Below are 57,671 nucleotides of genomic sequence, written 5' to 3'. Positions count from 1 at the left end.
CCAGGTAATCCCAAGCTGGAGGTTAATCCTGCTAAATCTGTAAGTAGCAAATCACTCAGGTCGATCAAAATAGATTTGCGTTGGGGATGAATACTTTTAATTTCTATGGAGTAGAGAACTGAATCACTAAAGGATCGGGCCAGCGATCGCGCTTGTGGATCTCCTTCACGGGTACGAAAATTGACGTTGCGAACAACAAAATTTAATTTTTTATCTACCCGTTGGAAATAAAACAAGAAATCCTGCAAAGGCATACCACTGTAAATACCAGCTTCGCCAATCCCTGATTCTAAGGTTGCTGTGGCGAGGAAGTTTTTATTTAGCTGTTCTGGTTTGATCTCTAGATATATCTTATTTTCGTCTTTGTTGCGGTACAGAGTAAATAAACCTTGCTGCTTTTGAGTATCTTTGATGACTTCGTTAAAGTCTTCCAAATCATCTTTTTTGGATGGTTTGGAAGTAGAATCAGGTTTTTCGTTTGGCTTTTCTGGTTTATCCTTATTGGGCTTCTCTGAGTCTTTCGCTATCAGTAGCAAAGGCTGCTGCCCAGTTTTTTTAGTATCTTGCACCCAAATAAAAGGCTGGCGCTGTGATTTTTGATTGTTGATTACCCAAACTTTGGATAAGGGTAGAGGAGAAGACAGGGGGACGGAAACAGTGGACATGGAAGCTGTTTGTCTGTTCTGATTTCCTGCTTCTACAGCCAGTGTCTTGGCGTTAGCGATTACTATTCCTAAAAACAAACTAGGTAAATTAACAACATAAAAAGTTAGTCTCTTCATCCGAAATGTCCCTGGCTGCGTTCATTATCTAATTTTTAATACTTGCAAGGCAAAGCTGCTGTGATTTAACTGTTGTTATTACTATTGGCTGACTGTCAAGCCATGTCAAAGATCTTCTCCTGTACAAACTTAGACTATTGGCAGATGACAACATATGTAACTGCTTGATATCAAGCAAAAAACTTTTATGTTAGCTATCATTGACATTTTTTAGCTTTATTGCAATGTTTTACTGTAGTATTTTTCCTAACAACTGCGTCTGTAGCAAACTGTACCTACTATTTTTAGAATTGACCGAATTAAAGATGCTGCGAGGATAATGTTACAGCTCAATCAGATAGCTGGGGGTTAGTGAAAAACAAAAAACTTTTTAAGCAGACATTTTTGTGGAAACCGGAGGAGAAAGTTGAGTCATACCATTTTGGATTGGGACACTCTATCTGGGTATAGATTTTGTAAATCTATTGTCGCAATTATTTGTCAAATTGGTGTCAAATTTAAATAAACTTATGTATGATTTAATACATTTTTTCAAAAATCGACAACTGTCTAGCTGGGAAAAACTCCTATAAATATAACTAAATCATCAGTTGGTGTAACAGTGTTAACGGATACATATATGGCACTATTATATAAAGTCTGGAAGCGTTTGATAACTTATGTTAGAAGAACAGAAGAACAAGAGATATCAAATCTAACGGGTCTTGAACTAAAAGGTGTTTTTCCTTTAGTAAAAATTAATAATACTCAAAATAATTTAAGAGAATTGCTATCACCTGAACAATTGCAGCAAAGTTTGGAAGAATGGACAAAAAACAACGATTCATTGAGTATTAAAATTAGCGATCGCCAATTAGATGAGAACATTTATGATTTATTAGGAAATACTGCATTAAAAATTGAAGTTGTCCAAGCAGTAATGCAGAGGTTGGTTGCCAGTAAAGATTTTCGACCTGTGCTGTTATTTCAGCGTTTAGAAGATTTTTATCGGCGTTGGTGTGAGGGGGTATTTATAGATGCAGCACCCAGTGAAAATTTACCCCAAAAAAAGATGTTGCAGTTGCAAGCGCAAAATATTGCTATTGGGCTACGACAGGTAGACATCAACACAGGACTAAATGTGTTGATTTTACTGTTGGAGTTACATCGCTATGCCCAACAGCGACATGACCTCAAAGCCCAAATAGTTTTCTATCCCTCTGGTCAACGGCACAAAGATAATTTTTTTACATCCCAACTCCTGCGTGTCATCAATTATAGCGATGCGATCGAAATTGGTAATTTTTGTAGTGTTGTTGGGGAATTCCTCCAAGGCAGCAACTTTAGCGGTGCTTATCTTGGGGATGCAAACCTGACTGGTGTTAACTTCAGCGCTGCTAACCTCAATGCTGCTAACCTTGGCGATGCTAACCTCAGTGGCGCTAACCTCAGTGGTGCTAATCTCAGGTGTACTGATCTCAGTAGTGCCAACCTCAGTGGTGCTAACCTAGCTGGTGCGGATCTTTACCGTGCCGACCTCAGTCACGCTGACCTCAGCAGCGCTAATCTCAGCGGTGCTGATCTTAGCCACGCTAACTTGACTAGTGCCAATCTCAGAGATGCAAAACTCAGCAGTAGCTATCTTAGTCACGCGATTCTCTTCGGTGCTAATCTCAGTGATGCGAACCTCAACAGTGCTAACCTCAGCTATGCCGACCTTTGCCGCGCCGACCTCAGTGGTACAGACCTTAATCATGCTGATCTTAGAGGCAGTAACCTCAGTGACACCATTCTCTTTAGCACAAACCTGAGAAATGCTATTCTCATCGCCGCCGATCTCAGCTACGCCAAACTCAACGGTGCTAAACTCAACGGTGCTAACCTCAGAAGTGCAATTCTTTTGGGTGCAGACCTCGGTGGCGTAGATCTGACTGATGTAATTCTCAACGAAGCCGATCTCAGTGGCGTGGTTCTCAATGAAGCTGATCTTAGTGGCGCAGACGTCAGCGACGCTATTCTCTTTGGTACTGACCTTAGTTACGCCAACCTCAGCAGCGCTAACCTCAGTGGTAGTAACTTGAGTGGTGCAATTCTCAGTGGTGCAGACCTCAGCTATACAAACCTGAGTCATGCGATTTTAGGCGGTGCAGACCTTAGCGACGCTAACCTAGAAAAAGTGACTTGGAATGAAAATTTAGAGTGGGAAGATGTGCGTGGTTTAGATAAAGCGGTAAATGTGCCAGAAGCTTTAAAGCAGCAGTTGGGATTGGTGTAGGCAGAAGGCAGGAGGTAGAAAGAAATAAGATTTTTTCAGGCGTTATGTTAACTAGATTATTTCTTTTTGGCAAAAACTCTCAATTTAAAATCCAAAATAGCGTAACCTATAAAAAATGATTTCTCTTCAGTACTTTTGCGGATTTCAGATAGTTTATGATTTAGATATAACATAGAAGAATTACTGTCTGTCAAAACAGATAACCACAAGAAAATCTCATAAAAAGCAGAAAATACATCTATTTCTATACCCCTACACCCTTACACCCATTTTGAGCTAGGATGCTTCCCTACAGTGTTTAAGTATGCCCAATGACAACATTTTGCAGAATGCTGATGACACTACCCTGGTTAATCAGATCAGTAACTGTGTTTACCAAGCGATCGCCACCATTCAAGAACAAGAACCAGAGTTATTGCTAGAAAAGTATAGAAATATAGACTGGCGTAGTAGTCGCAATCAATCTGCATTCACAGCAAAATTAGCAGAGTTACTCAATTCAAATTACGCTAATCACGCCTTATTTTCAGAACTGCAAAAATTTTTGAAAGTTCTCCTAACTCCCGAATCTTTCAATTCATCTATATTAATCAACTTACTAGATACAATTCGTCAACTTTCCTCTAACAACACGGAATCAGATCACTCATTTATTTCTCAAAACTTAGAACTATCACAGCAAATTTCAGTTGTTAATAATACTAAAATTTTGCCAAATATAGGCATAGCAATTTTACTTTTAGATGCAGAAAATCTACAAATCAATGTCGAAGTAGAAAAATTTTTAACAACGATTTGTGCTTACTCCCTACAAGTTAAAATCGCCTTTGCGAATTGGCGTAGTCTGGGAAAATTTGATGTTGAACTTCATGAACGTGGTTATGAATTAATTCATGTTCCACCAGGGAGAGACAATGCCGATGGTAAGATGATCGCTTTTGGTTCATCAATTTATGAGCGTTACCCAAAAGCGAAAGAAATCTTGGTTTGTTCAACAGATCATGTTATGACAAATCTCTGCAACCATCTTCAGCAAAATGGGTTGACAGTATATAGGGTGAGTAAACAAGGAGAAACTCTCAGTGTATTGAATAACAATACAGGTAAAATTATTAACATCATACCAAATATACCATCACTGGAAAAATTTATTAAACAACTTAAGAAAATCATCAAAGCCGAACAAAAACGCACAAATAGTTATTGGATTAAACTAGCTCAAATTTCCCAAACTTTTAAAAATCACTATCAAATCAGTATTAGCGAAGTTGTATCTAAGCATTTTCCTGGAAAAAGAGCAAGAGATATTTTTATCCACTATCCTAATGAATTTGTCATCCATCAAATTGATGAAAAATCTGAGTTATATGTGGCACTATTTGAAATTGGTGACAGCCAAGAATTAGATAGTATGGAAACAATGCCAGAAAATAGTGTTTCTTCATGTTTAGTGCCTAATATTAAATCTAAGACTGATTTAGAAGAGGCACTTAAACAGATTATAATCAATTTAACTATTAAATCTCCTGGAAGTTACGTTGATATTGGTATTTTGGGGAGTAAGTTTAATCAGCAATATGGCAAACCAATTACTGAGCAAATGAAAAGTTTACGGCTTAGCGGTGGTTTTATTAAATTTTTAAAATCGAGTACAATTTTTGTACTCAAGCAGACAGAAAAAACATGGCAAGTCGCTGTTAGGTAAGTGGGATATTGGGTAGTTGCAACCAGACTTCTTAGAAAAGTTGGGGATCTGGGGTTGTTACCTATTCCCTATTCCCACTTAAGAGTTACGTCTAATGTGAATTAACAAAGGCGCTAATAGATCATGGGAAATACTCAACAAACCAATGACCACCCAACCACCCATGAAAGATCCATCTGTGTTATCTGTGTTTATCGGTGTGTATCGGTGGTCGATTTCTAAAAAAACGTTTTTTACCAGGCGCAAGGAATATTGCATCTCCATATTCAATTCACATCAGGCGTGAGTTTCCTAATCACTTATCTACAGCACACATCACTACTACAAACTTAAATCTAATAAAGCATTTATACTTTCATTGGATAAATCGTATAAATATCTCACCTGTTTAATATTACTAAAATGCTTTTGAATAGACTTACGATAGGTTGGATCGTAGTGACTATGTAAAATATCTTTTATAAATAATTCCCACTTTTCAGCATCAATTAATTGATACCAGTGATGTATTTTTTCCCAACCATAACGATATTTTAGTTTTTCCAATTTAACTTTTAAAATATCAGGATATTCTATGAAATGAGAATATTTTTGTAAGAGAAATTTAACTCTGGCAGTGATTGGTAGTTGAATTTCTATACAACAAGCCTGTTTCATTTTCTCCCACAAAGACTTAGGTAAATAAATTTTACCTACTTTCATGCTTTCTGACTCTATCCAAATGGGTTGACTAGGATTAAAGCTTTGCAGTTGTTGTAAAAGTAATGATTCAAAGTACTTTTGTGAGGGTTGGGGTGAAAGTTTATCTTGCCATTCTTCGCCTAACAGAGAACCACGATGCTGAGCTAAATTTTCTAAATCTAATACTTGAGCGCCACGTTCACGCATTTTCTGTAAAATGTGGGTTTTACCACTACCAGTAAAACCACACAGTATTTTGTAGGTAAATTTTTTGGGCAATTCTTCTATTTGCTGACGTACATAAGCGCGATAAGTTTTGTAACCGCCTTCAAGTAGTGTTACGCGCCAACCAATTTGACTAAGTACCAAAGCCATACTTAAAGAACGCTGTCCACCTCGCCAGCAATATACTAAAGGATGATATTTCTTTTCTTTATTGGCAAAATGTTGAGTGATATGCTCAGAAAGATTTTTTGCTACCAAAGCTGCACCTAATTTTCTGGCTTGAAATGGGTTAATTTGCTTGTATATTGTTCCAACTTCTACGCGTTCAGAATCATATAGTACAGGTAAATTAATTGCGCCAGGAATGTGATCTTCGGTAAATTCTTGAGGAGAGCGAACGTCAATAATTTCAGTGTAGGTTTCTGTCCAAGGTTGTTGAGTGTATGTAGGTAAAGGTGGCATGTGATTTCGATATTAGAAATAAATAATTGTTGGGAAATAAGGTTTATTTTCCTGATTTTAATAAATGGCATCAGGCTCCTATGAACACCTTAGCGTAGCTATAGCATTCCTAAATCATTTGTGAGTGCTAAGATCCCTGACTTCTCCAAGAAGTTGGGGATCTGAGCTTTGCAATTCTCACAAATCAGAAATAATAAACACTAAACACCCACCGAGTGGCATAGTAGTAAGGTGGGTACTACCCACCCTACTATTTTTCAGGGGTATACAATCAAAATGACAGACTTCCGAGAACTCAGAGAATGGGAAAAAGCCCATGAGTTAACAGTTGCAGTCTATGAAGCCACACAGTCTTTCCCTGAAGAGGAATTACTGGGGTTAACGCAACAAATACGTTTAGCCTGTTCTGCAATCCCCGTGAAAATAGCCCAGGGATGCAATCGCGAAGACAGAGAAGATCAAGTTAATTTTCTGGAAATGGCAATGGATGCAGCGATTGAGGTAGAGTATTATCTCTTGCTGTGTTATGAGTTGGATATGCTTGATTCTGCTGATTACGATCGCCTGGTTAGCAAGACAGTGGAAGCAAAAGAACTATTGGAATTGTTCATTGATAAGCTTAGCCATAGATAGTTAGTAGTTAGTGGTTGTTTGGTGTTTATTGTTTGAAATCATTGACAACCAACAACGAACAACCAACAATGAACAATAACGCAATGATTAAACTCACTCCCCAACATTTGCAAATTATCTGTTGTCACGCCGAAGCAACTTACCCGGAGGAGTGCTGTGGTATTATTTTCGGTCATCTAGGTGATGATGGCAAAACCGTAATCGAAATTATGCCCACGGAAAATGCTTGGAGTGCAGCAGCTGCGGCAGATTTTCCTGGTGATGAAGAAATCATACACTCTAAGCAGCGTAGGTATGCGATCGCACCCCAAGTCATGTTAAAAGCACAAAAAGAAGCGCGAACACGCTCTATCGATATAATAGGTATTTATCACTCCCATCCCGACCATCCAGCAATTCCCTCCGAATTCGACCGACAGTGTGCTTGGCAAGAATACTCGTACATGATAATTTCTGTGCAAAATGGCAAGGCTGGTGATATTAACAGCTGGTGTCTTGATGATCACCACCAGTTCCAACCAGAGACAATTGAAAAGTTACTTTAAAAACCACCAAGACACAAAGACACAAAGGGTATCGTTTTTGGATAGGATATAAAGTCCGCGCTTCCTCATCTAACTGCTATGCTAAATCCGAATTTGGATGAAATCCAGCTAACAAAAGACGATTACGAACGCTACTCCCGACATCTAATTTTGCCGGAAGTAGGTGTAGAAGGGCAAAAGCGCCTGAAAGCTGCTAGCGTACTGTGTATTGGTACGGGTGGACTGGGTTCACCGTTACTTTTATACCTGGCGGCGGCGGGTATTGGACGCATCGGTATTGTTGATTTCGATGTTGTCGATACTTCTAACCTACAGCGTCAGGTGATTCACGGTACGTCTTGGGTGGGTAAACCCAAGATTGAATCAGCTAAGAATCGCATTCTTGAAATTAACCCCTATTGTCAGGTTGATCTTTACGAAACTCGTCTTAGTTCCGAAAACGCCCTTGACATCGTTAGGCCTTATGATGTTGTAGTTGATGGAACTGATAATTTCCCGACACGCTATCTGGTCAATGATGCTTGCGTGTTGTTGGATAAACCCAACGTCTACGGTTCTATTTTCCGCTTTGAAGGGCAAGCAACGGTATTTAACTACGAGGGTGGGCCAAATTATCGTGATTTGTACCCAGAACCCCCACCACCAGGGATGGTTCCTTCCTGTGCAGAAGGCGGTGTCTTGGGGATTTTACCAGGAATTATTGGTGTCATCCAGGCAACAGAAACTGTCAAAATCATTATGCGTCAGGGGAATACTCTAAGTGGACGCTTGCTGCTGTACAATGCCTTAGAAATGAAATTCCGCGAATTGAAGTTGCGTCCTAACCCGGTACGTCCAGTAATAGAAAAGTTGATAGATTACGAACAATTCTGCGGTATTCCACAAGCGCAAGCAGAGGAGGCTAAACAGCAAATGGAACTTTCCGAAATGACTGTGCAGGAATTGAAGCAATTGTTGGATAGCGGTGCTGACAATTTTGTACTGCTGGATGTTCGCAACCCAAATGAATATGAAATTGCCAAGATCCCTGGTTCTGTATTAGTACCATTATCTGATATTGAAAATGGTGATGGTGTTAACAAAGTTCGAGAACTGGTGAACGGTCATCGCTTGATTGTTCATTGTAAGTCGGGTATGCGTTCTGCAAAAGCTTTGGGAATTCTCAAGCAAGCGGGAATTGATGGTACAAACGTGAAGGGTGGAATTCTGGCTTGGAGTAAGGAAGTTGATCCATCTGTGCCTACGTATTAGTATCAAAGGCAGTCCTGATGAAAAAATTTCACGAGCTTTGCCATGAAAAATCTCACCCCCTCCCCCTCTACTTGCTAAGGAGAGGGGTGGCGTAGCCGGGGTGAGGTTACTGTCAAGGCAGAAGGCAAAGTTTTCTAAAGCCTAAGATGCACACAGATTAAAATAACCTGTGTGCATTTAATTATTTAAGGCAAATTATCGTGTCGTTACGACAGAAGTTTGTGATCTAACGACAGCTTGTTGGGAAATAGCGATCGCTCTTTTTTATCATCCCACAAAGCAAGATTTTGGGCAAAACTCCAAGTAGTAGTGAGGATTGTATGATTTTTTGTAAAAAATAGAACCGCAGAGGACGCAGAGAAAGCAGAGGGAGTAAGAAAGTGCGATCGCACTCTGCAATGACAACCAAATTTTTTCTACCACAGGTGTGAGACACAATTAACCTAGTTTCTGCAACGATCGCGATGGAGAAATAGAGGGCAATACATGGAAATTCGTACACCAGACTGGGTTAAACATGCTGTTTTCTATCAAATTTTTCCTGATCGTTTTGCTAGAAGCAAACAACCACGCAAGCGATTGTTGCGTAATGCGAGTTGGGAAGATTGGGAGGCTATGCCTACACTCCAAGGTTACAAGGGAGGGGATCTATGGGGTGTACTGGAACAGTTAGATTATATTCAGGATTTGGGATTTAATGCTATTTACTTTACGCCGATTTTCCAATCTGCGAGTAATCACCGCTATCACACCCACGATTATTATCAAGTTGATCCGATGTTGGGGGGTAATCCAGCTTTTAAAGAATTGCTAGACGCGGCCCACGCCCGTAATATTAAAGTTGTTTTGGATGGAGTGTTTAATCATTCCAGTCGTGGCTTTTTCTTTTTCCACGATGTTTTGGAAAATGGCCCCCATTCGCCTTGGGTAGATTGGTTCAAGATTAAAGGTTGGCCCCTTTCCCCTTACAATGGTGAGTTTCCTGCTAACTATGTAGGTTGGGCTGACAATCGCGCCTTACCAGTATTCAACCACGACAACCCAGAAGTACGGGAGTACATTATGGAAATTGCTGAATACTGGATTAAATTTGGCATTGATGGTTGGCGCTTGGATGTACCATTTGAAATTAAAATTCCTGGTTTTTGGCAAGAGTTTCGCGATCGCGTCAAAGCTATTAATCCTGAAGCTTATATTGTGGGTGAAGTGTGGGGAGATTCCCGCGAATGGTTGGATGGTACGCAGTTTGACGGTGTGATGAATTATTTATTTGCTGCACCAACAATTGCATTTACCGCAGGCGATCGCGTCGATATTGAACAAGTACAAGATCGTTCCTATCATCCTTATCCACCGTTATTTGCAGCTGAGTACGCTACCAAAATGCAGGAACTACTACAACTTTACCCCTGGGAAATTCAACTCACACAGTTAAATTTGCTGGCGAGTCACGATACTGCTAGGTTGATTTCTATTGCTGGGGGCGATATTCCGAGTGTGGAACTAGCAACTCTGCTGCTACTGACTTTTCCTGGTGCTACTAGTATCTATTATGGTGATGAAGTGGGTTTACCTGGTCGTCTCGATCCCGATTCCCGGCGTGGTTTTCCTCTGGAAGCAAACTGGAATCAAGATATTCTCAACACCCACCGCCGATTAATTGCCCTCCGTCATACTTATCGCTGCTTGCGTACAGGAGATTATCAAGTTTTATATGCCCAAGCAGAAGTTTTTGTTTTTACCCGCACTTTAGATGATGAAAAATTAATCATTGCAGTCAATGCTGGTACTGCATCGGCAAAAACAAATATAAATATTAACTGGCATAGCCAACTCAATAAGCTTTTATATGGCAATGCTAAAATCGAGTGGTACGGTGAAGCAGAAACTAGAAAATTAAGTTTAAATCTTCCTCCCCGCAGTGGTTGTATTTTAGGTCATGGGTAGACATTTGAATCACCTTGGAATTAATTCCAAGGATAATAGCCCAACTCTACTAAAGTAGACTGCTATTAGCCTGCAATTTCAATCGCAGGCGATTATTTGATCAATAATGTGGATGACTGAAATTTATCATCAACGGATGCGATCGCGACCACCGATCCTTCAACTGTCTGCTTGAATCATAAAATACAGCTTAAGTCTGAAGTTATTTAAACATAATAATTTTGGACTTAGACCTGTTTTTTTATGATTTGATGATCAAAAACTTATAGTGTAAAAATTGCAAGACTCAGAATCCCCGACTTTTTAAAAAAGTCGGGGATCTTTTTGTTCACGAATGATTGAGAAACGCTATCTAAACCCATGGGATCGCTGCAAGTAGCAGTGCTATGTTAGTAGTTAGTAGATTATTGAGATCCAACCTTGATTTGCAGAAGAGATTCCCAATCTTTAATTGCCTCTTCTGACCACATCCAATTGTTAGCTAATTGATTTTTTTGAAAACTAACAGGATCATCCTTGACTACCATTTGCCGCAGTTTTACTGCTTCATTAAGATATTGATCTCGTTTAGAATCTGGCTGATTACGTGCAGATTTGTACAATCCAATGGCTAAGCCTGCATAGGCTGTTAAAGTATCATGAGTTTCTTGTTTTGCTTTGACTACTATGTTACTAGCTGATGTATTCTGTTTGACAGCTGCATTCAATGCTTTAAACCAAGAGTCGTTGGCACGATTGAGATTGCCTTCTGCGTAGTAAGCAAAACCTAAAGCATTAGAATATAAAAGCGAATTGGGTTCTGTTCTCACAGCATTTTCCCAAAAACGACGGGCATCATCGACACTATATCTGGTGTCTTTGATTTGGACAAACTGCCATGCCAAGCGTCCTTTTAAAAAGTTGACAAATGGATTGTCTAACTGATTGGTAGGAACAAGATCAAGGGCTGTTTTGGCGTTATCGAGAGCATTACGATCAAGAAGTGCCTCTACAGCTAATAGTCCATTGTGTAAGTCACCATTGCTCAGTTTCTCGGTAGCATAGGCGGTGACAATTCCGGTTGCCTCTGTTTTTATACTAGTCGGTGATAAATTCTGGCTAGGTTTAGACTCGGTGGAAATTGATGGTATGTCAGATAGGGTTGAGTTTCGTTGCTGCCACCAATTTATACCAAAAAATACTGCGATCGCACTCACTCCCACAAATCCAACTATAGACAACAACTGACGTCGAGCGCGTCGTCTATAGGCAGCTTTCTCAGATGGGGTAATGTAAGAAGAAGCAAAAGTACTTTGCCAATCTGCACCTAAGCTATCATCAACGGCTACTTCATCACTTGCTGGTGTAATTTGTCTATTTGGCGCTATTTGTGGTGCAAATTCTCCCCACAATGCAGCCAGATTATCATTTTCAGTGTCATCAATAGTATCTTCTCCATCCTGCCCTATGAGTTCGGCTTTCATGGAGGTTTGCTCGTTAGCATCTGTGGAATTGCCTAGTTCACCAAATATATCTGCGACTACAGATGAATCCTGGGCATAGGTTGGGTCATCATACTCAATTTCATCTACCAAATCACCCCAGGTTTCTTCGCCTAACCAGTCTAACTCCGCAGAGTCTTGTGTCAGACCAGAGGCAACCATATCATCCATTGGCAAAGACAGATCGGTATTATCTGCTGTGGCTGGGTAAAGTGCTGGTGTTCCCCCTAAGGCCGGATCATACTCGTTGAGCAATTTTGTCGTTTGGGGTACATCAATTTCTGGTCCGAGATAACCATTAAAATCTTTATCAAGATACAAAATAGGCAAAGCCCAGTACATCTGATGCGATCCATAGGCAGAGATTAACCCCTGTCGTACCCGGCTCACACACAAATCTACAGGATAGCCTTGAGCAAGGTTACGGTAAAATAGCTGTGTCAATGTCAGTGCTACTTCATCAGGAATGCGTTCTGACATTGCTAAAACACTCCTAATACCTCGCTTTACTAAGCTTTCGGTAAGATTACGTTCGCCTGTTTCTTGAGTAGGAGCACAGGTAGCTGCGTATGCGCCCAAGCAGGAGTTAAACACAGCCATTTGAATGTTGTTGTTGACGAGTAAACCTGCTAAGTCGTCCCCACTTAGTGTCTCGGTGAGGCCTGTTCTACTACTAACAAGATAAATTTCGCCGCCATTAGGGCCTAAGTTACTGTGACCGGAATAGTGCAGGATGTGATAACGTCTCTGTTCCAGGGCTTGTGTTAATTCTTCCCTACCTGGCTGTTCTAACAAAGTTAGTTCAATACCTGGTAGATAAGCCCCAGTTTCCGAGAAGCGTGGTGATTGGCGATGTAGTTCTGCTTGTAGTTCTTCAGCTTCTTGTTTGAGTAAATTTAAACGGGTTCGATCATTGGGAGAAGCAATTACCATTAATACTCTGATACCACCATCTTCCGGCGGTGTAGGCAAATTTGATGGTAGACGAGACGCTCCATTAATTCCCGAGTGGAAGCGAGAAAAAGCAATATATGGCCCTGTGGCTATGGGGCGATCGCCTGCGTGCATCACTTCCCAAGGCAAACGCGCCAACCGATTATCTTTTAACCCCAAACGTAGACGCAACACGCCTTGGCGATTTTGGGCGATACCTTGGGCAGCCATCCAACTATCTCTGAGGGTGCCTTTAAACAATTTATCGTAAAAGTCCCGACCCAATGCTGCTAAGTTGACAGAGTTTCTGGCGATCGCATCTCCCTGTAACACTAACTTCAATGGGTCATTCATTAAATTTCCAGCAGCTGTCAACCAATCAGTTACAGGCCAAGTCACCAGCTCTTCTGCCAACGGAACTCCCTGCGCGACTCTTTCCGTCCGCACCAAGTAGTCGTTTTGCCCTACAGGGGTTACGGAAATTTGAAATTCCTGGGTCACAACTTCTCCTGTTTGCCTCCTACGAGCCGATTTGAAATGCGATTCATTTTCAAGTGATGTTTCGCTGTTTCTGATACATTTAGATGCATCTTGTCACCAAGATGTTTCTGATTTAAGTTGTTTTGCTGCTCTTGCAACTTCTACAACTTTAATCCGGATTTATCGGCTGTGCCTAGAACATTCTTATTGGTAGATGCACCTTGATCTTTAACTCCCCTGCTTGGCTAATACACGCTGGGGGGTTTTTTCTATGCTTACCAGAAAAACGTTCCCAATGCACCAAAAAATTATCCTTTCTTTTCAAGGAATAACTTGAAGGGGATAGGTATATAGGGATGTAAGGGTTTTAAACACCTTATATCCCTTACTAAACAGCACTTCTTGCCTAAAGCCTTGATTGTTTGTATTTATCTGTTAGTGCGATTACAGTTATTTTTACCCCTCTTTATGATCCCCAGCCTCAATCAGAGTAGAGATCACAAGTTTCCTTTTAATTATTTGACATTCATAATGTTTTTACACACCGTGAAAGGTCAAATAAATTATCCTGATGACAGGATTGACAACCAGAATTTTGAATTGGTAGATATACCCTGGTAACTCGGCTTCCCTAGTTAGCTATCAAGCACTAGGGTTTTTTCTTTTGATCACCCAGTTTCCTACAAAATCAGGGTGTGTGAGTATGGGTTTAACTAATACCCCACCGTAAAGTGGAAGATTTTAGCCTTAGCCCCATATCTTTCTACTCCTAGAATCCTTGATCAATGCATCCAAACTATACTAACTGTTTTGCTCTAAAACACAAAGGCTGGTAGATGACTAGAAATACAGTTTGGATGAGCATACTCTTGCCTAAGAGTGCTAAACAGCAAAAATTTACTGAGATTGGGTTAAAGGACATAGAGAAACACATGAATTTCCCTTACCCTTTAACCGAACTAAATAGAGATGACTGGTAGATGGAATCTGATAACTTACTCCCCTTGTTGGTAATTGGCTACTGAGGGATTTTTTGTTGTTTTTCATAACCTTTTAATCCCATTTTCGCAAAATTATCCGGAGCATACTGGTTTGTCTCAGAACATAGTAATGGTAGATGCACCCTGATAACTTGCTCCCCTAGTTAACTGTCGGTTGCTAGGGGATTTTTTTATGTGCAAAAACAAACATGTAGCCAAGAATTTGCACAAAATTATCCGGAGCATACTGGTTTATCTCAGAACATAGTAGTGGTAGATGCACCCTGATAACTTGCTCCCCTAGTTAACTGTCGGTTGCTAGGGGATTTTTTTATGTGCAAAAACAAACATGTAGCCAAGAATTTGCACAAAATTATCCGGAGCATACTGGTTTATCTCAGAACATAGTAGTGGTAGATGCACCCTGATAACAAACTCCCCTTGCTAGCTGTCGGCTATCGGGGGATTTTTTGCAGAAAAACAAATGGTAACGCATCTTTGCACAATTTGCTCAGATGTATTAAAACTTTATTTTTTGTTTGTTACTCCCCATAAACTTTTTTATTAGTTAATTGTAAACTAATTTATCTTATTATTTTTAGGAATAACGCACAACTCAACGTTGTAGGGGCTTCGGCTATTGTTTGCGTAAGTCCCAATTTTGGCTATTTTTTTTAGTTCATTTGTATTACTAAATTAGTAATATGCAATTATACGAATCCGGTTTGATTTATGAACTTACTCGTGACTTCACGCTTCTTGATAAATTACTTCCTGAAATTGAATCACGTCTTTTTGTGGATCGGCGTGGGAAACTTTCACTAAAACCTGTTCACCCAACTTCAAAGGACGTCGGAAAGACATTGGTAACTGCAAACCCAAATCTTCCAAAAGAATTAATGCTAAACCGCTATCTTCTCTCAACCACATTAATACTGTTGCCTGCCAAACTTTATCCGTACAACGGCGCAAGTATTCTAATGCCCAATAGCGGTTTGTCTGGCGTTCCACCATTGTCACTTCTTGGGTGATGGTACTAACGGTCATCATCACTTCTTTGAGTTGTTCAGCGGAAAAGGGTGGAACATCGCCCCGCAGGTGTGCTTTGATCTGGAAGTGGGTAAGCAAGTCGCTGTAGCGGCGGATGGGAGATGTAGCCTGAGTGTAGGTATCCAAACCTAAACCCGCATGGCGTACTGGTGTAATGCTCATTTCACTCTTAGGCATACAGCGACGCATAGCACAAGCACGGACGAAACCTGCTGGTAGCTGGAGTAATTCTTGTTCGGGGGGTAATTCTGGTTGGGGCTGACCACGAAAAGGCAGAGGAATCTGATGAGTTTGACCATAACGGGCAGCAACTTCACCAGCAAGTATCATCATCTCAGCTACTAGTTGCCGGGAGGGGGAGTCATCTAAAACATAGATTTTGATGTCGTCTTCTTTGACTTTAATCATTGCCTCTGGCATATTGATGCTGATGGCTCCTTGGGCGTATCGCCAAGCTTTGCGCTTGTTTGCCCATCTGGCTATGGCGGCAATTTCTGGTTCCGCTTGCACGTCTAAGTCCAGCATTTCGTCTACATCTTCGTAGGTGAGGCGATAGGTAGGTTTAATTAAGCTGGCGTGAATACTGTAATTTTCTACCGCACCAGATGCATCTAATATAATTCCAAAGCTGAGAGCGCAACAAACCTGTCCTTGTACTAAACTCATGGGGCCGGTTGCCAATATTTCTGGAAACATGGGAACCATACCTGTTGGCAAATAAACCGTACTACCCCGCTTTCTGGCCTCTAGATCTAACTCATCTTCTGGCATCAAAAATCGTGTTGGGTCAGCGATATGTACCCACAATCTTTCCCGACCATCTGGAAGTTGTTCCCAACTCAAACCATCGTCTATCTCGGTAGTACTTTCATCATCAATCGTGTACACTTTGAGGTAGGTCAAATCCAGGCGGTTAACATCTGGATCAGGCGGTGGTGATTGCAATCGCTGTTGCGACACTTCTAGTACCTTTGTAGGAAATTGAACTGGAATTGAGGAACGACGCAGAAATAAGTTTTCATGAGGACTCCACCAACCCAAGTCTACCAATAATTGTAAGGCTCCTTGGGGGGTTGCAGAACGTCCTAGCATGTTCATCGTTTCCAGGACTGGTGCTGGCGGCGGATAGGCACGAGCCAGAGAGTCATAATTTAGCCCTACACGCACTATATCGGCAAGCAGTGCTGCATATTTTTCCAAAGCTTCTAAGCGGTGGCGGTCATGTCTTTGCCACTCGACTGCTTCACCTTTGAGTGCTTGCTCTACACGAGCCAAAAATTCTTGTTGTCCTTTTGCTTTGAGTGCTTCTATTTCTATTTGGTGTTTACGTTCTGCTACTTGGGCGGCTGTGCGGGGTTCGTACGAGTCTCCCTTTTGCTTGAAATAGATTTTATCTTCTGATAGTAACCAGTAAGCAGCATAACACTGAGGTGGTTGTGATTCCGAAAACAGTAAGCTTGCCATGACTTGTGGCGTCACTGCTTCCCCATCCTCTACTAGCAGTTCCCAAGCTACTTCTAAGCTTGATGGATCTAAGTAAGGCTTTACTTCTTCGAGAAAACTAGCAATTTGTGAGGATTTATAAGTTTGTCCGGTAACTATATAGGTGATTTGTCTAGGCGCGAGACTGTGAGACTGACCCCGTTCATCAACTACGAACCAACGGGTTTTGCCGTCTGGACGATCTACCACACCCAAACGGCGATCGCCTTGAAGTCTAAATTCAACTAGGGTCCCCTTCTCCACAAGCCTCGCACTGAATAAAATATTTTAGATTTTAGATTTTGGATTAAATAACTTACTATTAAATCCCAAATCTGAATGATTTTATGCTTGATAAGCCGATCTTACACTTAAACTTTTCTAGATTTTAGATTTTGGACTCACAAACGCCAAGTGCAATGCTACATAAACCTAGCTGATTCGTCTAAAAATCCGAAATCAGCTTTGAAAAGCTTTGAACGCCGGCTTGCGGCGATCAAACTTTTCGCAAAATCCACAATCTAGTTAGCCTTCTGCGTTGATAAACGGCAATAAAGCCAAAATTCTAGCGCGTTTAATCGCTAATGTTAACGCTCGCTGTTGCTGAGAGGTCAATCCGGTAATGCGACGGGGCAATATTTTACCGCGCTCAGTGATAAATTTACGCAGCAAGTCTACATCTTTATAGTCAATTGGTTCTCCCGGCTTAATCGGAGACAAACGACGACGGTAATAACTCATGGTTGCCTATTTAATTTCCTTGTGAACAGTATGTTTGTTGCAGTGGGGGCAGAACTTTTTGAGTTCTAGACGATTTGTGGTGTTACGACGATTCTTAGTCGAGGTATAACGTGAAACACCTGGAGAGCGTTTATCTGGATTTGTACGACATTCCGTACATTCCAGTGTCACTATAATTCGGACACCTTTAGCCTTAGCCATAACTTTACAAACAATTAAGCCTGAGAATAATTAACACAAATATCTATCTTCGCACATTTCGCTGCAAAGTTTCAAGCATTCGCTTGATTTTTATATCTAGCGAATAGCCACGTCTTGCCGAGACGATTATAGTTCTAGCATAGCGATCATGCAAAGCTTGCCGCAGTTGGGTATCAGATACAGCTGTACCACAATCTATGGCTAGGGGAAGTATTAGCAGTATAGCAGTGGGATTGCGGATAATATTGCTTGAGGCGATCGCAAGTAAAAGCGCACCCACACCAATGATCGCCTCTCGTTTCAACAGAGTCTGTAAATCTGGTACTCTTCCTCCTTCGACTGCCAGTACTCTCATATCTAAAGCATAACGCCCCAAACTTTGCCCTTGGTTGTTATACACTACTACCACTCGTAACACCAACCAAGCGATCGCAAAAACTAATATCTGGAGAAATTGAATACCAAGCGAACTAGTTCCCAATAGAGAACTAACTAACCAAACAATCAAAAAATCAATCCCAAATGCCATAATTCGTCGCCCAAATTCAACTCTGGGGTAGTTTGGTGGGGGTATGCGTTCAATAGTCATAAAAATTATGAATTATGAATTATGAATTATGAAATTTTGAGAGTCAAAGACTGATTAATTTTGAGCTATTGCCACTGAGTGGACATAGAAAGTGGATTACAAATAATTGATTTTTTATCTACTCTAATACTAAGAGGTTTTATTCCAATCCCCAATCACCTATTCCTGATCCCCAATCATTTCTATGGATATTGTGCAAATCCTCAAAGAGGACTATCAAAGATTTCCAGCCAATCAAACTTACAGCATCTACGCTGAAAACGTTTATTTTCAAGACCAAGTGTTTAAATTTCGGGGTATTCAGCTATACAAGCTGATGATCAAATTCATTGAGACTTTTTTTTTAAATCCCAAAATGGATTTGCATGATATCCAAAAAGAAGGAGACACCATTAAAACCAAGTGGACACTCAGTTGGAATAGTCCCCTACCCTGGAAACCACGTATTTCTATCCCTGGTTGGAGTGAATTGCGCCTCAACTGTGACGGTTTGATCATTTCTCACATAGATTATTGGAATTGTTCGCGTCTAGATGTAATCAAACAGCATTTCTTTACCAAACAATCGATAATGTAAATAAATGTAAATACTTCTCATACAAGACAGAATCATTCATGCGAGTAATTTTAATGACCGGAAAAGGCGGTGTAGGTAAAACCTCTGTAGCCGCCGCCACTGGACTGCGTTGTGCAGAACTTGGTTATCGTACCCTGGTTTTGAGTACAGATCCCGCCCACTCTTTGGCAGATAGTTTTGATTTAGAACTAGAACACACTCCTCGTCAGATTCGCCCCAACTTGTGGGGTGCGGAACTGGATGCGCTACAAGAATTAGAGGGAAACTGGGGTGCTGTCAAGCGTTATATTACTCAAGTTTTGCAAGCGCGAGGTTTGGATGGGGTACAAGCCGAAGAATTGGCAGTTTTACCAGGCATGGATGAGATTTTTGGCTTGGTACGAATGAAACGCCATTACGATGAAGGCGATTTTGATGTTTTGATTATCGACTCTGCCCCGACTGGTACAGCATTACGGCTGCTGAGTTTACCAGAGGTCAGTGGTTGGTATATGCGCCGTTTTTACAAACCGTTTCAAAATATTTCTGTTGCCCTTAGACCTTTGGTTGAACCTCTGTTTAAACCGATCGCGGGTTTTTCTTTGCCAGACAAAGAGGTGATGGATGCGCCTTATGAGTTTTACCAACAAATCGAAGCATTAGAAAAAGTCTTAACTGATAATACTCAAACTTCAGTGCGTCTCGTCACCAACCCTGAAAAAATGGTAATTAAAGAATCTCTCCGCGCCCATGCCTATCTGAGTTTATACAATGTCGCCACAGATTTAGTTGTTGCTAATCGCATTATTCCCGAAGAAGTCCAAGACTCATTTTTCCAACGCTGGAAAGAGAATCAACAACAATATCGTCAGGAGATTCACGAAAATTTCCATCCTTTACCTGTAAAAGAAGTACCTCTTTTCTCGGAAGAAATGTGCGGTTTGGCAGCACTAGAACGTCTCAAGGAAACACTTTACCAAGATGAAGATCCCACTCAGGTTTACTATAAAGAAAACACAATCAGAGTCGTACAAGATAAAAATCAATACAGTTTGGAATTGTATTTACCTGGTATTCCTAAAAATCAAATTCAACTTAGTAAAACAGGCGATGAATTAAATATTACTATCGGCAATCATCGCCGTAATTTGGTCTTACCACAAGCATTAGCTGCACTACAACCAGCAGGAGCAAAAATGGAAGAAGATTATTTAAAAATTCGCTTTGCTGAGGCTGGAAATACTTAATTTTTTGGGTGGGTACTGCCCACCTTATACCTTTTTGGATTTTAGATTAGCGATCGCCCAAAGTACTCTCCTCACCCAAGCTAGTGAAAAAGCCAAAAGGGAAGCCACCATCAAACGTATCACGACCCTGCTGTATTCATTGCCCACAATTGAGTATCAGTCAGCTTTAGCAGAAACGATTGCTACCCTTGGTAGTTCTGGTGGTAGGCTTTGCATAAAAAATCAACCCGTGATGGAAAGTTTTGCAGATTGCTTGCAACTTGATAGGCAATATATCAAGGTCCGATCATACGGGGATCTTGTCTGTTAATGCTATGTATTGTTGCGATCGCTGCGAGTGTTATTTACCACATACTTGAATTGAGTTTCTTTAGGGTTGTTAAATTAGATAAATAAAACTATGTAAATTAGAGGACTTACGCAAAAAACCTCTGAAAGCCTCTTTCCTTTGCGTTCTTTGTGTCCTTTGCGGTTCGTTTTACCGTAACCACTGCGTAAGTCCTAAATTATTTAATCAACTTACTAGTACTTTTACTGAAGACAAAATTACTAAATAAATCGAAAAATAGTTTATATTTGCTGCTCATGCATGAGAACAAACATGCAAAAAGCAAAAAATTATGCTTATCAAATAAGCATTTTGGCTGCTTTTTTACTCTCTACTTATTTTCGCCGTACAGCAGTACTGCATGTGAGTTGAAATAAAAAGCTTTAAACAAAAGCACTTTTAATTTTTGCATCCGGCTCGCCACCCTTGTAGGTAATAGCGTCAATTATTCTGCTGATATTTTTTGATAAAAAAATGACTTTATCTCAGGAACAAAACCTGCAAGCAAATCTTCAGCAAAAAGACTTGTTGCGTCGCCTTACTAACCGCATTCGCCGCTCATTAGAATTACAAGAAATTCTGACAACAACAGTGGCGGAGGTACGGTCATTTCTCGGTACAGAGCGAGTGATGATTTATAAGTTTCATGATGATGATAGTGGTCAGGTGATTGCTGAGTCAATAAATGATCAGAAGTTGCCATCACTGCTGGGGTTAAACTTTCCTGCGGATGATATTCCGTCCCATGCTCGTGAGTTGTTTATTAAGTCACGAGTACGATCAGTTGTTGATCTGGATAATCAGCAGATTGGTCACAGTATAGTGCGTGACTTGGATACTGGTGAGGTTTTATCCGAAGATATCCACTACCGTCCTGTAGATCCCTGTCATGTAGAGTACCTAAAGGCGATGGGGGTGAAATCGAGTATTGTAGTACCAATTATCCATCAGGATAAACTTTGGGGCTTATTGGTTTCTCATCATTCCCTGTCACGTTCGGTGAGTGAATATGAAATTGAAGTGTTACAAATGGTGGTTGAACAGCTGTCAGTAGCGATCGCTCACAGTGATCTGCTGACTCAAGCTCGTACTCAAGCTAAAAGGGAGACTATTGTCAACCGTATTGCTACCTTATTGCATTCACTACCTGCGATCGCATTACAGCCAGCCTTAGAAACGGCAGTTACTGCCTTTGGTGGTGCTGGTGGTAGGCTTTGTGTGAGAGATGATCCCTCAAATTTTCACAGCAGCAACACCAGAAGCTTAAATGAGTGTTTAATACCTGGAAATGACTGTGTCAAGCTTTATACCTACGGACAACAGCCTGCGATTCCAGAACAAACCGTATACCCATTCCTAGAACAGTATAGTGTCTGGCAAGAATATTACAAGTCTGGTGAATATGATGTCTGGGCAATTTCAGATATTTATGCAACTCCAGGCTTGCGTACCTTGCAACTAGCTTTTGCAGTAACTAAAATTCGTAGCATGTTGATGATACCGCTGCAATATCGTCAGCAGTTACTAGGTTATTTAAGTATTTTCTGCAATGAAATAGACACAGAAAAACTTTGGGCAGGACAATTTGATCCGGATAGTCGGCAACAATATCCTCGCCTATCGTTTGAGGTCTGGCGTCAGTCTAAAAAGGCACAAGCTCGCAAATGGACATTGGCAGAAATTGAATTGGCTAGGGAAATTGGTAAACAATTTGCCTCAGCGATTCAGCAATACAGGTTGTACCAACAAATACAAAGTTTCAATACCAACCTAGAAAAGCAAGTCCAGCAGCGCACGCAGCAACTGGAACAAGCAACTGAACAACAACAGGCTGTATTTGGCGTCATTACCAAGATTCGTGAGTCTCTCGAAGCCAACACTATTTTTCAAACCACCACTAAAGAAGCTTGCGAGCTGTTACAAGCTGAACGTGTTTCAGTTTATCGCTTCGATTCTGAATGGGGTGGTGAATTTGTTGGTGATTTCGAGGCTATTAATCCCAACTTGTCAAATGTCTCTAAATTAGGCGTGAATCTAGTTTGGAACGACACCTATCTACAAGATACCCAAGGCGGACGCTACCGCTACAATGAAACATTTGCTGTCGATGACATATATCAAATGGGGTTTGAGCAGTGTCATCTGGAAAATTTAGAGCATTACCAGATTAAAGCTTTTATACTTGCTCCCATTTTTGTTGGGGACAAACTTTGGGGTTTACTCGCGGCTTATCAGCATACCAAACCCCGGCATTGGCAAACCTATGAAATTAACTTTCTTACCCAGATTGCAGTTCAGTTGGGGGTAGCACTCCAGCAAGCAGAATTACTCGCTCAAACACGGCAGCAAGCTCTACACTTGCAACAGGTAGCAGAACAACAACGAATTTTGTTTGAAGTGGTTGCAAAAATGCGGGAATCGCTGGATCTAGATAATATTTTTGCTGCCAGTGTACGGGAAGTGCGACGTTCTTTGAATGCTGATCGAGTAGGGATATTTCACTTTGCTTGCGATTCCAATTTGAATAATGGTGAGTTCGTTTCAGAAGACGTTTTACCAGATTTTCCTTCTGCTTTGGGTGCCAAAATTCACGATCACTGCTTTGGCGAACAGTATGCCATCTATTATGCCCAAGGACGAATTCAAGCAGTAGCTGACATCTACAACGCTGGATTACAAGAGTGTCACCTTCAAGTTCTGGCACAATTTCAGATTAGAGCTAACTTAGTTGTACCCTTATCCAAAGGCGACCAACTTTGGGGCTTACTCTGCATTCACCAGTGTAGTCAACCTCGGCAATGGCAACCATCAGAAATTCAGTTTACTACTCAAGTTGCAGCCCAGCTGAGTGTGGCAATTGAGCAAGCTGATTTACTTAGTCAAACCAGGTTACAAGCAGAACAATTAGCTGAAGCACTACATGACTTACAACAAATGCAAACTCAGTTGATTCAAAGCGAAAAAATGTCTTCGCTTGGTCAACTAGTGGCGGGTGTGGCCCACGAAATCAACAACCCTGTGAATTTCATACACGGCAATCTCAACTATGTTAATGACTATGCCAGAGATTTACTAAATATGCTGGCTCTTTACCAGCAGCACTGCCATGAGCTCAATCCAGAAATTCGGGAACGAGCAGAAGAAATTGACTTAGATTTTATCATTGACGATTTGCCGAAAATGCTGACTTCCATGCAGATAGGCACTGAACGCATCCGTCAAATTGTCTTGTCTCTACGAAATTTTTCCAGGCTTGACCAAGCGGATATGAAGCCTGTTGATATTCACGAAGGTATTGACAATACACTACTGATTTTACAATATCGCCTTAAGGCTAAACCAGAGGGCTGTGCTATTCAGGTAATTAAACAATACAGTGACTTACCTTTGGTTGAGTGCTATGCCGGACAAATGAATCAAGTTTTTATGAATGTTTTGAGTAATGCGATCGATGCGCTAGAGCAGCAAAGGCAGTCTATCTCAGAAACTCATATCCCGACAATTACAATCAGAACAGCTGTGGGTAAAATTTCTGGCAATACCCCCAGTGTTGTCATCAGAATTGCTGATAATGGCCCTGGTATATCACAAGAGACTATTAATCGTATCTTTGATCCTTTTTTCACCACCAAGCCAGTTGGTAAAGGTACTGGCTTAGGACTTTCGATTAGTTACCAAATAATTGTGGATAAACACGGTGGTGTTTTTAAATGTGACTCCCGCCCAGGATTAGGTACAGAGTTCTGGATTGAAATTCCCATGCGACAGCAGGAGTAATTTTCAATTACGCAACTGAACAGGCATTGCCAAATAGGTCATTTTCAAACCACCCAAAGGGGTAAAAATGACTGGAGTAAGGTTTGTATTCATCTGCATAAGAATGGACGAAGCTGGCAAAGCTTTTAAACCTTCCATTAAATATTTAATATTAAAAGCTATATCTATATCTTCTCCTGATATCTGGGCTGGCATGATTTCCATTGCACTACCGACATCCTGAGATTCCACAGACAAGGTAATTTCTTGAGCATCCCCATTGAGGCTGACTTTCACAAGATTATTCTTTTGATCTGCGAGTACAGCAATTCGTTCTAAAGAACTCAAAAATTGCTTTCTTTCTAGTGTCAATTCTGTTTGAAATTGTTTGGGAATGAGGAGATGGTAAGCCGGATACTGCCCTTCTAGAGTACGGCTGGTCAAGCGTTGATTGCCAAATTCAAATACTACTTGACCTTGATCGAAATACAACGCTACAGGTTCTTCAGATTCAGAACTATGAGCCAACATTCGCTCTAGTTCACGCAAGGCTCTTGCTGGTACTGTTACCTCTAAACCATCTTCACTATTAGTATCTGGACTTTCATTGGTAGTTTCCACGACTGCGAGGCGATGTCCGTCTGTAGCGGCAAATTCTAGAGTGTCTTGCTTGATTGTTAAATGCACACCAGTCAGTACTTGCTTGGTTTCATCAGCACTAGTGGCAAACAATGAACCCCGTAAACCCTCAATCAATGTACTAACACTGAACTGCATAGGTTGAGCATTTTCAATGACAGGTAGTTCTGGAAACTCTTCGCCCCCCATTGCTCGTACTTGATAACGTCCGCTCTTGGGTGTGAGTGTGACAATTAAACCGTTATAGTCTGGTAAATTGTCAGTAGCTGATGATTCATCGTCTAGGGTAATTTCTCCCTCTGGTAAACGAGAAACTATGTCATTGAGCAGTTTCGCAGGCACTGCGATCGCTCCTGATTGTACTACTTCAGCGCTGAAACTGGTGCGGATACCCAAACTCAAATCAAACGCTGTCAGGCTAACTTGGTTAGTTTCAGCATCAGCCTGCAACAACACATTCGCCAAAACTGGATGAGTGGGACGAGAAGAAACAGCACGGCTGGTTAATGAGAGGTGAGTACTGAGATCGCTTTGAGTACAAACGAGTTTCATAGTCAAAGTTAGCTGGTGTGTTTGGATATAGTAACACCGTTAGGCAAGGTTAGGGGAATGGGGAGTCTGACAGGTGTGAGGAGTGGGGGGAGTGTGAGGAGTGGGGGGAGTAAATATTTGAAAGAACTACTAACTACTAACCATTAACTACAATATGTGGAAATTGTGGAAAATCTGTGGAAAAACTAGAAAGATTTTCCACAGAGTAATTGTACTTAATAAAGTTTTCCACAGTAGTTTTATGAGTTTTCCACAATTAATTAGGAATTTTCCACAATCTAATTTATTCTTAATACTTTTTTATAGTTATTTTAATAATTGGGTCATTAGTTGATTTTTGGTTGTTAGTGGTTAGTGGTTAATTGCCTCCCCATCACCCCACCTCCCCATCTCCTACTTAGGTCGGCTTGTCATATTAATGCGATCGCTCAGTTGACGTAGCGTTTGTGCTAAGTTTTGCTCTGTTTCTTTTAATTGAGTAATTTTCTCACAACTATACATAACCGTTGTATGGTCTTTACCACCAAATTCCTCTCCTATTCTAGGCAAACTTAAATCCGTGTGCTGCCGCATTAGATACATTCCTATCTGACGAGCCCAACTAATTTCTCGCCGTCGTGAGTTGCCTTTGAGGTCGTCAATCGTCACATTAAACTCATCGGAGATAATGGTTAAAATTGTTTCTGGGGTTGCTTCTACCTTTTGAGTAGGAGGTTCCAGTACAGGTGCAATATTTTCTACCGTCATAGATAAACCCCAAATAGAAACATATGCCAGCGCCCGAATAAATGCTCCTTCCAGTTCTCTAATATTTGAGGTGTAATTAGAGGCAATATATTCAATTACATTCTCTGGTAGACGGATATTCTCATATTCGGCTTTTTTTTGGAGAATAGCCATTCTAGTTTCTAAATCTGGCGGTTGGATATCAGCAATCAAGCCCATTGCAAATCGAGAACTCAGACGTTCTTGCAGACGAGGAATTTGGTTAGGAGGGCGATCAGAAGCAATCACAACTTGTTTACCAGCTTCATGTAAAGTATTAAACGTATGAAAAAACTCTTCTTGAGTATATTCCTTACCCTCAATAAACTGAATATCATCCACTAAAATCAAATCTGCTGCTCGGTAGTGTTCGCGAAAACTTTGCATACTGTCTTTGCGAATAGCAGTGATTAAATCATTAGTAAACTGTTCCGTAGAAACATAAAATATTTTTGAATTTGGGCAAATTTCTAAGCGATAATGCCCGATCGCCTGCATTAGGTGAGTTTTACCTAAACCTACACCACCACATAAAAACAAGGGGTTGAATTCTCTACCTGGTGATTCAGCAACTGCCAAAGCCGCAGCGTGAGCCATGCGATTGTTGGCTCCGACTACAAAGCGTGAAAATACATATTTTGGATTTAATTCAGTGGTTTTAGGCGGATTTTTGGCAGCATTGTCCGGAATAATGCTCGGAGATGGTAATGATAAAGCTCCTTCTTTGTCTGTTAACTGAGACACATCATCACCCTGAGCAACAGTAATATAAATTTCTATAGGATGACCCAGAATATCCTGAACAACATTAGTAATTGTCTTAATGTAATATTTTTGCAACCAATTACGGGCAAAGGGGTTGGGAGTACGAATGACTAAATAGTTATTTTCCAGTCGTTCAGCGCTAGCAGTTTTGATCCAAGTTTCAAAGGTGGGACGAGATAGCTCTAGCTGCAAGCGTTCCAGAACTTGACTCCACAGATTATCTATGGGAATTGCCATTATCTACCACCTTTGCTGGTAATCGTCACAATAATATAAGCAAGCACCAATTTAACATTCAGCTACTCTAGACCAGGAATATGCTTTTAAGTTGTAATCTTTGTTTGGACTCCCCCGGTAGGCAATATCCTACCACTGACACCTTCACATGGAGAAGTAAGCACGGATGAAGAAACCAGACAATGACTTGCAAACGCGAAATATAAACACTAGTGGCTTAGGAAATGGGGAGATCGGGAGACGGGGAGAAATTTTTCTCCCCACCACCTCATCACAAGACACTCCATCGCGCCAAAGATCAGTAATCTCAATTTTATCCATGCTACTGGGTGGCGTAACAATTGTATCCCTTGGGGGCTGTTCCCTACCCATTAATATGCCAGGGAATCAAACACCTAATTCTCAAGCACAAAACCCGACAAGCGCCCCTGCTCCCGCTGCGCCTCCTATTTTGCAGTCATCCGGAGATCCCAATTTTGTAGTCAATGTGGTACAAAAGGTAGGGCCCGCGGTAGTTCGCATTGACTCTGCTAGAACAATAACTTCACCACCAGATGAATTTGGCGATCCATTTTTCCGCCGGTTCTTTAGTAATGAACCACAGCCCAGACAGCGAGTTGAACGGGGTAGTGGTTCTGGTTTTATTATCAGTGCCAATGGTCAAATTTTGACCAATTCTCATGTAGTTAACGGTGCTGATACGGTAACGGTAAGATTAAAAGATGGACGGACTTTTGATGGAAGAGTCATAGGGGAAGATCCGGTTACTGATGTAGCAGTTATAACAATAAATGCCCAGAATTTACCTACTATTGCTCTGGGTAATTCTGATGTTGTACAGCCAGGAGAAGCAGTCATAGCCATTGGTAATCCTCTGGGTTTAGACAATACTGTAACCTCTGGAATTATTAGCGCCACAGGACGTTCTGGTAGTGCGATCGGTGCTAGCGACAAACGTGTTGATTATATTCAAACTGACGCTGCTATTAATCCTGGTAACTCTGGTGGCCCTTTACTAAATGTTCGTGGTGAAGTTATTGCCATGAACACTGCCATTATTCGTGGCGCTCAAGGCTTAGGCTTTGCTATTCCCATCAATACAGCACAAAGAATTGCCCAAGAATTAATTGCTAAAGGGAAAGTGGATCATCCCTATTTGGGTATTCAAATGGCGACACTGACACCCGAAATTAGAGAGAGAATCAGTAAACTAGGTATTAATCTAGCGACAGATAAAGGGGTTTTGTTGATTGCTGTTATAGCGCGTTCTCCCGCAGCCAATGCAGGACTAAGAGAAGGTGATGTGATTGTGAGTATCAATAACCAGCCTGTGACTGATGTTGAACAAGTGCAAAAATTAGTAGAAAACAGTAGAATAGGAATCCCCTTACAAATACAAGTACAACGCGATGGACAAAATTTGCAAGTTGCAGTCAGACCTGCTCCTTTGCCAGTTCAGCGTGAAAGTTAATATGAATTATGAATCACGTAAGACTGTGAATTCAAAAAGGCGGTAATAGATTATGGGGAATAGTCAACATACCAATTACCACCTAACCACCCACGGAAAATCCATCTGTGCCATCTGTGTTTATCGGTGTGTATGGGTGGTCGATTTCTAAAAATAATAATTTTTTTCCAGACGTAATGAACATAAATCTCTATATCTATCCACATCAGGCGTGAATTATGAACAAAAAGATTTAATAACTTAATAATCTTTGATTGTCATAATTAGGAGCTTGAGATAATTGAGCGAATTACATCAATTTTAAACATGGTTGTGACAGATAGATTTAAAAAACCTATACCCACATAAGATATCCCAATCCAAAATCCAAAATGGCACTACTCCCAATAATTCAATTAGGTAATTCTATACTTCGTCAAAAAGCAACTGAAGTTGAAGATATCCAAGATGAAACAATTCAGAAACTGATTGACGATTTAATGGCTACAGTTAGTGAGGCGAATGGTGTAGGCATTGCAGCCCCTCAAGTTGCCCAATTATACCGTGTGATGATTGTAGCGTCACGTCCTAATCCCAGGTATCCCCATGCTCCACATATGGAACCGACAGCTATGATTAATCCCCGCATCATAGCTCATTCGAGTACAATGATCAAAGATTGGGAAGGTTGCTTGAGTATTCCTGGTATTAGGGGTTTAGTACCAAGGTATGAGGCAATAGAAGTAGAATATACCGACAGAAATGGCAAGATACAAAGGCAATTGTTAACTAATTTTGTCGCTCGGATCTTTCAACACGAATACGATCATTTTGATGGTATAGTCTTTTTAGACCGCTTGGAAAGCAATTTAGATATTGTCACTGATCACGAGTATCAAAAACTAATTGTTCACAATATTTGACAATAAATAACTCTAAAGAACTATACAAGGGGTGGAAATTTGAGTTAGAGTTAATCTGATGTTAACCTTTTGGCTTTGAGGTAGCTATTGGGTAAATGACAAATACTATTAGTAGTCGCAAGGGGTTAAGTCAACCGCTGCAACAATCTTCTGGCTTAATCTTTGCTCGAAAGCAAAGCGATGAAGTTAATAATCACAAGGGTGAAGTATCTACACGGTCAATGGCACAATTAGGGCTGGGTGGTCTAAAAATTATTCATGTTAGTCAAGGCCGCGTACGAATTCGTGCCACTGACGTCAGTTATAACTCGATCCTAGAAAGTTTATCCCAGCAATTACGGCAGCATGATGGTGTAACAGAAGTCAGCACTAATCACAAAACTAGCAGTTTAGTGGTTAAATTTGATGAAGGTAGGCTACCTCTGCCACAGATGTTAGCAAGACTTCAAGAGTTTGGTATTCAGCAATATCAAGCTGCTTATGATTCACAAACTAATACCGATCCCTTCGCTGCTTGGAAATCAGCAGAATTTTGGCAAGAGCAAGGACTTTCCTTTATTCCTTTATTTGCAGGACTGGGAGTGACAGGGGCACTGGGAATCAATGGGTTGGCAGCAATTCCGGTATACATGATTACAGCAGATGCTACCCGGCGTGTGATTGACTATATAGAACCTCAATTATTCGGAACTAAAAAGAATAAAAAATTGAATACAGCTTCTGCAACACAATCAACAAAAAAACATCAAGTGAAATCGCAATCCTCTCTAGCAAAAGTGGAGCAAATAGCAGCTGGAAAGCAAGAGTTATTCTCAAAAGGCATTGTGGACAATGCAAAGATTACTTGCAAGATTGTCCATGCAATTCCGGGACGTATCCGGCTGAGTGTACCAAAATTAGCTCAAGATCAAGACTATGCAAAACGCTTGGAAAGATTGCTCAAAGCAGATCCCCAAGTTACAAGCGTGCGTATTAATTGTGATGCTGCATCAGTGGCGATCGCATATCAACCAAGCAATATTGCAGCAAATCACTGGATTGGTTTAATGCAGCGAGCACAGCAGACTGCACCGCGAGTCACAGAAAAAGACGCTCATACGCAGCCAATTGCCAAGCCAGTTAGGGAGTCGAGCAAATCAGAAGAATTCCGAACAGCAACAGTGGAACCTACACCAGAGGAAACTGGTTTATGGGCTACATTCAAAGCTCCAGCTTTGTCTTATGCTCTCGCCTTTATGGCGAACTTTCCTATTAATGCAGCCCCGGACTGAGGAGGAGGAAAGCAATGGTTGGATCAAAGTTAGGATTGGCATCTATCCCAGAAAAAAAAACCCAGGGAAGAATTACGCAACAAACTGATCGCACACAAGAGCGATCGCCCCGGGAAGTTTACAGCATCACCTATGCAATGCCAGAACAAGTCGGGTTTTGCGTACCCCGTATTTCCAGAGATCAACGCTACCTGGAACATCTTGTAAAGTTGCTAAAAGCAGAAGCTTTGGTCACAAATGTGCAAGTCAATAGTACCGCCGCTTCTGTAGTAGTAACTTATAAGTCTGGAGAGATGTCAGATTACCAGATGCGATCGCATCTAATTGATTTGATTCAGTCTGGAGTCAAAGAGCCAGCAACGATCCAACCAGTAAATTCCCATTCTAAAACTCAAAAACAAACTGAACTTGGAATGGCAAAAGAAACTTATAGCATTACCTATGCAATGCCAGGACAAGTCGGGTTTTGCATTCCTCGCATTTCCACAGATGAAAAATATCAAGAGCGTCTTGTAAAGTTGTTGAAAGCAGAGGCATTAGTTAAGAAGGTGCAAATAAATATCACTGCCGGGTCTATTGTGGTAATTTATAAATCTGGAGTCATGTCAGATTACGAGATGCGATCGCATCTAGCAAATCTGATTCAATCTGGTATAACAGAGTCAGCAACAACACAACCAACAAATTCATACCCAACAGTCAGTCAGATAGAAAACAGACAACAACAAGACGAGGAGAAATCGTCAGTTCTCCCTGCACCCTCTCCGACTCTAGTTAGTAGACATTTTAACGTCACTGCTGTTAAGAAAATCCCAGTTGCAACCATCACAGAACATAAATTTCTACTAAGTAGAAAGTTGCCTCAAGAAGGTAAAAACAAGCAGAAATGCTCCGAAATACAAAACAGTGAAAACCAAAGTTCCTGTTTATCTGCACAAGCAAAAGTCCTGCCAGTATCTTCGTCTCGCCCTAAATCTACCGTACTTCCCCAGAAAACTGAACAACAAGCAAAGCCATCAGCCAAAGTCGCTTATAGTATTGCTCACGTCATTCCGGGAAGAATTCGGTTTCATGTGCCTCGGATCGCAAAAGATCCGAAATATGTGCAACGTTTAGAGGCTTTATTAAAAGCAGATCCAACGGTCATCGGTGAACGAATTAACTGTGCCGCAGCATCAGTTGTCATCACATACAAATCTGCGGTGAAAGCTAATAGTAAAGACTGTGATAGCAGTGTTTTGGAAACTGCAATCTCACATTTAGCAAATCTGCTGCAATCTGCCAGTGATGTGGCAGTTGCCTAAATTTTCTAACCAATCTACTAAATCAGTGAACAGGCGTATAGTGGGAGACTTAAACCCAAGCGAATATGCACTCTTGATTGACTACTAGACCTTTTGCAAAAGTCTATTTTCAAAAAACGAACACCGATAAACACCGATAAACACCGATAAAATCCATATCCATCTGTGTGCATCTGTGTGCCATGAGTGTACATTACGGAAGCGGCTACGCGTCTACGTAATTCAGGAATTATTCTGATTTTTGCAAGACATCCACTCTTAAATTTAAAGACTTGAAGATTATTTTTTGTAGTGAGGACTTTAGTCCTCAAAGAGTGAAGACAGCACTCACTACAAACTGTCTTCTCGTCACCAATGTTCACCAATATTTTCGTATGAGAGAGAAGCAATGGTACAAGTTAAGGTGGGTCTACCATCCTCCGCAGGTCAATCCCAAGTGAATTTGACCCAAAAGAATGGGAAAGCCCATTTTATAGAACACAAGGGACATTCACGCACGCATCTTCCCAAAGTAGATTACAGTGTTATCCATGCAATTCCGGGAAGAATCAGATTACGAGTACCTCGCTTGCGTCACAATCCTGACTACGCACAGCGCCTCCAAGTTCTGCTAGAAGCAGATGCGCTAGTTACATCTTTTCGACTCAAGCCGGCTGCTGCATCGGTTGCTGTTACTTATAATCCCAAAACAGTCTCAGAATTTAAGCTACGCCATCATCTGGGGCATGTATTTCAATCCGCAGCAGAAGTTGTAGTTTTGAAACCGACAAAGCACAAAACAACAAAAGCAACGGAAACATCTTGGCCAGGATTACAACTTTCTGGAGCTGCTACTGCTTTAGCCGTGCTGGGTGGCCCCTTGGGATTACCCATTCCACCAATTTTCATGGTAGGAACCATTTCTCTTGCTACCTTGCCTGTTCTCCAACGCGCCTGGAAAGGAATTACGGTAGAACGAAAACTGAATATAGACTTTTTGGATTTGATCGCGATCGCCATTACCACGATTCAAGGTAGATTTCTCGCCCCAGCATTGATGCTGAGTTTAATTGATATTGGTGAAAAAATTCGCGATCGCACTGCTCGTTGTTCCGCACAGCAAACTTTAGATCTACTCAGTTCCCTGGGACAATTCGCCTGGGTAGAACGAGATGGTCAAAAGCAACAAATTCCCATTCACGAAGTGCAGCGTGGTGATATCGTCATTGTCTATCCAGGAGAACAAGTCCCCGTTGACGGTAAGATATTGCGAGGGAAAGCCCTGCTGGATGAACAGAAACTGACTGGTGAGTCTGTACCTGTATTAAAAACCAAGGGACAAAACGTTTTTGCTTCTACCTTGGTCAGGGAAGGACGCATGTATGTATTGACTGAAAAAGTCGGTCACGATACTCTTGCGGGTAAGAGCTTGCAATTAATGGAGCAAGCTCCTGTTCACGATACCCGGATGGAAAACTATGCAGCGACAGTAGCGCAAAAAACAGTCCTGCCAACTTTGCTACTAGGAGCAGCAGTATTTGCCCTGACTCGTAACCCAGCACGAGCAGCCAGCGTCCTCACCTTAGACTTTGCTACGGGAATTCGTGTATCAGTACCAACTACAGTTTTAGCAGCCCTCACCCATGCAGCCCAGTGCGGTGTTCTCATCCGCAGTGGTAGGGCATTAGAGCAGCTCGCACAAGTAGATACCATTGTTTTTGATAAAACTGGTACTTTGACTCAAGGTGAAGCTGCTGTTGTTGGCGTAGAAAGTCTTAATCCTGCCGTTTCTTCTCTGCGGGTACTGCAACTTGCAGCAACTGCGGAACAACGCCTAACTCATCCAGTTGCAGAAGCAGTCATGCGCTACGCCGAAGCTCACAAAGTTGAAATGCTGCCACGTAGCAAGTGGGACTATCAATTGGGCTTGGGTGTAAAAGCAGAGATTGATGGCGAGACAGTTTTTGTGGGTAGTGAACGGTTCCTGCGTCTGCAAGAAGTAGATATGTCCGGCTTGGAGGGACGCCAAAAACCTGCTTCGGCAATTTATGTTGGCAGTAACGATCAACTTTTAGGTATAATAGAATATAGTGATCTTTTGCGTCCCGAAAGCCGCGAAGTTATTAGCAGACTGTTAACGGTCGAAAATGTGGAAGTACACATGCTAACCGGAGACAATAAGCAGACTGCTAGTGCTGTAGCCGCTCAGCTTGGCATTGCCCCAATCAATACCCACGCCGAAGCTTTTCCTGAGCAAAAAGCAACAGTTGTCCGTGAATTACACGAACAAAACAAAACAGTTGCATTTGTTGGTGATGGCATCAATGATTCACCTGCCTTAGCCTATGCTGATGTTTCCGTTTCCTTCGCCAACGGTTCCGATATCGCTCGTGAAACAGCAGACGTGGTACTGATGCACAATAACTTGCATGGCTTACTAGAAGCGATCGCGATCGCTCGCCAAACCAAGCAATTAATTCAGCAAAATACGGGCATTATTGCCATTCCTAACTTAGCTGCTTTGATGGTAGCTGTTTTCTTTGGTCTGAATCCTTTAGCGGCAACAGTAGTTAACAATGGCTCCACAGTCGTTGCGGGAGTCAACGGTTTACGTCCACTTCTCAAGCCAAAAAATAGTTAGTGCTTGCTGGTTACTTGTTGTTTGTTTTGGGACAACCAACAATCAACTACCAACAACCAACTAACTTCAAAATCTCTATCATCAGCTGGATGAGATATCCATCTCAACTGAATTAAAATTAGAGGTTTTAATATAAAGTTCAATCGTCGTGAGGTTAATGACAATGGCACCGAAAATAATTGACTTTGTAGAAGATGCTGGCGCACCTGGAATTATTGCAGGTATTGGTGCAGTTATCCTAGCACCAGTTGTAATTCCAGTAGTAGCTGGAGTTGGTAAACCAATTGCTAAGTCCTTGATCAAAGGCGGACTGGTTCTTTACGAAAAGAGCAAAGGAGCTTTTGCGGAATTGGGTGAAACCTGGGAAGACATGGTAGCTGAAGCCAGAGCAGAACTCGCTGAATCTAAGCAACTGCCAGCCGTTGAAGCTGCTGATAATATATCTGACAATGGTGCATAACACGATTGTTGTGTAAAGGTTAAAGGGCAAGGAAAAAGGAAACTTTTTCACCTTAGCCCTTTAGCACATTTGGATTTTAGATTTTGGATTCATACTAAGTACAGCTTTATGTAAAATCGTAGTGATATTGAACGCAGAGGAACGCAAAGTAAGCGCAGAGGTACGCAGAGTCTTTCTGCATAGAATTCGCTAAGAATAAATGAAATGCTGTATTAAGTAAGTCGGTGGGGATAAACATAACGCGATACAAACCCTTGCCAATGACAAATGAAGATCCCAACTAGTTAGCTTTATTTGTGCCGACTTACTTAGTTGAATAAAATTTGTAATTTCTCAAGGAAAGTGGTTACGTGTGGAAAAATAGTAATGGCAGTCTTATCGATATGCCAAGACCAATGTCGGAAAAAATCATTAAAACGCGCCCTAAACCTATACTGACAAAAATTGTGAGTAACACTCCAGGGCGGTTACGTTTACGGGTTGCTCATTCCCACCGTCAGAAAGAAGAAATGCAACGTCTCGCCAAAACCTTGGAGGCAAATCCTAGTATTAATGATGTGCGGACGAATATTCATCAAGGGAGTATTACTATCCAGCACAATGCTGACGATGAAAGTTTTCAAAACGTTCTTGCTGCACTATATGATTTAGGCATTATTTTTGCTGATATTACAGCTGGAAAAACTGAAGCAGCAGCAGGAGTATCAAATTCCATTGTTGATTTGAACCAGCGAGTCCACGATATAACCAACGGTTTAATTGACTTGCGAATTATTATGCCTATAGGACTTGCTAGCCTTTCTATTCGACAATTACTCACCAAAGGTTTGCAATTAGAAACCATTCCCTGGTATGTGTTGGCATGGTATGCATTTGATAGTTTCATTAAGTTGCATGGTAATACAAGCCAAACAAAATCTACGACTGAAGAATAATATCATGTCCGCTTGAAAACTGACGCCTGATGTGAATTGAATATGGAGACGCAATATTCCTTGCGCCTGGTAAAAAACGTTTTTTTAGAAATCGACCACCGATACACACCGATAAACACAGATAACACAGATGGATCTTTTATGGGTGGTTGGGTGGTCATTGGTTTGTTGAGTATTTCCCATGATCTATTAGCGCCTTTGTTAATTCACATTAGACGTAACTTATATTATCCATTGAGGTCGGTAATGGGTAATTGGTAATTTGGGATATTAGCTAGTAGTTGCGATCGCAGTAGGAATATTAAAGTGATTATAAAGACAATTATTTTGATTTAAATATTTGTCCAAAAATTTCCTGCGAGCAAAAGATGAAAAAACTAATCAACAATCCCCATGATTTTGTGCGCGAAAGTCTAGAAGGTATGGCGATCGCTCACTCGGATCTCATCAAAGTTAATTTTGATCCTAATTTTGTCTATCGAACTGATGCACCCGTAAAAGGCAAAGTAGCAATTGTTTCTGGGGGTGGCAGTGGTCACGAGCCGATGCACGCTGGTTTTGTGGGCATGGGAATGCTGGATGCTGCTTGCCCTGGAGAGGTTTTTACTTCGCCTACCCCTGATCAAATGCTGGCAGCAGCAAAGGCTGTAGATGGTGAAGCGGGAATTTTATACATTGTCAAAAATTACTCCGGGGATGTGATGAATTTTGAAATGGCAACGGAGTTAGCTAGGAGTGAAGGTATCCGGGTACTAAATATAGTAATTGATGATGATGTTGCAGTCAAAGATAGTCTTTATACCCAGGGACGTAGAGGTGTGGGAACTACAGTCCTAGCAGAAAAAATCTGTGGTGCAGCAGCCCAGCAGGGATATAATTTACAACAACTAGCTGCTTTGTGCAGACGCGTCAACTTGAATGGACGGAGTATGGGTATGGCACTGACTTCTTGTACAGTACCAGCTAAAGGTACACCGACATTTGCACTTAGAAACCAAGAAATAGAAGTGGGTATCGGGATTCACGGTGAACCAGGTAGAGAGCGCATGAGTATAAAATCAGCAGATGAGATAGCTGAGATGTTAGCGCTTTCAATTATTGAGGATGCATCCTATACTCGGACACTGCGAGAGTGGAACGAAAAAACGGGCGAATGGCAAGAAATGGAACTGATAGATGCAAATTTTGCCAAAGGCGATCGCTTATTAGCTTTTGTTAATAGTATGGGTGGCACTCCGCTATCTGAATTGTATATCATCTACCGCAAACTTGCAGAAATTTGTCAAAAGCAGGGACTGCAAATTGTACGAAATTTAGTAGGTGCTTATGTTACTTCCCTGGAAATGCAAGGCTGCTCAATCACTCTACTCAAGTTAGATGAGGAGATGATTCGTCTATGGGACGCACCTGTGAAAACTCCAAGCTTACGCTGGGGGATTTAATGTAAGTTTTTATTAACGTGGTAACTTTTCAAAACCCGTATATAACAGCAAAACCCGGCCATTACCAGCCATCCTATCCAGAACCTTGTCTCTTGTCAGCTTTTGCGTCTTGCTACCACGTGTTTCTTCCACCCATATTTGGTAGGTATCCTGATCAAAATAAGTATCAGCAACACCAATGAAAGCAGCAGAAGCATTGACAATGCGGAAGAGAGGCTCTTTTGGATCTTGCCTACCAGCAGCGTAAATCAGACCGCCTAAAACTTCAGTGAAGCCTTTGTTGGTAGTATCAATTTTTATTTTACCTTTTTCTGTTTTCAAGCCGAGAATCCACAGCTTGGCGCCATTATTAACCACATTAGTTTCTGAATCTCCTTCAGGATTTAGCTGACGCGCCCAAATATTTTGAGCGGGGTTGAGAAATCTCAGTTTTTGCATCGTAGCATCATCAATAAATAAATCTCCAGTACCATTACTTTCTAGGTTAAGTTGAAGAATACTACGGTAAACAACTGTTCGATTCGCAACATTTTTCCACATCAACTTAGAGCCATATCTCACAATAAAGTTTTCAATTATAAGAGTTGATTTGCTACCTTTATCTGCAATTATTTCTCCTTTGCCCTTCAGGGCTGCTCCTGTACTAATAAATCTTTCTAGTTTGCCTCGTAGTCGTAGAGAACCATCAATTATAAACGTTCCTTTTCCACCTGGTACTACTACAGTTGTTGCACCAGAATCAATTGCCGCTTGAAAAGCAGCCGTATCATCTTTATCATCGTCGCCAATGGCACCAAATTTTTCAACACTCACCCACTTTTGGGGATTATCCCATTTCAACTTGGGAAATTGTTTAATGGGAAGTTGCAGTGACTTGGATGGTGAAGCAAGCTGCGAAGTGCTTGGATGCGATGTATACTCATCCAAGCTCGAACCTTTAACTATTTTGTTTGCAGTCTTATTTAAAAGAATATTTTTATAGCCAGAAGAGGTTACATTTCTGGCATAAATAAAACCAACTGAAGAAATAGCTGGTAGTTTTTGAGCGCCATCGCGACCAATTAATTTAGCATTTACTAGAGTTAAAGTGCCACCCAGATGAAGACGTTTCTTTGGATCAAAACCATTGATAATTGCTGATACAGAATTTATACTATTGAAACCTTCTAAACTCATTGCTTGTCCATTGTTCAAAATACCTGCAAAATTTTGTTCGCGGACTGTAAGATTCTGTATGGTAATGCCATTAATACCATTGTTGGTACGGACACCATAATCAAAACCAACAATTTCTACATCCTCAATCAAAAGAGGACCTAATTCACCATGAGTTAGAGCTAAACCAGTAGTTCCCTTTTTGTCTTCAGAGATAATCTTGACACTTCTGACAGCTCCTTGATTATTAGCAACAAAATTCAATCCTTCTGCACCTGGGTTATTTTTTCCAACTTTAATCGTGAGGTTTCTCACAGAATTAGCAAAACGTTGAGCTACCAAACTTGCTTTAAAATCTTCTGAGTTAGGATCTAAATCTGGATCAAATCCTGTGGAAATAACTGGCCGAGGTTTGCTAGAGTCCTGGAATAAAGGAGATTGATCTTGAAGGCGAATAATCACGCGATCGCGGCTTTGACCTTGTAGCGTAGTATATTTATAGTTGGAGCGGTTACGTTCTCCAGACGGCCAATGTAGACTATTAGAAATATCATACACACCGTTAGGTAAGTAAATAATTCTTCCTTGACCGGGAAATCGACTGAGTGCTTTTTGAATAGCTTCTGTATCATCCTTGCCATCGTTCGGTATAGCCCCATATTCTGGTGCTGTAACATCTATCACCCCTACGTTTTTGGGAAATACAATATTTTCTGCCACGCCTGGGGTAGCTTGGGCAATTTGAATATCAGTATTTTTGGTATAGTCAGCACAAGTAGAAGTGACAAGAGCCACAAAAACCAAGCAGGGAATTTGTTTGTAGATAGAGGCTTTGGCAAAAAACACAAGCTGATGTTCTCTTAGATACTTTACTATTCCCTTTTACATTTGTTCATTGCCGAAACCGTAAAAACTCGGATATTTTTCTTTGATATCTGCGTTCAGCAGGAGGTATGGAGATGGTAACAAAAGAGCAAATTTTACAGTGGTTGCAAAGCTTTGCAATTGTAGTCGAAGATAACAAAGACTATTTAACAGAATTAGATGCAGCCATAGGTGATGCTGACCACGGTATAAATATGGAACGTGGCTTTAAAAAGGTAGTTACTCAGTTGCCAACTGTTACAGATAAAGACATCGCTAGTATTTTAAAGATGGTGAGCATGACGCTAATTTCCACAGTTGGCGGTGCAAGTGGCCCGCTTTATGGCACATTATTTTTACGAGCAAGTACGGTAGTAGCTGACAAACAAGAATTAAGTGACCAAGATATGCTGGCGATGCTACAAGCAGGGTTAGATGGCGTCGTTGGGCGGGGAAAAGCGCAACTAGGCGATAAAACGATGGTGGATGCTTTATCGCCAGCAGTGACAGTTTTTGGGCAAGCTGTGGCAGCAGGTGAAAATATATTATCAGCAATGCAAAAAGCTGTAGCAGCAGCAGAGAAGGGGATGCAAGATACAACGCCAATGCAGGCTAAAAAAGGCCGTGCCAGTTATTTAGGAGAACGGAGTGTAGGACATCAAGATCCAGGGGCGACTTCTGTTTATTTAATGTTGCAGAGTTTGTTAGATGTGATTTCTTGAAGAAGGCAGAGGGCAGTCTCGATGAAAAAATTTACCACTAACAATGAAAGTGGAATTTTTCCCGTTCCCCGTTAAGAGTTCCCGACTTTCAAGTCAGCACTTGAAAACCTCTTTTCCAATCCCCAATCCCTGTTCTCTCTTTCCTATGCTAGCAGGCTGAACTATCAGGTAATACTCACTTTCCCTACCAATGAAGCGTAGATTTTCTCTTGATTTTTAAGCAGCACCCATGTAATATAGCTCACAAATAATCATTAAATCCTATAAACCGACCGAGTAAGAGTAGTTTTTAAGCAAATGGGGTAAATAAAATGAGTTCGTGGCAGCGTGTGATTACAAAATCAAGACAAAGCTTATTCAAAATCACTGGTAGGGTAAGAGTTAACTCAATCAAAGGCTTTCTATCACTTGCTTTAGTTGGAGTAAGCTTGAGTGTAGCGATCGCCTCCTGCTCTGGCGGCAATGGCAATGGTACTGCTGATAATCCTACAGCAAATCCTGTGGCAGCAGGGAACAATAAACAGGATGTCGAAATAACCCTCGTTTCCTTTGCAGTTACCAGAGCTGCTTACGATACTATTGTTCCTAAGTTTGTTGAAAAGTGGAAACAAGAGCATAACCAGAATGTTTCCTTCAATCGCAGTTATGGGGGATCTGGTTCACAAACTCGTGCAGTCATCGATGGTTTAGAAGCAGATATAGTTCACTTGGCGCTGGCTTTAGACACTCAAAAAATTGAGAAGGCTGGACTGATTGAACCTGGATGGGAAAAAGAACTCCCCAATAATGCTGTTGTCTCTAGGTCAGTTGCAGCCCTCATCACTCGTCCAGGAAACCCAAAGAATATCAAAACTTGGGCAGATTTGGAAAAAGGCGATCTTAAAGTTATCACCGCTGACCCTAAAACCTCAGGTGTTGCTCGTTGGAACTTTCTTGCACTGTGGAACTCAGTCATGAAAACAGGGGGAGGAGAAGACAAAGCCCTCGACTATGTGACCAAAGTTTATAGTAATGTACCAATATTAACAAAAGATGCTCGTGAAGCTACTGATGCTTTTGCTAAGCAGGGTCAAGGAGACGTTTTGATTAACTACGAAAATGAAGCAATTTTGGCACAACAGAAGGGCGAGAAAGTTGATTATGTTGTTCCAGATGTGAATATTTCCATCGACAACCCAATAGCAATAGTAGATAAGAACGTTGATAAACACGGTACTCGTGAAGTAGCAGAAGCTTTTGTTCAATACCTCTTCACTCCAGAAGCACAGCAAGAGTTCGCCAAACTGGGATTTCGACCTTTAGATGAAGCAGTAGCCCAAAATAAAGAACTTAAAGCGCTTGCTGATAAATACACGAAGGTCAATAATTTAGGAAATGTTCAAGACTATGGCGGATGGGCGGAAGTGCAAACCAAATTTTTTGAAGATGGAGCAGTTTTTGACCAAATCCAAGCCAAAATCAGACGTTAGTCAATAGTCATTGGTCATTAGTTATTCTCCTTGTCTCCCTTCTATCCCCATGACCGTATCCTCTCCTTCATCACCACCTCAGCAAAAAGCTAGAAACAAGACTCCAGAATGGAAGAAGTTTTTGGATCAATTCTTCCATCTTCCTTGGACATGGCGAATTACATTGGGATATCTAACAGTGATGTTGATCATCCCAATCACTGCCATGTTTCTGAAAGCGGCGACTAAATCTCCGGCGGAGTTTTGGCAAATTGCTACTAGTCCGATCGCTTTATCAGCATATAGTGTAACTTTTGTAACAGCATTGGTAACAGCCTTACTGAATGGTGTTTTTGGTACTTTGATTGCTTGGGTCTTAGTGCGTTATGATTTTCCAGGCAAAAGATTTATTGACGCAACCGTAGATTTACCCTTTGCCTTGCCAACAGCAGTAGCAGGTTTAACTCTAGCCACTGTTTACAGCGATAATGGCTGGATTGGTTCGCTGTTCGCTCCCTTCGGTATCAAGATTTCCTTTACTAGCTTGGGTGTAGCTGTGGCGATGATTTTTATCTCGCTGCCTTTTGTAGTACGGACTGTACAACCTGTGCTTCAGGAAATGGAAAAAGAAATCGAAGAAGCTGCTTGGTCTTTAGGTGCGTCTCAATGGCAAACTTTCTGGAAAGTGATTTTACCGCCGTTATTTCCCACAATTTTGACAGGTGTAGCTTTGGGTTTCTCCCGTGCTGTTGGCGAATACGGTTCGACGGTAATTATATCTTCCAACACTCCCTTCAAAGATTTGATTGCACCTGTACTGATTTTCCAACGTCTAGAGCAGTATGACTATTCTGGTGCAACGGTAATTGGCATGGTGCTACTAGTGATTTCTTTGCTGATATTGCTAGCAATTAATTTCTTACAAAGTTGGGCAAGAAGATATGACACTAAATGAAGAAGCCTCTTTTCCACAACCCCACAAACAAAAACCAACCAAAACAAGAAGTTTTGTTCCTGTAATATTAATTGGGGTCGCGTTGGGGTATTTAGCGTTGATGCTGTATATCCCTGCTATCAATGTTTTTTACCAAGCATTCAAAAATGGAGTCGGGCCGTTTGTTTCTAACCTAACCCGAGAGGATTTTCTGAGTGCAGCCAAGCTGACAGTACTACTAGCTTTAATTGCTGTACCAGTAAATACTATATTTGGTTTATGTGCAGCTTGGGCGATCGCTCGTCACAAATTTCCTGGTCGCACTTTAATTTTGAGTATCATAGACCTACCCTTTTCAATTTCGCCTGTCGTTGCTGGTTTAATGATCGTGCTAGTTTATGGACGAAATGGCTGGTTTGGGGACTGGTTGCAAGAGCATGGTATCAAAATTATTTTTGCTTTCCCTGGGATGTTACTGGCTACAGCTTTTGTGAGTATGCCCTTTGTTGCCCGTGAAGTCATTCCCGTGTTAGAAGAGTTAGGAAGCGATCAAGAAGAAGCAGCACAAACTTTGGGTGCAAACAGCTGGCAAACATTTTGGCGTGTGACATTACCGAATATCCGTTGGGGTTTGCTTTACGGCTTAATTTTGACCAATGCTAGAGCAATGGGTGAATTCGGTGCTGTTTCCGTAGTCTCTGGAAACATCGCTGGTAAAACTCAAAGCTTACCTCTATTTGTAGAGGATGCTTACAAACAATATGAAACAGAAGCAGCCTATTCAGCTGCTGTGATCTTAGCGCTGCTTGCAGTCGTAACTTTGGTTTTGAAGGGGATTTTAGAACGGAAAACAGGTATCAAATCAACAAAGACTCATTAGTCATTAGTCATTTTGATGTTGTTTGTTGTTAGTTGTTGGAAATTACAATCACCGATCAACTACCAACAAATAACCAATGTGACTAATAACTAAGACATATAAGCCACAAAAAACCGTAGTTATCAGAAAGATAACCACGGCATAAAGTTTAAAACATTGGTTTTTCTGCTAGATATACTTAGTCACGACCATTTAGGGCGATCAACAGCCTCAAAATGAAGATGAAAAGGTTGATGTAAGTTAAGTACATCGACAAAGCCGCAGGTAGGTATTGGTCATTGCGGTAGGTACGTGGCAGAATGTAAAAATCGACTACAGACGCTCCAGCAAATAGGAATACACCCAAAGCAGAAATACCTATTTCTAACCAGCCTGGAGTATAGACACCAAACAAAGCAAAGACAAATTGCAAGCCGACAACTACGACTAGGGCGATAATACCCAGATTGATGGTTTTTGTCAGAGCCATACCGTCAGTGTCAGAAAGATTTGAACCTATCTGACGAGCGGCGATAAAGGTGATTCCACAACCAAGGGCTGCTAAACCTATTCCTTGAATACCTACACCCTCAGTTCTGAGCGCCACAAATACCAAGCCACTGAGAGTATAACCAGATAAAAGGCTATAGGCGGCTAATAGAGGCAGTGCAACGCTATTTTTGCCCTTTTCAGCAACATTCTGGGCGACAAAGAACAAAATTAATTCCACAATCACTGCACCGATGAAAGTGGGAAAGAACAATCCGGGGTTAGCACGGATAACTCCTAAACCGCCATAGGTTCCCAATGCTGTTAAGATGAGACCGCCTCCGAGATAAGGCAGAGCATTGGCTATGACATTTGGTCCGACTAGGGCTTGAGTTCTGGCCTCACGGATGGCGTCACGGAAGTTGCTAGTATTGCTCATATTTTACATTTGAGAATTTTACTGACTAATTCCATTCTTACTTAGATTTTTAGCTCATAATTAGAGAAATGAATCCGTAGACATTGTGTTTGCAAGCGCTGGGCATATTGCTCAAGGTCTTTGATGACCTCGCACTGCACAAGGGTTACATGCTCGTTAAAACTTGCCGTGAACAAAAACATCTCTGTATCGAACGGATATGGGTACAAAAATTATGCGTGTAAATACTGACCTACGGACTGAGAGTCTACATAAGTTCAGTGAAACAACGAATGGTTTCTCCAACCGTTCCTAAGGAAAATAATTACAGCTTAAGTGAAGTTTACGCAACTCCGTTTTTTAGGGAATAGGAGTTACCAAAAAGGAATTTCTATGGAAACAAGTCAGTCCTCTATGCGGTCTGATGGTATGGAGTTATTGCAGTTATACCATCAGAATCCTTCTATTGAACTTCGTAATCAGCTTGTTAAATTAAATACTGGCTTAGTACGGAAAATGGCTCATAAGTTTAGCCATCAATGTAATGAGCCTTATGAAGACTTAGAGCAAATCGGTTACTTTGGTTTAATCAGAGCAATTGAGCGTTTTGATCCCAGCCAAGGATATGCTTTTAGTTCCTTTGCTGTCCCATATATTCGGGGTGAGATGCTGCACTTTTTGCGCGATCGCAGTACTCTATTAAAAATTCCCCGTCGTTGGCAAGAACTCTACAATGAGGGGCAAAAAGTTCGTAAGGAATTGGCGGAAATTTTAGGTCGTCCTCCTAAGGATATAGAAATTGCTAAACAACTCAAGGTATCTGTGCAAGAGTGGCAAGAAACCAAATTAGCTGCTCAAAATCGTATGCCTTTAAGTTTAGACGCCACGGTAGTTAACTACATTGATTGTCAAATCACCTTGGGAGAGGCGCTTCCCTGTCCTCGTTCTGGCACTCAACAGCTACAAAACGAAGAACGGCAACAACTGCAAGGGGCAATTAGCATGTTAGAAGAAAAGCCTCGCATGGCAGTAGAACTAGTATTCTTGAAGGAACTTTCTCGCAAAGATGCCGCTAAGAAAATTGGCACTAGTCCAATGACAGTCACACGGTATCTGCAAAAGGGAATTCAGGATTTGATGTCGATGCTGCAAACACAAGCGTTATCAACAGGCTGAAAGCACATTTCCCAGGGTGAGTTGGGAACTTGTGCTAACGCCTCTTGTACCACAGCAGAACCTGCTCCCAGATAGCAGGAATTTTCCGTCAGATGACGCTTCCAAACTCGACTACCCGGTTGTCCAGCAAACAATTGCAACATGTGGCGGGTAATTTTGTTGAGTTTCAGACCTTTTGCTACCCAGTAATCAATATAAGCAAACATCGCTTCAGCAACTTCATGGCGAGACAGAGGTTGCATCGCCTCGCCGTAGATTTCACTATCTGCTGTGGCAAATAAATAGGGATGATCGTAAGCTGCACGCCCAATCATCACCGCATCTACCGATTGTAAATGCTCTTTTACCTGCTCGATGTTAAGAATTCCACCATTGATTTCGATAAATAGGTAGGGAAATTCCTGTTTCAGAAGATACACATCACCATAGCGCAGGGGTGGAATATCACGGTTTTCTTTCGGGCTTAACCCCTGTAACCAAGCTTTGCGAGCATGGACAGTAAAACGTTGGCAGCCTGCTTGTGAGACAATGCGAACAAAATTTTCCATATCTTCGTAGCGATCGCGATCGTCAATACCAATGCGGTGCTTAACACTAACTGGGATACGAGTAGCATTAATCATCTCAGCTACACAGTCTGCTACTTTCTCCGGGTGTGCCATTAAACAAGCCCCAAAATTGCCATCTTGAACACGACTACTCGGACAACCGACATTCAGATTGATTTCATCGTAGCCCATATCCTCAGCAATCCGGCTACATTCAGCTAATTCCTTGGGATTATCGCCTCCAACCTGCAAAACAAGGGGCTTTTCTTCTGGGGAAAAGCCTAATAGGTGTTCTTTGTCACCATGCAAAATCGCGGCAGTTGTCACCATCTCGGTATAAAGCAAAGTGCGACGTGTGATTTGCCGCATAAAATACCGAAAGTGACGATCTGTACGATCCATCATCGGTGCAACACTAAGAGGATAAGCACCATGAATCATGGATTGGGGCAAAGTAGCTGAATTCAAATAAGTCATGATCACGAGTCTAGCTTAGAGATAAGCTTTTTTGATAATTTCCATCCAGTGTTCAAGGTGTTGAAATAGCCTAAAGTTATTTATCTCAAAGGACTCCAGCATAAAATATCTCCGTAATCCCTCCCCATTAGCTTACAAGATACCTGGCTTACAAGTATTGGGGAAAAATTGAGAGTGGATTTTCAAGGATATCCAAAGGCTAGAGTTAAGCGATAGAATAGTTCAAATAGCTAGGGACAAATAACTTGCGATAAAATTCTCAGGTTACAAAAATATATCACCCTATACAATGCAAATTAACTGGCAAAGCGTCAAAACCTACGAAGACATTCTTTATCACAAAGCCGATGGCATTGCCAAAATCACCATCAATCGCCCCCACAAGCGCAATGCTTTCCGTCCCAAAACTATCTTTGAACTATACGATGCCTTTTGTGATGCCCGGGAAGATACTACTATAGGTGTTGTATTATTGACTGGTTATGGTCCGCATACTGATGGTAAATATGCCTTTTGTGCTGGCGGGGATCAGAGTGTACGCGGACAGGCAGGTTATGTAGATGATAGTGGGATTCCCCGGTTGAATGTATTAGATTTGCAACGTCTAATTCGGTCAATGCCAAAAGTAGTAATTGCTCTGGTAGCTGGGTATGCGATCGGGGGAGGACACGTCCTACATTTAATCTGTGACCTGACTATAGCCGCCGACAACGCCATTTTTGGACAGACGGGTCCGAAAGTAGGTAGCTTTGACGGTGGTTTTGGTGCTAGCTATCTAGCGCGGATTGTGGGACAAAAAAAGGCACGAGAGATTTGGTTTCTGTGCCGTCAATATAATGCCGAACAGGCGCTGGAAATGGGCTTGGTAAACTGCGTTGTGCCAGTGGAACAACTAGAAGCAGAAGGCATCCAGTGGGCAAAGGAAGTTTTAGAAAAAAGTCCCATTGCGATTCGTTGTTTAAAAGCAGCATTCAATGCTGATTGTGACGGACAAGCTGGCTTACAAGAACTTGCTGGTAATGCAACTTTACTTTACTACATGACAGAAGAAGGATCTGAGGGAAAACAGGCGTTTTTAGAGAAACGTCCGCCTAATTTCCGGCAATATCCTTGGCTACCGTGAGGGAAAGGTGGGGTAAAACCAGGGTTCATAAGCTATTTCAGACTTCTGGCTATACCGTAGCGCCTTTTAGGAGAGGGAGAGAGTGAGGGAGAGGTTCGTTGAACTCACATCAGTTAAACCTTCTTTCTGCTCTCTACCATCTATCTGCCTTCTAATCTATAAACCCTTCCTTTCCAAGCACCGCCTTGTCCTTGCCAATAACGTAACGCGGAGTCGAGAGTCATCAATGTATACAGAAAGGCGATTATTGGTAAACAGAAGGCTAACCACAAAGGACATTGATAAAAGCGAACCATCGGTAAGTAAGCCAAACTCATTAGCAACCATGCTGATAAGCCTGTGAGTGCAACTAAGCAATTTTCTGTCGAAGCACCGACAATCAAACCCAGAGGTGGAACTATATAAACTAAAATCATCCCGACTAGGGTTCCAACTAACAGCAACGGCGAATAGTGCAGTTGAGTAAAAGCAGTCCTTGCAACCATGTCCCAAATTGGAGATAGGGAGGGATAGGAACGTACGCTGTGAGTTGAAGAACTGAGTCCTAGCCAGATTTTGGGGGAGTGCGGAGGTGGGGAGATAGGGAGATGGGGAGATGGGGGAGAAGAGGATTTAACTGATTTGATAGCATGAGCAAGGGCGCAATCGTCAATTAATGCTTGCCGAATTACTTGCAAACCACCTATGCGCTTGAGTGCTGCTGTGCGAATTAGGATACAACCTCCTGCTGCTGCTGCTGTTGATTTTTGGGGATCATTTACCCAGCGAAAGGGATAGAGTTTTTGAAAGAAAAAGACAAAAGCTGGAATTAAAAGTTTTTCCCAAAAGTTTTCACATCTAAGTCGTACCATGAGGGAAACAAGGTCTAAATTTTCCTGTTCTGCCTTGGCAACAAGTTGACGTAGGTTGATTGGATCATGTTCAATATCTGCATCGGTAAGCAGCAAGTAATCTGGTTCGAGTATTGTTGTAGCTTTGTTGATACCTTGTTCCATTGCCCAGAGTTTGCCACTCCAACCAGGAGGTAATGCTTGGGCAGTAATAACATGCAATTGTTGGTTTTTATTTAAAGCTTGGGCAGTTTGTTGAGCAACTTTAGCAGTTCCATCTGTGCTGTGATCATCCACCAAAAATATCGTAAATGAACCTGGGTAGTTTTGGCAAAGGAGCGATCGCAATGTTTTTGGCAACAAATCTGCTTCGTTACGTGCTGGAATGACTGCACAAACTGATGGTAATTCTTCTAAGTGAGTTTCTATGACTTCTAGTTGTTGGTCTGTCTGCCAAAATTGCCCCCACAGAGTTAGTAATCCTATCCAAATTAATAAAGATACAATTACTATAGCTAGTTCAATTTTTTCCATAAATTAAGTTTATTTTAAAAAACGAACACCGATGCACACTGATGAACACGGATGAATTTGATGATTTATCAGTGTGTATCTGTGTTTATCTGTGGTCGTTATATCATAAAGTTTAGTGCTGTTCGCTGGAGATAGGTGATATATAAAAACGAACACCGATGCACACTGATGAACACGGATGAATTTGATGATTTATCGGTGTGTATCTGTGTTTATCTGTGGTCGTTATATCATAAAGTTTAGTGCTGTTCGCTGGAGATAGGTGATATATAAAAACGAACACCGATGCACACTGATGAACACGGATGAATTTGATGATTTATCGGTGTGTATCTGTGTTTATCTGTGGTCGTTATATCATAAAGTTTAGTGCTGTTCGCTGGAGATAGGTGATATATAAAAACGAACACCGATGTACACTGATGATTTGGCATAGTTTATTGGTATGCCTGTGGTTCAAATTAGACATCTCTCAGTTGTGAAGGTAAGTTATTCTTGTCGAACTCGACTTTACCATATTCAAGTTTTATAATTCTATCTGCTATATGAAAATAGCGATCATCGTGGGTGATTACCAATATTGTTTTACCTGTATCCCTGAGTTTTGGCAGTAGTTCTTTGTAGAATATTTCCTTGAATGCTGGGTCTTGATCTGCTGCCCATTCATCAAATAAATAAATGGGTCTATCTTCTAGGTATACGGTGAGCAATGCTAGTCTTTTACGTTGTCCTTGGGAAAGGGCGGTGGTAGAAAGTCTACCGTTTTTAACTTTTACTTTATGCTCTAACTGTAAAAGTTTGAGGTACTCTTGAACTTTATAATCTAGACTAGGATTTTCTAATCCTAAAAGTTCATCAAATAAATAAAAGTCAGAAAATACTACAGAAAAATGTTGACGATACCATTCTCGATTTTGTTCAGTAATTAAGTCTTGATCTAGTCTAATTTCTCCCACTTCTGGAATATAAAGTCCAGTAATTAATTTAGCTAAAGTTGATTTGCCGCTACCATTTCCCCCGATTATAAATACAATCTCTTGGGGATAAAGTGTCAGGTTGATAGGTCCCAAAATGAAACTTTTTTCTTCTTCTGCTGTATGATAACTGTGAATTACATCCTTGAGTTGTAAATGATGCCAAACAGTCTTAGCGGCAGGTGGAACTGTTGATACTTCAGCTCGATTAGTTAGAGATAAACCCAGTGATTCTATTTTTTGTAAGGCAATGCTGGCTTTACTTAAAAGCGGAAGTTTACTGATGATATTATTCATTGGCATCATTAAGTAAGTGAAGGTTAAGATATATCCAGAAAGAGTTTGCGCATTGATGGCTAGCAAATTAGGCAGTGCAAAAATGACAAAACCCATCGCGAAAAAGAAGATGAGTTGACCCCAACTGGTGGTTATGGCAAAAAAGGTGAAACCGTCAACGTTGTGACGACGGTATTTAGTAGCAGCTGATTGCAGTTTTTTGTTTAAAAAGACTTGACGTCGGTTGTAGTGGAGTTTAAGTTCTTTGACACCTTCAGTAATAGTACGGAAATGGTCAAATAGTACATCTTGATCTTCACGAGCTAGGGTGAGTAATTTTTTACCTCTGTTCAAAAACCACTGACAGCTAGCAATTGCTACTACAGATAATCCTGCAACCATCAGCAAGACTAACCAAGATAACCAAGTGATGTAAACAACACAGCCCAAGACGATCGCTAGGTTAATAAATAAAAAAGGCATTTGATAAACCCCATCAGCGACTGCTTGAATATCTTCGGTAAGGGTTGCTAAGAGGCGAGAATTTCCTAGTTGTTCTAAATGACTCAACTCGCAAGAGAGAATCTGGCGACTCAAACGCATCCGTAGTTGCAAGACTGCATTCTGAGACAAGCGAATCAACATTACTTGGGAAATAATGCTGGTGATGAGCGCAACTAATACCAATCCTACAAAACCCCAAATTATAATTTTTAAGGAAGAACCGGGGTTACTAGTAGTAACATTGCTGATGAGGGCTATTAAAGCAGCACTGCTACCACCACTGAGAAATCCAGTCGCGATCGCGATCGCGATCATTTTCCAAGAAGAACGCAGCAGAAAAGAAATCAAATCCATGATATTTGTTTACAAACCAATATAGTTGGCGCTCCTTGGGGAAATTTTATCTTTATACAGTAAAAAATTATGAAGATATCAAACCAGGTAGTTGTATTCACCACTACTTCTGCTAATAGCATAGTTAAATCAGTGAACAATTATCAGCCCTATGGCGGGGGTCAGATAAGCTGTTTCGCCGGTCATGAAACTGATAACTGTTAACAGTTTTGTGGGCAGAAACAGGATGAGTGTAAATCTGAAGCCTTTGATAGATCAAATTCCTGTGGTAAATTGGGGAACTGCTTCCATTAAAACAACCCGCTATCTACCCCTCAACCACCGGTGCATTCTCTGCATCTTTCCCAAATACAGTTGCTCTTTTGGCACTTTTCATCATGGCTACAACGCCGTTTTTTTATAATAAAAAACAGGTACTAATTCCGTCGTCTGTGCAAAATTTTGATTGGGAATGCCCAATCATCCTAATCAATTCATCTAGGTACAAGCATGTAGGTAAATAAACACAATTAAATAAAAAATTAAACTATGGGACAGACAAAAGCATTTCAACCTAAAGAAAGATTACCAAGTTTTTCGATTGTCCTAGAAACAGAAAACTTGGCTAATGCTGAGATCAACAAACTATCTGAGTCTCTAAATTCATTAGTAAATCAAGACCTCTCACCTACTCAAGCTAATGAAGTGTTATTAATAGATAGCGGTGATGTTCCTCCCCAGAAGCTAGAACAGCTACGTCAAAAATATCCCTGGATTAAAGTTTATCAAGCACCATCAGGAACTGGATATTACCAAGCAAAAATGCTGGGAGCTAATCTAGTCACAGGGGAGATAGTAGTCTATTGTGACTCTGACTGCATCTATGAAACTAACTGGTTAAGAAATCTCCTCATCCCTTTCACTCAAAGCGATGAGATCCAAATTGTTGCGGGAGAAACAACAACACAAGCTAGGGGAATCTACGGCACAGCTATGGCTTTAACTTATATATTTCCTCAATATTCCCAGCAGAAAACTCTCCAACCCACTTCCCAATACTTTCTCAATAACGTTGCTTTCCGCCGCGAATTTCTCCTACAGTACCCCATTCCCACCGAACTTGTTCTCTACCGAGGTAACTGTGTAATTCATGCTCACACATTACGTTCCTTGGGCTATACAATTTGGAGACAACCACAAGCCAGAGCAACCCACGCCCCACCATCAGGGCTATCTCACTTTTTCTGGCGTTTCTTATTAATTGGTCACGATTATTACTGGCAAAACCGTTTGCTAGCAAAATTTCAACAGAAGTATCGTGACCCTACAGCCGGGTTACAAAGTAAGTTACAAATTTTATCTAAAAGGCTAAGTAAGATGTTTACTAATCAACCAATTCACATAATTTACTTGCCTTTAGCAATTCCCATTGTTATTACTTCAGTAGTTTTAGTTTTTATAGGTTATGTAATTACCTTATTTCAACCTCATTACTTGCTTAAAGTTTACAATCAAATTTTGGGTGAATTTGAAGCAGCATAATGGCCAATAATTAATAGTTATGAATAATCAAAAATTATTCACACATGGATAATTCATCTGTATCCATCTGTGTACATCTGTGTTTATCGGTGGTCGATTTTCATTACTTCCACGGAGAGATGACACCATCACCCTCTACCCGCAGATATCTTCCGCGCCAATAAATACGCTGTCCAAACGCACCCATAACCCAAACAATAAAGCTGAGTGAGTCTCGTAACGGGATTATCCAAAGCCAATGTAAGAGTTTGGGACAGTTCATGCTCAAAATACTTACTAGTACTTGCATATAACGAATAGTAATCGTGGTTAAGCACAGAACTACTGCCCAACCAGCAAACCCCGACAGTAACAACAGCGGAATACAGTAGACAGTACCGTAGCAGAACACCATGGTATAGTACTGTGCGCCGCGATTGTAACGGATAGTCCGCGCCCAGCGTAATTCTCGGGTAAATACCTGCTTTAAGTTTTCTCGACCAGTATCCCACTCCAAAATATGGGGTGATAGTTCTACCTTATAACCTGCTTGGGCTGCTCTTTTGCCAAGATTGTAGTCTGAACCAATGCGGTTGAAGTGCAAACCACCAAAATCAGCTAACGTAGTTTTGCGAGTAGCGATAGTTACTCCTATAGTTAGGCGTAGACCATCGTCAAGTCTACGAGCTATTAACAAACTAGGAATAAAGTCAACACAGCGACCTAAAGAAGCAACAGCAGCACCCAGATATTGGGGGTTGTACCCGATATAAGCGCTGGTTACAACATCTGCTGTCCCATTAAGCAAAGGACTTACAAGTGTGCGGATGTAGTCAGGATCTACTCGGATATCACCATCAGCAAAGATGATCACTTCATGTTGAGACTGTTCCAATAAATAGCTCAGGTTGCTATCTTTATAGTTGACTCCCCGTGGTTCCAAACCAATAAACAGTCTTACTTGCTCCGGAAAAGTTGCAACCAGCCTTTTGAGCAAGGGAACAGCAGAGTCTTTGGGATCTGTCACTCCAAACAGCACTTCATAATTCGGATAGTTTTGCTTACACAGCGACGACCAATTTTCCCATGCTCCCTCATCTAATCCACTTACCGATACCATGATTGAGACTGGTACATCTTGGCTACTGGGAATTTGCTGTTGGGTAGACGCAAAAAACTGATGGGTAAAAATAGCACATGCAATGTAAAATACCACTGAGCCAAGCATCAGCGTTAGGAATATAATTTCTAGGATAATAATCATTTGGAGTTGCTTGTAAATACATAGCCCAAAAAAAGTAAGCTTTTGTTGATCTAGCCTCTAATTTCAGATTAACTCCCTAAAACCCAAGAACATCCTCAACAATGGCAAATTCTACAAGGGCGAGCGATCGCACATATCATTGCTCGCCTTGTACAAACTGTTAAACTCCCTTAAAGTAACTGGTAAAAGTAATATGTCTGGTAAACTTTTATCTAAGTTGTGAAAAGGCATTGCATAAAATTGGGATGGATTGTTGAACCGCGAAGACGCGAAGTGCGCGTAGACGGGTAGCGGCTTCCGTAGGTAGAAGTTAGATTTTTTCGTTTCTAATAATTCAGAAGCATCCCGCTTTCTCTGCAACGCCTGTGAAAATTATGCCTTTAGATAATGGTCAAAACAAACAATCACTTTTTTTATTTCTTCCCGATGGCGATCGTAGTTCGGGTTGGTGATTATAGAGTTCGTTACGAAATTGATGATGAAAGTCAACTTGTGCAGCTTTTACAGTGCAAGTCACTCTAGCCAGTTTTCTAACTGCAAATTGAGAATCTTTTCAAAATCTTTGATGTTATTAGTAACCAGAATGTCGTTACGCGATCGCGCAACAGCACCAATCAACGCATCAATTTACCCTGTTGGTTTACCAATTTGTCTGAGTTCGCTTTGAATCTTACCAAATTCTACAGCCGCATCTAAGTCAAATGGTTCAACTGTTAGCAGTTGAGTTAACTGTGCTAATATTTCTAAATTATTTTCAACTTGCTGCGAACAGTAAACACCTTTATAAAGTTCTGAAACAACTATTGTCGAAATATAGCATTGAGCAAATAAAAAATTAAATTTTGCAACTGCCTTGGGGTTATTATTAAGTAGTGCAATGCAAATATTAGTATCTAATAAGTACATTATTTATCGTCTTGATTTTCAATAGGATCGATAACTCTACCTCGATAAGCGTGGCGTTGTTTGTCAATTTCTGCAAATATTTCTACTAGTTCAGGTTGGTCTTGCCAAACACCAAATAATTGGTTGAGTTTGGAGAGTTTTTCTTCATCACTTAAAGTTTGTGAATCTTCGGTTATTTGCTTTGAAGAAATTACAAATTCAACGAGAATTGCTGTACCATCAGGAATATCATTAATTTGTTCTAACAGTTCAATAGTTTGACCGCGTTTGATACCTTTAATTTTCATTTGATGTGTACTCATTTTTTGCAATGACAGATAAAATTAACACTGGTGCTTCAAACTGAAGCTCAGTTACCTGATAATTTTACAGGATACCTTTAAAGGGTAAAGAGCAAGAGGTCTACTGAATCGATGCTCTAGTACCAGGTGAAGCTACTTGACACAACTGAATAAATGTGCATTCCCAAACGAGGCGCGGCTGAGCATAACAGAGTAAGGATTTACGTGCTTGTTCTAATAGTTTGATCATTTCGGGTTGATGCCACTGGAGCCAATAAGACTGCTGGAGATAATCGACTAGCCATAGTTGTGCTTCTGTATCGAGAGCTTTATCAATATCTCTGGCTAACTCTAAGGCTTGGCGATAGTTTTGTGGTAGTTTGGTGACGGCTTGGAGTAGTTCTGGAGGAATGGTTTGTAGTTGTTGATAAGCAGCGATCGCTTCCCCAGGACTACCACCAGCAATGCTCAACACCGCAGGATGTTGGAGAATTTCCTGATGACCCGTACGTGTTAATATCTCAGCCATTGTAGCTGTATCTAAGCGATAAAAGGGAATGCGTTGGCAGCGTGACACCAAGGTGGGTAAAATTGACTCTGGTGAGGGAGCTATTAGTATTAGTGTTGCCTGTCCTGGTTCTTCTAAAGTTTTAAGTAGGGCGTTTGCAGCTGCTTCTGCCATTGTTTCTGCCTGTTCCACCACCACCACATGCCTTGGTGCTTCCAAAGGTGGACGGGAGAGAAATTCGGTAATCTCACGAATTTGTTCTAAGCGAATTACTGGTGGTGCTTTGCGCTTGAGTCCTTTGGCGGCTGCTTCTGCGGCGGTGAGGCGCTGTCCTTGATACTGGTAGGTTGGCTGCACCCATAGGACATCGGGGTGGTTATATTTTTGCAGTTTAGTACGAACAACATCTGTATTGTCATGAGCATCGGTAAACAATAACTCTATAAAGCACTGTGCTGCTAAACCGCGCCCTACACCATCTGCCCCAATGAATAAATAAGCTGGTGCTACTCGATTAGTTTTTACAGCTTGCGTCAGTAATTCTACTACTTGTGGTTGTCCGATGAGTGAGGAAAATGTCATTTTTTAGTAGTTGGTTGTTGGTTGTACCAGACGTGCCATGGCACGTCTGTACATTGGTTAGTAGTTAGTAGTTAGTGGTTGTGTTTAGTTAATGATCTACTACTCCCCACACCCCTCACACCCCACCCTGTGGGAAGCCTATGAGCGCGTCTACACACTCCTCACACCCCTTACACTCCCCACACTCCCCACCCCCCTCTCGATATATAAAGATTACATGGTGATATAACAAAGTGGTGCGATCGCTCTGGGCGGTTGTTGTAATTCCTCATACATTTAAGAAGAAGAGCCTGTTTGCATAGGTAGACCTGATCATGAAACGACGTTGGAAGTCATTATTCCTGGCCGTTAGTTGGGTAATGCTAGCTATTGGGACATCTATTTTAATTATCCTGATACAACCGCTACGACCCACTCCTGCCCAAGAGCCTACTGTTGTAGTTGAAACTCCTAAACCGACGCCAACACAAGAAGCAAGTGATGACAAAAAGCCGGACTCAGCAGTAGCAGAACCAGCACCCACTCCCGAAGAAATTGCCCGTCGGCAAAAATTGATCGAAGCAGACAAGCTATATTTGGCGGGAGAGTACGCAGCAGCCGAGAAAATATATCGCGAGGTGAAAAAACCATTTGCGCAAACATCTCACACACCACAAATTAAACCAGCGATCGCTGATGTGAATCAATTATCTCCAGCAGGCAAGGTATACTGGCGAGAGGTGCAAGCTGGTATTGTCAGTAAGTTGCAAACTAGAATTTTTGTTCCCCTGGAACTTTTAGTTCAGCAGTATCCAGAGTTTATTCCTGGTCAAATTAAATACGCTGAGCTACTGCAAGAATACGGCGATCAGAAAAAAGCATTAGAGGTTTTAGAACGGGCTGCAACGCTTTATCCAAACCAAGCAGATTTAATTAAAGCAAAAGTTACAACCCTAGCCAGTAATAAAAAATGGATGGAGGCGTCTATTGCAGCACGGCAATTTGCAATTCTCAATTCTAATCATCCCCAAGTGGCGGAGTTTCATAAACTAGCAGAAGAAAATCTCAAACGTTATAAATCTCATATTCGAGCCGAAGTCAGAGGTAATACGATCGCTAATATTATCACTGGTGCTTTAGGATATGCTCTGACGGGTAGCCTGGTCGGGCCATTTTCTGCCTTAGATTCTACGATATTATTACTCCAGGGCGAAAAAGCTGTGGGTGATTCGGTAGCAAAACAAGCAAAAAAACAACTACCTTTAGTTAAAGATCCGCAGCTTGTAGCATACGT

45 protein-coding genes and 1 pseudogene (2 of these 46 only partly in view) are annotated in these 57,671 nt (G+C 41.3%); 27 read left to right on the top strand and 19 right to left on the bottom strand.

Annotation, left to right across the window (positions count from 1 at the left end; translation table 11 throughout):
- Positions 1–782, bottom strand: partial view of a zinc-dependent metalloprotease gene (locus NIES592_RS12280; protein ID WP_073555880.1) — the beginning only. 2,149 nt of this gene lie to the left of the window's left edge; the window shows 782 of its 2,931 coding nt (coding positions 1–782); it begins with the start codon at positions 780–782; its stop codon lies off the left edge, out of view.
- A gap of 619 nt (positions 783–1,401) precedes the next feature.
- On the opposite strand from NIES592_RS12280, the gene NIES592_RS12275 reads away from it, so the two are divergent.
- Together NIES592_RS12275 and NIES592_RS12270 are read left to right on the top strand one after the other, a co-directional pair.
- A complete protein-coding gene (locus NIES592_RS12275) occupies positions 1,402–3,036 on the top strand; it encodes a pentapeptide repeat-containing protein (RefSeq protein WP_073555879.1) in 1,635 nt (544 codons plus the stop codon).
- Positions 3,037–3,340: 304 nt separating this feature from the next.
- Positions 3,341–4,741 (top strand): NYN domain-containing protein, encoded by a 1,401-nt coding sequence (locus tag NIES592_RS12270; RefSeq protein WP_073555878.1) that lies wholly within the window; start codon positions 3,341–3,343, stop codon positions 4,739–4,741.
- A 78-nt stretch (positions 4,742–4,819) separates the two neighbouring features.
- On the opposite strand, the gene NIES592_RS12265 is transcribed toward NIES592_RS12270, so the two are convergent.
- Positions 4,820–5,005: a hypothetical protein gene (locus NIES592_RS12265; protein ID WP_073555877.1), complete on the bottom strand. Its 186-nt coding sequence runs from the start codon at positions 5,003–5,005 to the stop codon at positions 4,820–4,822.
- A gap of 57 nt (positions 5,006–5,062) precedes the next feature.
- Positions 5,063–6,109 (bottom strand): tRNA 2-selenouridine(34) synthase MnmH, encoded by a 1,047-nt coding sequence (gene mnmH, locus NIES592_RS12260; protein ID WP_073555876.1) that lies wholly within the window; start codon positions 6,107–6,109, stop codon positions 5,063–5,065.
- A 276-nt stretch (positions 6,110–6,385) separates the two neighbouring features.
- Between mnmH and NIES592_RS12255 the strand changes: the two genes are divergently transcribed.
- The 4 genes from NIES592_RS12255 (at position 6,386) to NIES592_RS12240 (ending at position 10,485) form a co-directional block, all read left to right on the top strand.
- Positions 6,386–6,742, top strand: coding sequence for a four helix bundle protein (locus NIES592_RS12255; RefSeq protein ID WP_016866836.1), 357 nt, complete (start codon positions 6,386–6,388; stop codon positions 6,740–6,742).
- Between the two features lie 83 nt (positions 6,743–6,825).
- The gene (locus NIES592_RS12250; RefSeq protein ID WP_073555911.1) at positions 6,826–7,287 is read left to right on the top strand and encodes a Mov34/MPN/PAD-1 family protein; all 462 of its coding nucleotides are present in this window, start codon (positions 6,826–6,828) and stop codon (positions 7,285–7,287) included.
- Between the two features lie 78 nt (positions 7,288–7,365).
- A complete protein-coding gene (moeB, locus tag NIES592_RS12245) occupies positions 7,366–8,538 on the top strand; it encodes a molybdopterin-synthase adenylyltransferase MoeB (protein ID WP_073555875.1) in 1,173 nt (390 codons plus the stop codon).
- A gap of 486 nt (positions 8,539–9,024) precedes the next feature.
- Complete coding sequence (locus NIES592_RS12240) at positions 9,025–10,485, top strand: glycoside hydrolase family 13 protein (RefSeq protein ID WP_062246688.1); 1,461 nt, start codon at positions 9,025–9,027, stop codon at positions 10,483–10,485.
- Positions 10,486–10,889: 404 nt separating this feature from the next.
- On the opposite strand, the gene hetF is transcribed toward NIES592_RS12240, so the two are convergent.
- The 5 genes from hetF to NIES592_RS12215 all read right to left on the bottom strand — a co-directional run bounded on the left by hetF (position 10,890) and on the right by NIES592_RS12215 (position 18,422).
- Positions 10,890–13,400: a cell division protein HetF gene (gene hetF, locus NIES592_RS12235; protein ID WP_073555874.1), complete on the bottom strand. Its 2,511-nt coding sequence runs from the start codon at positions 13,398–13,400 to the stop codon at positions 10,890–10,892.
- Positions 13,401–15,109: 1,709 nt separating this feature from the next.
- Positions 15,110–17,155 carry a ribonuclease catalytic domain-containing protein gene (locus NIES592_RS12230; RefSeq protein ID WP_062246684.1) on the bottom strand — a complete coding sequence of 682 codons (2,046 nt, stop codon included), beginning with the start codon at positions 17,153–17,155 and terminating at the stop codon, positions 15,110–15,112.
- Positions 17,156–17,416: 261 nt separating this feature from the next.
- Positions 17,417–17,632: a 30S ribosomal protein S18 gene (gene rpsR / locus NIES592_RS12225; RefSeq protein ID WP_009453779.1), complete on the bottom strand. Its 216-nt coding sequence runs from the start codon at positions 17,630–17,632 to the stop codon at positions 17,417–17,419.
- A gap of 6 nt (positions 17,633–17,638) precedes the next feature.
- Positions 17,639–17,833: a 50S ribosomal protein L33 gene (gene rpmG, locus NIES592_RS12220; protein WP_009453780.1), complete on the bottom strand. Its 195-nt coding sequence runs from the start codon at positions 17,831–17,833 to the stop codon at positions 17,639–17,641.
- Between the two features lie 43 nt (positions 17,834–17,876).
- The gene (locus NIES592_RS12215) at positions 17,877–18,422 is read right to left on the bottom strand and encodes an RDD family protein (RefSeq protein ID WP_073555873.1); all 546 of its coding nucleotides are present in this window, start codon (positions 18,420–18,422) and stop codon (positions 17,877–17,879) included.
- Positions 18,423–18,606: 184 nt separating this feature from the next.
- Between NIES592_RS12215 and NIES592_RS12210 the strand changes: the two genes are divergently transcribed.
- The 4 genes from NIES592_RS12210 to NIES592_RS12195 all read left to right on the top strand — a co-directional run bounded on the left by NIES592_RS12210 (position 18,607) and on the right by NIES592_RS12195 (position 24,330).
- Positions 18,607–18,999 carry a DUF2358 domain-containing protein gene (locus NIES592_RS12210; protein ID WP_009453782.1) on the top strand — a complete coding sequence of 131 codons (393 nt, stop codon included), beginning with the start codon at positions 18,607–18,609 and terminating at the stop codon, positions 18,997–18,999.
- A 38-nt stretch (positions 19,000–19,037) separates the two neighbouring features.
- Positions 19,038–20,225, top strand: coding sequence for a TRC40/GET3/ArsA family transport-energizing ATPase (locus NIES592_RS12205; RefSeq protein WP_073555872.1), 1,188 nt, complete (start codon positions 19,038–19,040; stop codon positions 20,223–20,225).
- Between the two features lie 34 nt (positions 20,226–20,259).
- A complete protein-coding gene (locus NIES592_RS12200; RefSeq protein ID WP_231936498.1) occupies positions 20,260–20,535 on the top strand; it encodes a hypothetical protein in 276 nt (91 codons plus the stop codon).
- Positions 20,536–21,027: 492 nt separating this feature from the next.
- Positions 21,028–24,330, top strand: coding sequence for a GAF domain-containing protein (locus tag NIES592_RS12195; protein WP_073555870.1), 3,303 nt, complete (start codon positions 21,028–21,030; stop codon positions 24,328–24,330).
- Positions 24,331–24,333: 3 nt separating this feature from the next.
- Here the strand turns inward: NIES592_RS12195 and dnaN are convergent, their stop codons facing one another.
- A complete protein-coding gene (gene dnaN / locus NIES592_RS12190; protein ID WP_073555869.1) occupies positions 24,334–25,500 on the bottom strand; it encodes a DNA polymerase III subunit beta in 1,167 nt (388 codons plus the stop codon).
- 393 nt (positions 25,501–25,893) lie between these two features.
- Positions 25,894–27,267 carry a chromosomal replication initiator protein DnaA gene (dnaA, locus tag NIES592_RS12185; RefSeq protein WP_073555868.1) on the bottom strand — a complete coding sequence of 458 codons (1,374 nt, stop codon included), beginning with the start codon at positions 27,265–27,267 and terminating at the stop codon, positions 25,894–25,896.
- A 166-nt stretch (positions 27,268–27,433) separates the two neighbouring features.
- Here dnaA and NIES592_RS12180 point away from each other — a divergent pair, with 166 nt between their 5' ends.
- From NIES592_RS12180 to dhaK, 9 genes are all read left to right on the top strand, one after another.
- Positions 27,434–28,738, top strand: a complete 1,305-nt coding sequence (locus NIES592_RS12180; protein ID WP_073555867.1) for an HhoA/HhoB/HtrA family serine endopeptidase — start codon at positions 27,434–27,436, stop codon at positions 28,736–28,738.
- A gap of 371 nt (positions 28,739–29,109) precedes the next feature.
- Positions 29,110–29,640 (top strand): peptide deformylase, encoded by a 531-nt coding sequence (gene def / locus NIES592_RS12175; RefSeq protein ID WP_062246668.1) that lies wholly within the window; start codon positions 29,110–29,112, stop codon positions 29,638–29,640.
- A gap of 95 nt (positions 29,641–29,735) precedes the next feature.
- A complete protein-coding gene (locus NIES592_RS12170; protein WP_062246666.1) occupies positions 29,736–30,911 on the top strand; it encodes an HMA2 domain-containing protein in 1,176 nt (391 codons plus the stop codon).
- Between the two features lie 14 nt (positions 30,912–30,925).
- Positions 30,926–32,215, top strand: a complete 1,290-nt coding sequence (locus NIES592_RS12165) for a hypothetical protein (protein WP_073555866.1) — start codon at positions 30,926–30,928, stop codon at positions 32,213–32,215.
- 388 nt (positions 32,216–32,603) lie between these two features.
- Positions 32,604–34,835, top strand: coding sequence for a heavy metal translocating P-type ATPase (locus tag NIES592_RS12160; RefSeq protein ID WP_073555865.1), 2,232 nt, complete (start codon positions 32,604–32,606; stop codon positions 34,833–34,835).
- Positions 34,836–34,998: 163 nt separating this feature from the next.
- Positions 34,999–35,295, top strand: a complete 297-nt coding sequence (locus tag NIES592_RS12155; RefSeq protein ID WP_062250548.1) for a DUF5132 domain-containing protein — start codon at positions 34,999–35,001, stop codon at positions 35,293–35,295.
- A 350-nt stretch (positions 35,296–35,645) separates the two neighbouring features.
- Positions 35,646–36,230, top strand: coding sequence for an HMA2 domain-containing protein (locus NIES592_RS12150; protein WP_073555864.1), 585 nt, complete (start codon positions 35,646–35,648; stop codon positions 36,228–36,230).
- A 42-nt stretch (positions 36,231–36,272) separates the two neighbouring features.
- A complete protein-coding gene (locus NIES592_RS12145; protein ID WP_073555863.1) occupies positions 36,273–36,491 on the top strand; it encodes a hypothetical protein in 219 nt (72 codons plus the stop codon).
- 107 nt (positions 36,492–36,598) lie between these two features.
- Complete coding sequence (dhaK, locus tag NIES592_RS12140) at positions 36,599–37,672, top strand: dihydroxyacetone kinase subunit DhaK (RefSeq protein WP_073555862.1); 1,074 nt, start codon at positions 36,599–36,601, stop codon at positions 37,670–37,672.
- 12 nt (positions 37,673–37,684) lie between these two features.
- Here dhaK and NIES592_RS12135 read toward each other — a convergent pair whose 3' ends face one another.
- Positions 37,685–39,673 (bottom strand): glycosyl hydrolase family 28-related protein, encoded by a 1,989-nt coding sequence (locus NIES592_RS12135; protein ID WP_073555861.1) that lies wholly within the window; start codon positions 39,671–39,673, stop codon positions 37,685–37,687.
- Between the two features lie 113 nt (positions 39,674–39,786).
- Here NIES592_RS12135 and dhaL point away from each other — a divergent pair, with 113 nt between their 5' ends.
- The 4 genes from dhaL (at position 39,787) to cysW (ending at position 43,675) form a co-directional block, all read left to right on the top strand.
- Entirely contained in the window at positions 39,787–40,413 is a 627-nt protein-coding gene (dhaL, locus tag NIES592_RS12130; protein ID WP_073555910.1) for a dihydroxyacetone kinase subunit DhaL, read from the top strand.
- A gap of 311 nt (positions 40,414–40,724) precedes the next feature.
- Positions 40,725–41,882 carry a sulfate ABC transporter substrate-binding protein gene (locus tag NIES592_RS12125; protein ID WP_073555860.1) on the top strand — a complete coding sequence of 386 codons (1,158 nt, stop codon included), beginning with the start codon at positions 40,725–40,727 and terminating at the stop codon, positions 41,880–41,882.
- A gap of 49 nt (positions 41,883–41,931) precedes the next feature.
- Complete coding sequence (cysT, locus tag NIES592_RS12120; protein ID WP_062246652.1) at positions 41,932–42,816, top strand: sulfate ABC transporter permease subunit CysT; 885 nt, start codon at positions 41,932–41,934, stop codon at positions 42,814–42,816.
- Positions 42,803–43,675 carry a sulfate ABC transporter permease subunit CysW gene (gene cysW / locus NIES592_RS12115; RefSeq protein WP_062246651.1) on the top strand — a complete coding sequence of 291 codons (873 nt, stop codon included), beginning with the start codon at positions 42,803–42,805 and terminating at the stop codon, positions 43,673–43,675. Before cysT ends, cysW begins: the two co-directional genes overlap by 14 nt.
- A 178-nt stretch (positions 43,676–43,853) precedes the next feature.
- On the opposite strand, the gene NIES592_RS12110 is transcribed toward cysW, so the two are convergent.
- A complete protein-coding gene (locus tag NIES592_RS12110) occupies positions 43,854–44,582 on the bottom strand; it encodes a Bax inhibitor-1/YccA family protein (RefSeq protein WP_062246650.1) in 729 nt (242 codons plus the stop codon).
- Between the two features lie 372 nt (positions 44,583–44,954).
- Here NIES592_RS12110 and NIES592_RS12105 point away from each other — a divergent pair, with 372 nt between their 5' ends.
- On the top strand, positions 44,955–45,737 hold the full coding sequence (locus NIES592_RS12105; RefSeq protein WP_073555859.1) for an RNA polymerase sigma factor SigF: 783 nt from the start codon (positions 44,955–44,957) through the stop codon (positions 45,735–45,737).
- Here the strand turns inward: NIES592_RS12105 and dusA are convergent.
- Positions 45,689–46,762 carry a tRNA dihydrouridine(20/20a) synthase DusA gene (gene dusA / locus NIES592_RS12100; RefSeq protein WP_256678122.1) on the bottom strand — a complete coding sequence of 358 codons (1,074 nt, stop codon included), beginning with the start codon at positions 46,760–46,762 and terminating at the stop codon, positions 45,689–45,691. The two genes, NIES592_RS12105 and dusA, sit on opposite strands and share 49 nt — an antisense overlap.
- Positions 46,763–47,051: 289 nt before the next feature.
- Between dusA and menB the strand changes: the two genes are divergently transcribed.
- Positions 47,052–47,885, top strand: a complete 834-nt coding sequence (gene menB / locus NIES592_RS12095) for a 1,4-dihydroxy-2-naphthoyl-CoA synthase (protein ID WP_062246648.1) — start codon at positions 47,052–47,054, stop codon at positions 47,883–47,885.
- A gap of 140 nt (positions 47,886–48,025) precedes the next feature.
- Here menB and NIES592_RS12090 read toward each other — a convergent pair whose 3' ends face one another.
- A complete protein-coding gene (locus tag NIES592_RS12090) occupies positions 48,026–49,249 on the bottom strand; it encodes a glycosyltransferase (RefSeq protein ID WP_073555858.1) in 1,224 nt (407 codons plus the stop codon).
- A gap of 461 nt (positions 49,250–49,710) precedes the next feature.
- Positions 49,711–51,357: a cyclic peptide export ABC transporter gene (locus NIES592_RS12085; protein ID WP_073555857.1), complete on the bottom strand. Its 1,647-nt coding sequence runs from the start codon at positions 51,355–51,357 to the stop codon at positions 49,711–49,713.
- Between the two features lie 528 nt (positions 51,358–51,885).
- Between NIES592_RS12085 and NIES592_RS12080 the strand changes: the two genes are divergently transcribed.
- A complete protein-coding gene (locus tag NIES592_RS12080; protein WP_073555856.1) occupies positions 51,886–52,878 on the top strand; it encodes a glycosyltransferase in 993 nt (330 codons plus the stop codon).
- 103 nt (positions 52,879–52,981) lie between these two features.
- Here the strand turns inward: NIES592_RS12080 and NIES592_RS12075 are convergent, their stop codons facing one another.
- The 4 genes and pseudogenes from NIES592_RS12075 to NIES592_RS12055 all read right to left on the bottom strand — a co-directional run bounded on the left by NIES592_RS12075 (position 52,982) and on the right by NIES592_RS12055 (position 56,398).
- Positions 52,982–54,121, bottom strand: coding sequence for a glycosyltransferase (locus NIES592_RS12075; protein ID WP_062246642.1), 1,140 nt, complete (start codon positions 54,119–54,121; stop codon positions 52,982–52,984).
- A 513-nt stretch (positions 54,122–54,634) separates the two neighbouring features.
- Positions 54,635–55,027, bottom strand: a pseudogene (locus NIES592_RS12065) (type II toxin-antitoxin system VapC family toxin).
- Entirely contained in the window at positions 55,027–55,329 is a 303-nt protein-coding gene (locus tag NIES592_RS12060) for a hypothetical protein (protein ID WP_256678121.1), read from the bottom strand. Before NIES592_RS12060 ends, NIES592_RS12065 begins: the two are co-directional and overlap by 1 nt.
- Before the next feature lie 100 nt (positions 55,330–55,429).
- Positions 55,430–56,398 carry a DNA polymerase III subunit delta' gene (locus NIES592_RS12055; protein WP_073555855.1) on the bottom strand — a complete coding sequence of 323 codons (969 nt, stop codon included), beginning with the start codon at positions 56,396–56,398 and terminating at the stop codon, positions 55,430–55,432.
- A gap of 314 nt (positions 56,399–56,712) precedes the next feature.
- On the opposite strand from NIES592_RS12055, the gene NIES592_RS12050 reads away from it, so the two are divergent.
- Positions 56,713–57,671, top strand: partial view of a M48 family metallopeptidase gene (locus tag NIES592_RS12050; RefSeq protein WP_073555854.1) — the 5' portion only. The gene runs 622 nt beyond the window's last position; the window shows 959 of its 1,581 coding nt (coding positions 1–959); the start codon lies at positions 56,713–56,715; its stop codon lies off the right edge, out of view.

Origin of the sequence: Fischerella major NIES-592 (assembly GCF_001904645.1) — a bacterium.
GTDB classification, from domain to species: Bacteria; Cyanobacteriota; Cyanobacteriia; order Cyanobacteriales; family Nostocaceae; genus Fischerella; species Fischerella thermalis.
The sequence above is the reverse complement of the archived record's forward strand: the minus strand, read 5'-3'. Positions and strand labels throughout refer to the sequence as shown.

Coding starts and splice junctions, on each gene's coding strand:
- NIES592_RS12275 (WP_073555879.1), top strand. CDS start 1,402: ATGGCACTATTATATAAAGTCTGGAAGCGTTTGATAACTTATGTTAGA.
- NIES592_RS12270 (WP_073555878.1), top strand. CDS start 3,341: ATGCCCAATGACAACATTTTGCAGAATGCTGATGACACTACCCTGGTT.
- NIES592_RS12265 (WP_073555877.1), bottom strand. CDS start 5,005: ATGGAGATGCAATATTCCTTGCGCCTGGTAAAAAACGTTTTTTTAGAA.
- mnmH (WP_073555876.1), bottom strand. CDS start 6,109: ATGCCACCTTTACCTACATACACTCAACAACCTTGGACAGAAACCTAC.
- NIES592_RS12255 (WP_016866836.1), top strand. CDS start 6,386: ATGACAGACTTCCGAGAACTCAGAGAATGGGAAAAAGCCCATGAGTTA.
- NIES592_RS12250 (WP_073555911.1), top strand. CDS start 6,826: ATGATTAAACTCACTCCCCAACATTTGCAAATTATCTGTTGTCACGCC.
- moeB (WP_073555875.1), top strand. CDS start 7,366: ATGCTAAATCCGAATTTGGATGAAATCCAGCTAACAAAAGACGATTAC.
- NIES592_RS12240 (WP_062246688.1), top strand. CDS start 9,025: ATGGAAATTCGTACACCAGACTGGGTTAAACATGCTGTTTTCTATCAA.
- rpsR (WP_009453779.1), bottom strand. CDS start 17,632: ATGAGTTATTACCGTCGTCGTTTGTCTCCGATTAAGCCGGGAGAACCA.
- rpmG (WP_009453780.1), bottom strand. CDS start 17,833: ATGGCTAAGGCTAAAGGTGTCCGAATTATAGTGACACTGGAATGTACG.
- NIES592_RS12215 (WP_073555873.1), bottom strand. CDS start 18,422: ATGACTATTGAACGCATACCCCCACCAAACTACCCCAGAGTTGAATTT.
- NIES592_RS12210 (WP_009453782.1), top strand. CDS start 18,607: ATGGATATTGTGCAAATCCTCAAAGAGGACTATCAAAGATTTCCAGCC.
- NIES592_RS12205 (WP_073555872.1), top strand. CDS start 19,038: ATGCGAGTAATTTTAATGACCGGAAAAGGCGGTGTAGGTAAAACCTCT.
- NIES592_RS12195 (WP_073555870.1), top strand. CDS start 21,028: ATGACTTTATCTCAGGAACAAAACCTGCAAGCAAATCTTCAGCAAAAA.
- dnaN (WP_073555869.1), bottom strand. CDS start 25,500: ATGAAACTCGTTTGTACTCAAAGCGATCTCAGTACTCACCTCTCATTA.
- dnaA (WP_073555868.1), bottom strand. CDS start 27,267: ATGGCAATTCCCATAGATAATCTGTGGAGTCAAGTTCTGGAACGCTTG.
- NIES592_RS12180 (WP_073555867.1), top strand. CDS start 27,434: ATGAAGAAACCAGACAATGACTTGCAAACGCGAAATATAAACACTAGT.
- def (WP_062246668.1), top strand. CDS start 29,110: ATGGCACTACTCCCAATAATTCAATTAGGTAATTCTATACTTCGTCAA.
- NIES592_RS12170 (WP_062246666.1), top strand. CDS start 29,736: ATGACAAATACTATTAGTAGTCGCAAGGGGTTAAGTCAACCGCTGCAA.
- NIES592_RS12165 (WP_073555866.1), top strand. CDS start 30,926: ATGGTTGGATCAAAGTTAGGATTGGCATCTATCCCAGAAAAAAAAACC.
- NIES592_RS12160 (WP_073555865.1), top strand. CDS start 32,604: ATGGTACAAGTTAAGGTGGGTCTACCATCCTCCGCAGGTCAATCCCAA.
- NIES592_RS12155 (WP_062250548.1), top strand. CDS start 34,999: ATGGCACCGAAAATAATTGACTTTGTAGAAGATGCTGGCGCACCTGGA.
- NIES592_RS12145 (WP_073555863.1), top strand. CDS start 36,273: ATGGAGACGCAATATTCCTTGCGCCTGGTAAAAAACGTTTTTTTAGAA.
- dhaK (WP_073555862.1), top strand. CDS start 36,599: ATGAAAAAACTAATCAACAATCCCCATGATTTTGTGCGCGAAAGTCTA.
- dhaL (WP_073555910.1), top strand. CDS start 39,787: ATGGTAACAAAAGAGCAAATTTTACAGTGGTTGCAAAGCTTTGCAATT.
- NIES592_RS12125 (WP_073555860.1), top strand. CDS start 40,725: ATGAGTTCGTGGCAGCGTGTGATTACAAAATCAAGACAAAGCTTATTC.
- cysT (WP_062246652.1), top strand. CDS start 41,932: ATGACCGTATCCTCTCCTTCATCACCACCTCAGCAAAAAGCTAGAAAC.
- cysW (WP_062246651.1), top strand. CDS start 42,803: ATGACACTAAATGAAGAAGCCTCTTTTCCACAACCCCACAAACAAAAA.
- NIES592_RS12110 (WP_062246650.1), bottom strand. CDS start 44,582: ATGAGCAATACTAGCAACTTCCGTGACGCCATCCGTGAGGCCAGAACT.
- NIES592_RS12105 (WP_073555859.1), top strand. CDS start 44,955: ATGGAAACAAGTCAGTCCTCTATGCGGTCTGATGGTATGGAGTTATTG.
- dusA (WP_256678122.1), bottom strand. CDS start 46,762: ATGACTTATTTGAATTCAGCTACTTTGCCCCAATCCATGATTCATGGT.
- menB (WP_062246648.1), top strand. CDS start 47,052: ATGCAAATTAACTGGCAAAGCGTCAAAACCTACGAAGACATTCTTTAT.
- NIES592_RS12090 (WP_073555858.1), bottom strand. CDS start 49,249: ATGGAAAAAATTGAACTAGCTATAGTAATTGTATCTTTATTAATTTGG.
- NIES592_RS12085 (WP_073555857.1), bottom strand. CDS start 51,357: ATGGATTTGATTTCTTTTCTGCTGCGTTCTTCTTGGAAAATGATCGCG.
- NIES592_RS12080 (WP_073555856.1), top strand. CDS start 51,886: ATGGGACAGACAAAAGCATTTCAACCTAAAGAAAGATTACCAAGTTTT.
- NIES592_RS12075 (WP_062246642.1), bottom strand. CDS start 54,121: ATGATTATTATCCTAGAAATTATATTCCTAACGCTGATGCTTGGCTCA.
- NIES592_RS12060 (WP_256678121.1), bottom strand. CDS start 55,329: ATGAGTACACATCAAATGAAAATTAAAGGTATCAAACGCGGTCAAACT.
- NIES592_RS12055 (WP_073555855.1), bottom strand. CDS start 56,398: ATGACATTTTCCTCACTCATCGGACAACCACAAGTAGTAGAATTACTG.